We start from the raw sequence: 54685 nt of genomic DNA, 5'->3' as shown, positions 1-54685 counted from the left end.
GCAAGGTCGCGCAGATGCTGGCCAACCCGGGCGTCGCCGCCGAGATCGCGCACGAGGGCAGCGAGATCACGCGCGAGCTGGCGATCGCGCTGACCCTGTCCGACGACCCGGCCACCGCCCTGAAGGGGAAACTCGGCGTGGTCAAGCGCGTGGCCTGGGCCGAGCCGCTGCCGCTGGAGGAGGTCAAGCTGCTCGGCAAGGCGCTCGGTTGCACGGTGAACGACGTGCTGCTGGCCTGCGCCGCCGGGGCGATCCGCGGCTACCTGCGCGACCTCGGCGAGGACGTCGACGGCCTGACGATCCGCGCCACCGTGCCGGTCAACCTGCGCCCGCTCGAGCACGCGAAGAAGCTGGGCAACCATTTCGGCCTGGTCTTCCTCGACCTGCCGATCGGCGAGCCCAATCCGCTGCGCCGGCTCGAACGCGTCGCCGCCTGCATGCGCGAACTGAAGGGGCGGCGCCAGGCGATCGTCGCCTTCGGCCTGCTCGCCGCGCTCGGCATGGGGCCGGCGGTGCTGCAGCAGCCGGCGCTGGAGCTGTTCAGCCGCAAGGCCACCGCGGTCGCCACCAATGTGCCCGGTCCGCAGCAGCCGCTGTACCTGAGCGGGGTGGAGGTGCGCGAACTGATGTTCTGGGTGCCGCAGACCGGCTCGATCGGCCTGGGCCTGTCGATTCTCAGCTACAACGGGCGCGTGCATTTCGGCGTGATCGGCGACAACCGCCGCGTGCGCGACCCCGACGCGATCGTGCAGCGCTTCGGCGCCGAATTCGAGAAGCTGCTGCTGATCCCGCTGATGGAGGACTGGGCCGAGGACATCACCCCCGGCGACGCGGCGGCGACGCTGGCGCGCTACGCCTGACGCGCGGTTCCTTTTTCTCTCCCCCGCGCCTGCCGGCGCGACCTCTCCCGCGAGCGGGAGAGGTGAGGGCGGCGCTGCGGTTCCGAGGACGAGCTTTTCTCCCTCTCCCGCTGGCGGGAGAGGGCTGGGTGAGGGCGGGTTCGAGACGGCGCTTCGGTTTTCCCTCCGCCGCGCCTGCGGCGCGACCTTGCGCGGGAGAGGTGAAGGCGGGGAGGGCAGACCGCATGCGCCGAACCGCGTAAAATGGGCTGTTTCCGGTAGCCCGCCCGCATGAGCAAGCCCGACAAACCCGTCCCCGTGCTCGCCATCGACGGCCCGTCCGGCTCGGGCAAGGGCACGATCAGCCGCGCCGTGGCCGAGGCGCTGGGCTGGCATCTGCTCGATTCCGGGGCGATCTACCGCGCCGTCGGCTACGCCGCGAGCATGGCCGGCATCGACCTGTCCGACGCCCAGGCGGTCACGCGCTGCACCGAAACGACCAGGATCGTCTTCCGCGACCCCAAGGACGGCGGCGAGACGCGCGTCGTCGTGAACGGCCACGACGCCACCGACGAGATCCGCACGGAAACCTGCGGCGCGGCGGCCTCGGCGATCGCCGCGATCCCGGCGGTGCGTGCCGCTCTGCTCGACAAGCAGCGCTCGTTCCGCAGGCCGCCCGGCCTGGTCGCGGACGGCCGCGACATGGGCACCATCGTTTTCGCCGACGCGCCTTACAAGGTGTTCCTGACCGCCAGCGCCGATGAGCGCGCGCGCAGGCGCTATAAGCAGTTGAAGGAAAAGGGGTTGGCTGTTACACTTTCAACCCTTTTGCGCGAAATAGAAGCGCGCGACGAGCGCGACGCGACCCGCAAGGTCGCTCCGCTCCGGCCGGCGACAGGGGCGCTGATCATCGACACGACCGGAATTCCGGTGGACGCGGTGATCGCGCAGGTGCTGGCCGTCGTTCAACCGGCTTGAGCTTTTCGCACCAGAAAGGATTGCCCGCGAGGGCATGCCCGGCGTCGCGCCGGAACGCGTTCGATGCGGGCGTTTCCGCATCCATCGAAGGTGGGTTGGCGATCCCGCGGGACGCCGGCCTGTTCACTCACTGGAAATTCAAATGACTGAAAGTTTTGCTGAACTGTTCGAACAGAGCCAATCGCTGGCCAAGCTGCGCTCCGGCGCCATCGTCACCGGTACCGTGGTCGAGATCCGCAGCGACGTGGTCGTCGTCAACGCCGGCCTGAAGTCCGAAGGCATCATCCCGATCGAGCAGTTCAAGAACGAGCGCGGCGAGCTCGAGATCCACGTCGGCGACGACGTCAAGGTCGCGCTCGACGCGATCGAGAACGGCTTCGGCGAGACCATGCTCTCGCGCGAGAAGGCCAAGCGCTCGCTCGTCTGGGACGAACTGGAAGAAGCGCAGACCGCCAATGCCGCCATCACCGGCCGCATCTCCGGCAAGGTCAAGGGCGGCTTCACCGTCGACATCCGCGACGTCCGCGCGTTCCTGCCCGGCTCGCTGGTCGACGTGCGCCCGGTGCGCGACCCGTCCTACCTCGAGGGCAAGGAACTCGAGTTCAAGATCATCAAGCTCGACCGCAAGCGCAACAACGTGGTCGTCTCGCGTCGTGCGGTCGTCGAGAGCGAGTTCAGCGCCGAGCGCGAACAGCTGCTCGACCGCCTGCAGGAAGGCGCGGTCGTCAAGGGCGTGGTCAAGAACCTCACCGACTACGGCGCGTTCGTCGACCTCGGCGGCATCGACGGCCTGCTGCACATCACCGACATGGCGTGGAAACGCGTGCGTCACCCGAGCGAAGTCGTCAACGTCGGCGACGAGCTGGAAGTTCGCGTGCTGAAGTTCGACCGCGAGCGCAACCGCGTCTCGCTCGGCCTGAAGCAGCTCGGCGAGGATCCGTGGGTGCAGATCGCACGCCGCTACCCGACCGGCACGCGCCTGTTCGGCAAGGTCTCCAACGTCACCGACTACGGCTGCTTCGTCGAGCTGGAGCCGGGCGTCGAGGGCCTGGTGCACGTTTCGGAGATGGACTGGACCAACAAGAACGTCAACCCGGCCAAGGTCGTGCAGGTCGGCGACGAGGTCGAGGTCATGGTGCTCGACGTCGACGAGGAGCGTCGCCGCATCTCGCTCGGCATGAAGCAGACCAGCGCCAATCCGTGGGAAGCGTTCGCCGCGATCCACAAGAAGAACGACAAGGTCTCCGGCACCATCAAGTCGATCACCGACTTCGGCATCTTCGTCGGCCTGGACGGCGGCATCGACGGCCTGGTGCATCTGTCGGACATCTCCTGGCAGACCACCGGCGAAGACCTCGTGCGCAACTTCAAGAAGGGCGACGAGATCGAGGCCGTGGTGCTGGCGGTCGATCCGGAGCGCGAGCGCATCTCGCTGGGCATCAAGCAGCTCGAGCAGGATCCGTTCGGCCAGTTCATGGCGGCGCATCCGCGCGGCAGCATCCTCAACGGCACGGTGCGTGAAGTCGACGCCCGCGGCGCGACGATCGACCTCGGCGACGGCGTGGAGGGCTACCTGCGCGCCAACGACATCGCCAAGGAGCGCATCGACGACGCGACCCAGCACCTCAAGGTCGGCGACTCGGTCGAGGCGAAGTTCATCGGCATGGATCGCAAGGGCCGCAGCCTGCAGCTCTCGATCCGCGCGAAGGACGAGGACGAGCTGCAGAGCACGCTGGAGGAATACCAGAGTGCTTCGGGCGGCACGACCAAGCTCGGCGCGCTGCTGAAGGAACAGCTCAACCGCTGATGCAGTAGCAGTCCCGCGGCGCGCGGATCGTTCCGCGCGCCGCAACGATCGATCGGGTCGGGCGGGCGCGGCAACGCGTCCGCCCGGCGACGGCAAGACCCGACGCGCGCATCTTCGACGGTGCGCGCTTTTTTTGACGAGACACACCACAACCGCGATGACCAAGTCGGAGCTGATCGAGTCCCTGGCCGAACGGCAGAAGCATCTGGCCGCCAACGATGTCGAGCTGGCCGTGAAAAGCGTGCTCGAACAAATGAGCCAGTCCCTGTCGAACGGCGAGCGCATCGAGATCCGCGGCTTCGGCAGCTTCTCGCTGCACTACCGTCCGCCGCGCATGGGCCGCAATCCGAAGACCGGCGACTCGGTCGCGCTGCCCGGCAAGCACGTGCCGCACTTCAAGCCCGGCAAGGAGCTGCGCGAGCGCGTCAACGAGTCGGTGGCGAAGGCGGGCGAATCGGACTGATTCGTCGCGCGGACGGCGCTGTCCGCATCATCGAGCGCCGCCGCGGCATGCTAACGTTGGTGCGCCGCCGCGATTCCGGCGGTGGCTTCGGCCCGAACCCGGCATAGCGGTCCATGCGTCTGATCCTGATTCTGTCGATTCTTCTCGTCGTGGTCGCCGGCGCCTGGTTCGGCGCGCTGAACGCGACCTCCGTCGACCTCGATTTCCACTTCTTCCGCCTGCAGGCGCCGGTCGGCTTCGCCCTGCTGGCGGCCCTGCTCATCGGCTGGTTGCTCGGCGGCCTCGCCGCGGTGGCCGGACCGGTGCCGCGCCTGCGGCGCGAGCTGCGGCGCCTGCGCCAGGAGCTGCGCGAGACGCGCGCGGCGCCGCCGGCCAAGACGGATCAGGCATGAACGAACTGGCGTTGCTGTTCCTGCTGCTGCCGGTGGCCGCACTGTCGGGCTGGATGCTCGGCCGGCGCGGCAGCGAGCGAACTTCCGGCGCGCGCGTGAGCGAGCTGTCGACGAGCTATTTCCGCGGCCTCAACTACCTGCTGAACGAGCAGCAGGACAAGGCGATCGAGGTCTTCCTCAAGCTCGCCGAGATCAACCGCGACACCGTCGAGACGCATCTGGCCCTGGGCAACCTGTTCCGCCGCCGCGGCGAAGTCGATCGCGCGATCCGCGTGCACCAGCACCTGATCGCGCGCCCGAACCTGAGCCAGGAGGAAAAGACCGTCGCCCTGCTCGAGCTCGGCGAGGACTACATGCGCGCCGGGCTGCTCGACCGCGCCGAGACGCTGTTCACCGACCTGGTCGCGATGGACGCGCTGGCGCCGTCCGCGCTCAAGCACCTGATCGCGATCTACCAGCACGAGCGCGACTGGAACAAGGCGATCGAGCACGCGCGCCGCCTGGAGCAGCTCACCGGCGAGTCGCAGGGCGCGACGATCGCGCAGTTCTACTGCGAGCTGGCCGAGCAGGCGCGCGCGCAGGGCGCGAGCGAAGAGGCGCAGGCGCGCGTCGCCGACGCGTTCGCCGCACAGGCCGACTGCGTGCGCGCCAGCATGATCGAGGGACACATCGAGTCCGCCGCCGGGCACCTGGATGCGGCGATCCGCGCGTTCGAGCGCGTCGCCGAGCAGGACGTCGACTACGTGCCGGAGATCCTGTCGCCGCTGCTGGACTGCTACGCGCGCGCGCAGCAGATGCAGCGCGCCGAGCGCTTCCTGCTGGAGATCACCGAGCGCTACCAGGGCGTCTCGCCGGTGCTGGCGCTGGCCAAGCTGTACGCGACCACGCGCGGCGAGGACGCGGCGGTCGAATTCCTCAACCACATCCTGCGCCAGCGTCCTTCGGTGCGCGCCCTGATGGCGCTGATCGACGTGAACCTGCACACCGCCAGCGGCGACGCGCGCGACAATTTCCTGATCCTGCGTGACCTCACGCGCAAGCTGGTCGAAGGCAAGGCGATGTACCGCTGCAACCGCTGCGGCTTCGGCGCCAAGGCGCACCATTGGCAGTGCCCGAGCTGCAAGACCTGGGGCTCGGTGCGGCCGATCCACGGCGTGGTCGGCGAATAACCCAATGGGCTCCGGGTTGCCCGGCACCGGCTTTCCCCTTGCGGTCGTGGCCGTGACGGGCGGTCTGTCCGCCTTCCTCACGGTACTGGCGATCCGCTACGCATTGCGCCGGCAGTTGCTCGACCTGCCCGGGCAGCGCCGCTCTCACGTACGACCGACGCCGCGCGGCGGCGGCATCGCCATCGTCGCCGCAATGCTCGCAGGCGGTATCGCCCTGGCGATCGGGGAGGGCAGGACCCAATACGTGCCCCTGCTGTTGCCGCCGATGCTCGGCGTCGCCTGGGTCGGCTGGCTCGACGATCACGGCGGGCTCTCGGCGCTCAAGCGCCTGGCGATGCACGTGATCGCGGCCGCATGGGTATTCGCCGGGCCTTTGCTGCTGTTGACCGCGTTTCCGGTGGCCGACGCCGCCGGCACGAGCCTATTCGCCGTCGTCGCGGCGTCGGCGGTGACGTTCGCCATCGTCTGGTCCATCAACCTGCACAATTTCATGGACGGCATCGACGGACTGCTGACCCTGCAGGCGATGTTCGTGCTGGTCGCGCTGGCCGTGGTGGCGGCCCTGCGCGGCGTGCAGGGAAGCGCGTTCCTCCTGGTGTGCGCCGCTGCCTGTGCGGGCTTTGTGCCTTTCAACTTTCCGCGCGCGCGCATCTTCATGGGGGACGTCGGCAGCGGGGTGCTCGGCTTCGTCGTCGGAGTGGGCGTGCTCTGGCAGATCGCCGATCCCCGGATTGCCGCGACGAGCGGCCTGATTCTCTGTTCGGCCTTCGTCACCGACGCGACCTGCACCCTGCTTTCGCGCATGCTGCGCGGCCGGCGTTGGTATAGTGCGCACCGCGAACATCTCTACCAATGGCTGGTGCGCAGCGGCTTCTCGCACGCGCAGGTCGTCGCGCTGTACATGACGTGGAACCTCTTGCTCGTGCTGCCTGTCGTCTGTTGGATGAATCGTCCTTCCGCTTCTTCGATCACCCCGGGCGCCGCCGTTGCCGCGGCGGCGGCGGTGTACGCCTTGGCCACGGCGGTATGGTGGTTCGGCAAGCGCTGGTGCCTGGGTGCGGCGCGCACGCGGAGGCGGCATGCTGCTGCGTAAGCTGATCGCCGGCATCCATCCGCGCCTGGCCGTCGTCGTGCACGACATGCTGATGGTCTGGCTGGCCTGGACCGCGGTCAGCATGCTGCGCTGGTCGCTGGCGCCCAATCCCTCGCCGGTCTCGCTGTTCGATACCGAAGTCTGGCTGGTGCTGGCCGCACAGGGGCTGATCTTCTGGTGGACCGGCCTGTATCGCGGCCTCTGGCGCTTCGCCAGCGTGCCGGACATCTGGAACATCTTCCGCGCCTGCGTCCTGGGCGCGTTCGCCGCGGCGATCACGCTGTTCCTGTACAACCGCCTCGTCACGGTGCCGCGCACGGTGCTGGTGATCTATCCGCTGGTGCTCGCCATCCTGCTCGGCGGGCCGCGCCTGCTGTACCGCTACTGGAAGGACAGCCGGCTCGACTTCGTCACGCGCACGCCGAGCCAGCGCGTGCTCGTGCTCGGCGCGGGCAAGGCCGGCGAGGCGCTGGTGCGCGACCTCAAGCGCGAGAACCGCTACGCGCCGGTCGGCTTCCTCGACGACAACCCGCAGCTGCGCGGTGCGCGCCTGCACGGCATTCCGGTGCTCGGCACGCTCGACCAGCTGCCGCAGATCGCGCGCGAGACCGCGGCCGAGATGCTGGTGATCGCGATGCCGGCCGCGAACAAGGTGCAGATGCGCCGTGCGGTGGAGCTGTGCGAGAGCAGCGAACTGCCGTTCCGCACCGTGCCGCGGCTGGAGGACGTCGTCGCCGGGCGCTCGAGCTTCAACGAGCTGAAGAAGGTCGCCATCGAGGATCTGCTCGGCCGCGAGCAGGTGCAGCTCGACTGGACCGCGATCCGCACGCGGCTGGCCGGCAAGCGGGTGCTGGTCAGCGGCGGCGGCGGCTCGATCGGTGCCGAGCTGTGCCGCCAGATCGCGCGCCTGGGCGCCGAATCGCTGACCGTGCTGGAACTGTCGGAATACAACCTCTATTCGATCGAGCAGGAACTGCGCCGCGATTTCCCGGACCTGCTGTTCAACGCCTGGCTCGGCGACTGCGGCGACGCGGCCACCTGCGAGCGCGTGTTCGCCACGGCCAAGCCGCAGATCGTGTTCCACGCCGCCGCCTACAAGCACGTGCCGCTGCTGCAGGGCCAGATCCGCGAGGCGTTCCGCAACAACGTGCTCGGCACCAAGGTCATGGCCGAGGCGGCCGACCGCAGCGGCGTGGAGAGCTTCGTGCTGATCTCCACCGACAAGGCGGTCAATCCGACCAGCGTGATGGGTGCGTGCAAGCGCGTGGCCGAGATCTTCTGCCAGAACTTCGCGCAGCACTCGCAGACGCGCTTCATCACCGTGCGTTTCGGCAACGTGCTCGATTCGGCCGGTTCGGTCGTGCCGCGCTTCCGCGAGCAGATCCAGGCCGGCGGTCCCGTCACGGTGACGCACCCGGAGATCACGCGCTATTTCATGACGATTCCCGAGGCCTGCCAGCTGATCCTGCAGGCGTCGGTGCTCGGCAACGGCGGCGAGATCTTCGCGCTCGACATGGGCGAGCCGATCAAGATCCGCGACCTGGCCGAACAGATGATCCGCTTGGCCGGGCGCCAGGAAGGCCACGAGATCGCGATCGTCTACACCGGCCTGCGTCCGGGCGAAAAATTGTTCGAGGAACTGTTCCACGCGCAGGAGCGCTACAGCGACACCGCGCATGCGAAGATTTTCCTGGCGCAGCCGCGCAGCATGGCCTGGAGCCTGCTGCTGGCGCAGCTGCGCCACGGCGAGCAGGCGATGCGCGATTTCGACGAGGAGGCCCTGCGCCGCGTCGTCGAACAGCTGCTGCCGGAATTCGCCAGCGGAGCCGGCAGTGGCGGCGCGACGGTCGTCGCCTTCGACTCCAAGGCGGTCTGAGCGACGCCCGCGCGGCACCGAATCCGAATTTGCGAACTGTGCATCCGACGAGAAGGATAGGGAATGAGCAAGCGCTTGCGTAAAGTCGTCTTTCCGGTCGCCGGTCTCGGCACGCGCTTCCTGCCGGCGACCAAGGTCGTCGCCAAGGAAATGCTGCCGGTGCTCGATCGGCCGCTGATCCAGTACGCGGTCGACGAGGCGGTCGACGCCGGTGCCGACACGCTGATCTTCGTGACCAACCGCTACAAGCACGCGATCGCGGACTACTTCGACAAGGCCTACGAACTGGAAAGCAAGCTGGCGCAGTCGGGCAAGAACGACCTGCTGGCGATGGTGCAGGGCACCCTGCCGAAGAACGTGCGCTGCGTGTTCGTGACCCAGCCCGAGGCGCTGGGCCTGGGTCACGCGGTGCTCTGCGCCAAGCCGGTCGTCGGCGACGAGCCGTTCGGCGTGATCCTGCCGGACGATCTCATCACCAACGGCGACGGCGCCGGAGCCCTCCGCCAGATGGCCGAGCTGGCGGCGAACGAGGACGCCGGCGTCATCGCGGTCGAGGAAGTGCCGCGCGAGCAGACCAACAAGTACGGCATCGTCGACGCCACGCCCGTCTCCGAGCGCGCGGCGAAGATCAAGCTCGTCGTCGAGAAGCCCAAGCCCGAGGTCGCGCCGTCGAACCTCGCCATCGTCGGCCGCTACGTGCTGCCGGGGCGCATCTTCGAGCACCTGGAAAAGACCACGCCCGGCGCCGGCGGCGAGATCCAGCTGACCGATGCGATCGAGAGCCTGCTCGCCGAGCAGGCGGTGCTGGCCTACCGCTTCGAGGGCACGCGCTTCGACTGCGGCAACAAGCTCGGCCTGGTGCAGGCGACCTTGCACATGGCGCTCGCCGACGCGCAGATCGGTGCGGCGACGCGCGAGCTGCTGCGCAACACGCGCCCGTGAGCCGCTGGCCGCTCCTGCTGCTGGCGGGGCTGTGCGCGCTTCCGCTGCGCGCGGCCGAGAACGTGGCGGAGCGTTTCGAGCGGCTCAAGACGCTGGCGGCCGGCCAGTGGCAGGGCGAAACCGGAAACGGCACGGCCGTGCGCGTCGACTACCGCACGATCTCGCGCGGCACCGTGCTGGTGGAGGTCTGGCAGCCGGCACGCGCGCCGAGACGATGACCGTGTTCCACCGCGACGGCGAGCGCGTCATCGCCACGCACTACTGCGCGCAGGGCAACCAGCCGCGGCTGGCGCTGGGCGGCAATGGCGGCGACGGCTTCGCCTTCGACTACGCGACCGGCCTGAAGGACGGCGCCTCGCATCTGCACCGGCTGGTCCTGGCGCCACTGGCGAACGGCGGCCTGCAGCGCGAGGAAACCTATCGCGCTGCGTCCGGCGACGAATCCGGCCGGCTGAGCCTGCGCCGGCTCGCGGCGGCGCAATGAGCCGATCCATGGACCTGAGCTACATCCTCAATCACCTGGGCGAGGACCGCGAGCGCTATTTCGGCGCGGTGGCACCGCCGATCGTGCAGTCTTCGATTTTCGCGTTCCCGAGCGTGGCGAAGATGCGCGAGGGATTCCGCGACGAACTGGGCCGCCACGTCTACACGCGCGGCAACAATCCGACCGTCGAGATCCTGCGCCGCAAGGTCGCCGCACTCGAGGGCGCGCAGGACTGCCTGATGTTCGGCAGCGGTGCGGCGGCGATGTCGGCCGGCGCGATCGCCTGCGTGTCGGGCGGCGATCACGTCGTCTGCGTCGCGCGTCCGTACAGCTGGACGCGTGCGGTGCTGCGCGACCTGCTCGGGCGCTTCGGCGTGACCACCACCTTCGTCGACGGCACCGATGCGTCGAACTTCGAGTCGGCGCTGACCGACCGCACGCGGCTGATCGTGCTGGAAAGCCCGAACTCGATGACCTTCGAGCAGCAGGACCTCGCCGCGGTCGCCACGCTTGCGCGCGAGCGCGGCATCCGCACGCTGTGCGACAACAGCTACGCGACGCCGCTGAACCAGTCGCCGCTGGCGTTGGGCATCGACCTCGTCGCGCACTCGGCGACGAAGTATCTCAACGGCCACAGCGACGTCGTCGCCGGCGCGCTGTGCGGCAGCGCCGAGCTGATCGGGCAGGTGTTCCGCGGCCCGTACATGACGCTCGGCGCGATCCTCGCGCCGCACGACGCCTGGCTGATGATCCGCGGCCTGCGCACCTTGCCCATCCGCATGCAGCGCATCGCCGCGACCACGGCTGCGGTGCTCGACTACCTGCAGGCGCATCCCCGCGTGCGTCACGTGTACTCGCCGCGCGCCAGCGCCAATCCGCAGCTCGCCCTGACCGAGCGGCAGCTGCACGGCGCCAGCGGCCTGCTGACGATCGAGCTGGACGCGCCCGACGTCGCCGCGATCGAGCGCTTCTGCGACGGCCTGGCGCGATTCCTGATGACGGTGTCGTGGGGCGGCTACGAATCGCTGGCGTTTCCGGTCTGCGCGGTGTATCCGCAGGATGCGCCGCTGCACCCGGCCGGAGCGCTGCCGCTGAGCCTGGTGCGCCTGTCGATCGGCCTGGAGGACGCCGACGTGCTGATCGCCGATCTCGAGCAGGGATTCGCGCGGCTGTAGGCCGCCGCGCGCGCAGCTCAGAAGGTCAGGGCGAGCAGGCGCCAGCTCAGCACACCGACGCCGAGCGCGAGCAGCAGCAGTGCGACGGCGGTCGCGGTGAGCAGGCGGCCGCGGCGCATCGCGGCGTCGCCGCGGCGGACCGGCGTATCGCGCAGCACGCGCGCCTCGGCCAGCGGCCAGCGCCGCTGCTGCGTCACGCGCCTCGCGGTGTACGCGCAGTGCGCGGCGAGCAGCAGCAGGCAGAGTCCGCTCGCCGCCGTGGCGAAGCCGACCCAGTGACGCAGGCGCACGACCAGCTGTTCGACGGACAGTGCCGCCGTCTGCTGCACCATCCATTGATGGAACGCGAACACGCACCACGCGGCGACGGCGACGGCCGCCGCCAGCACGACGGCAGTCAGGCGGCGCAGGCGCAGGTCGGCGCGCTGGATCTCGAGACTCATCGGCGACTCCCCCGGCACGCGGCGACTATAGTCGCCCGCATCGGCGCACGGTGTGCCGTTCGTCGCCGATTCCGCACCACTGTTATCCTTGCGCGATGAAACCAATCCTGTTGTTCGCGCTGCTGTTGCTGGCAGCGTGCCAGTCGCAGCCGCACCGATCCGACGAAGCGGCGACGGCGGCGACGCCCACGACGATCGAGGGGCAGTACGACAACCATGAGCAGGTCTGGGCCGTGCGCGAGGGCGGGGCGAATCCGCCCGCGCACGTCGTCGTCGCGATCGAGCCGACGCGCCGTCCGGACTGGACGATCTGGCACGTGCGCCTGGACGCCGTGCCGCCGCTGTCGGCGGCCTGGGCGATGCAGCGCGTCGACGCGGCGACCTGGCTGCCGCATCGCGCGATGGTCGCCGCGCCGACCGGCGGCGACGCCTTTGACGCGCAGCAATGGACGCCGCTCGACGCCTGCGCGCTGCGCGGCGAGTCGTCGTCGGGCGGAATACGCGCCAGCGCGGACGTGGCCGCGTGCAGCGCGATCGCGCCCGGCATCGGCGCGCAGGCGGCGCTGCTGCCGATCGCACTCGAAGCCGAGGGCGAATGGCTGCGCCTGCGCCTGTACGCCGACCAGGCGCGCGGCGCGCAAGCACGCTCGGAGGCGCGTCGCGTGGCGTATTTCAGCGGCTGGGCCGCGATCAACGGCGGCGGCCCCGGTGCGGCGGCCGACAGCCGCGACTGGCACATGGACCGCAACGTCCGCCTCGGCAGCGAAGGTGGGCGAGCGCCGCTGCTGTGGCGCGACGGCAAGCGTTCCGGCTACTCGCTGGCATTGGAGCGGCTGACCTACCGCGACGGCAACGTGCCGGTGTTGAAGCTGTCGATCCTCGACGACGCCGACGGTCACGCGCTGGCCTACGCGTGGGCGAACCCGCAGGCGACGCGGATCGGCATCAACCTCGGCTGGGTGCAGGTGGGACTGGATCGGGTGACTTCTTCGCCGTGACAGGATCGGCGAAGGCCGGGAGCGGGTGATACGGAGTGTCAAGCTTCGAGGGTTTTTCCTTCGTACGCTTCGCGTTCGCCGTTTCGTCCCGACGGCTTGGCAAGGAGAATCCATGGAGCAGATCACCTGGAGCGACTTCGAGAAGGTGCTGATCGTCGCCGGCACCGTCTTGCGGGTCGAACCGTTCCCGCAGGCGCGCAAGCCGGCCTACAAGTTCTGGGTCGACTTCGGTCCGTACGGCGAGAAGAAGACCAGCGCGCAGGTGACCAACCTGTACGCGCCGGAGCAGCTGGTCGGCCGGCAGATCGTCGGCGTGATCAATTTTCCGCCGAAGCAGATCGGCCCGTTCGTGTCCGAATTCCTGCTGACCGGCTTCCCGACCGACGACGGCGTGGCCGTCACGGCGATCGAGCGGCCGGTGCCGAACGGGACGCGGATGGCGTAGGCACCAAAGAAGCTTTTCTCGCAGGGACGCAGAGAGCGCAGAGAGAGAAGCGTTTTCTGCAAAATGCTTTTCCTCCGCGCCCTCTGCGCCTGTGCGAGATAACGCTCTTCAGACCGCCTCGAAGATGCCGGCGGCGCCCATGCCGGTGCCGATGCACATCGTCACCATGCCGTACTTCTGCTGCCTGCGGCGCAGGCCGTGGATCAGGGTCGCGGCGCGCACCGCGCCGGTGGCGCCGAGCGGATGGCCGAGCGCGATCGCGCCGCCGAGCGGATTGACCTTGGCCGGGTCGAGGCCGACGTCGCGGATCACCGCCAGCGCCTGCGCGGCGAAGGCTTCGTTGAGTTCGATCCAGTCGAGCTGGTCCTTCTTGAGGCCGGCCTGCTCGAGCGCCTTGGGGATCGCCGCGATCGGTCCGATGCCCATGATCTCGGGCTGGACGCCGGCGACGGCGAAGCCGACGAAGCGCGCCAGCGGGGTCAGGCCGTAGGCCTTGATCGCGTGCTCGCTGGCCAGCAGCAGGGCGCCGGCGCCGTCGGACATCTGCGAGGAGTTGCCGGCGGTCACGCTGCCGCCGTTGCGGAACACCGGCCGCAGCTTGGCCAGTCCTTCGAGGCTGGTGTCCTTGCGCGGGCCCTCGTCGGCGGCGATCACGCGTGCGTCGTCGCGGATCGTGCGCGTGGCGAGGTCGGGGTAGTGGTCGGCCAGGGTGAACGGCGCGATTTCCTGCGCGAATTCGCCGGCGGCCTGTGCGGCCAGCGCCTTCTGGTGCGAGGCGAGGGCGAACGCGTCCTGGTCCTCGCGGCTGACCTTCCACTGTTCGGCGACCTTCTCGGCGGTGATGCCCATGCCGTAGGCGATCGCGACGTTGTCGTCGACGAAGGCGGCGGGATTCATCGCGATCTTGTGGCCCATCATCGGCACCATGCTCATCGACTCGGTGCCGCCGGCGAGCATCAGATCGGCTTCGCCGAGGCGGATGCGGTCGGCCGCCATCGCGATCGCCTGCACGCCGGAGGAGCAGAAGCGGTTGATCGTCACGCCGGGCACCGTGTCCGGCAGGCCGGCCAGCAGCACGCCGATGCGCGCGACGTTCATTCCCTGCTCGGCTTCCGGCATCGCGCAGCCGATGATCGCGTCGCCGATGCGCGCCGGGTCGACGCCCGGCGTCTGCGCCATCGCCGCGCGGATCACGTGCGCGAGCAGGTCGTCGGGGCGGGTGTTGCGGAACACGCCGCGCGGCGCCTTGCCGACCGGCGTGCGCACGGCGGAGACGATGTAGGCGTCCTGGATCTGTTTGGTCATGGATTGCTCCGGGAATCGGGAGTGGGGAATCGGGAATCGTCGAAGCGGGTCGATGGGATCGTGGGCGCCTGGCGCTCCTGACGATTCTCCATTCCCGCTTCCCGATTCCCGGCTTTTTTTCAGTTCCGCAACGGCTTGCCGGTCGTCAGCGTGTGCGCGATGCGCTCCTGCGTCTTGGGCATCTGCGCAAGCTCGAAGAAGTGCTTGCGCTCGAGGTCGAGCAGCCACTGTTCATCCACTTGCGCGCCGCGCTCGATCGCGCTGCCGCACAGCACGTCGCCGATGCGCGTGGCGATCACCTCGTCGTGCGCGGAGATGAAACGGCCTTCGAGCATGTTGACCAGGGCCATCCGCAGCGTCGCCAGGCCGACGTCGCCGGCCACGGTCACGCCGTTCGCCGGCAGCGGCGGGCGGTAGCCGGCCTCGGCCATCGCCGCGGCGACCTTCTTCGCGACGTGGAGCAACTCGAAGCCGTTGAACACGACGACGTCGTCCGGGCGCAGCAGGCCGAGCTGCTTGGCTTCCAGCGCGCTGCCGGAAGTCTTCGCCTGCGCGACGGTCTCGAACAGGCGCTTGATCTCGGGGAACGGATCGCCGTCGGCCGCGCGCTGCGAGGCGCGCACGGCGAGCTCCTTCAGGCCGCCGCCGGCCGGCAGCAGGCCGACGCCGGCCTCGACCAGGCCGATGTAGCTTTCCAGCGCGGCGACGGTGCGCGCGCAGTGCATCTGGAATTCACAGCCGCCGCCGAGCGCCAGGCCGCGCACCGCGGCGACGACCGGCACCAGAGAGTACTTGATGCGCTGGCTGGTGCGCTGGAAGTTCGCGATCATCGACTCGAGCTTGTCGATCTGGCCGCTCTGCACGAAGCCGACCATGCCCTTGAGGTCCGCGCCGGCCGAGAACGCCTTGTCGCTGTCCTGCCAGATCACCAGCGCCTGCAGGTTGCGCTCGGCGTAGTCGATCGCCTGCTGGACGCCGTCGAGCACGGCGTCGTTGACCGTGTTCATCTTGGTCTTGAACGAGACGATGCCGACGCCGTCGTCGCCGAGCGACCACAGCCGCACGCCGTCGTTCTCCCACAGCGTGGTGCCGGTGTCGAAGGTCTCGCCGAGCAGGGCGTCGGGGAACAGCTGGCGCGCGTAGACCGGATGCGTCGAGCGCGGCTCGTCCTTGCCGCTGCGCGGCGAGTAGGAGCCGTCGGCGTGGTGCACGCCGTCGACCTTGCCGACCCATTCGGGCAGCGGCGCCGTGCTCATCGCCTTGCCGGCCGCGATGTCCTCGGCGATCCAGCCGGCGATCTCGCGCCAGCCGGCCGACTGCCAGGTCTCGAACGGGCCGAGCTTCCAGCCGTAGCCCCAGCGGATCGCGAAGTCGACGTCGCGGGCGGTCTGCGCGATGTCGGCGAGGTGGTAGGCGCTGTAGTGGAACAGGTCGCGGAACACCGCCCACAGGAACTGCGCCTGCGCATCGCCCGAGGCGCGCAGCTTGGCGAACTTCTCCACCGGATTGCGGATGGCCAGGATCGCCGCGACCTCGTCGCTCGGCTTGGCACCCGAGGGCACGTAGTCCTGCTTGGCGAGATCGAGCACGACGATGTCCTTGCCGCGCTTGGTGTAGATGCCGGCGCCGGTCTTCTGGCCGAGGGCGCCTTTCTCGATGAGTGCGGCCAGCCAGGCCGGCGAGGCGAAGTGCGCGTGCCACGGATCGTCCGGCAGCGTGTCCGCCATTGTCTTGATCACGTGCGCCATCGTGTCCAGGCCGACCACGTCGGCGGTGCGGTAGGTGGCGCTCTTCGGTCGGCCGATCGCAGGTCCGGTCAGCGCGTCGACGAGGTCGAAGCCGAGGCCGGACTGCGCGGTGTGGTGCATGGTGGCGAGGATCGAGAACACGCCGATGCGGTTGCCGATGAAGTTCGGCGTGTCCTTGGCGTAGACCACGCCCTTGCCGAGCGTGGTGGTGAGGAAGGCTTCCAGGCCGGCGAGCACGTCGCGGTCGGTCTCGCGGTCCGGGATCAGCTCGACCAGGTGCATGTAGCGCGGCGGATTGAAGAAGTGGATGCCGCTGAAGCGGGCGCGCAGCTTGACCGGCAGCGCGTCGGCGAGGGAGTTGATCGACAGGCCCGACGTATTGCTCGCGATAATTGCAGAATCAGACACATACGGCGCAATCTTCTTGTACAGGTCGAGCTTCCAGTCGAGCCGTTCGGCGATCGCCTCGATGATCAGGTCGCAGCCGCGCAGGGCCTCCAGGTGCTCGTCGTAGTTCGCCGGGGTGATCCCCGCGACCTTCGATTTCTCCGCCAGCGGCGCCGGCGAGAGCTTGGCGAGGTTGGCGATCGCCTTCACGGCGACGCCGTTCTTGTCGCCTTCCTTGGCGGGAAGGTCGAACAGCAGGGTCTCGACGTCGGCATTCGCCAGGTGCGCGGCGATCTGCGCGCCCATGACACCGGCTCCGAGTACGGCGGCCTTGCGGACGCGAAGGGGCGGATGACTCATGGAAAACTCCGGATTGAAAAAGTGGTTGGGAAGAGTGCGGCCGTCGACGGCAGCGGATGGACGATACGAAGACGCGACTTGCCGGTTTGTCCGATCCCTTGGCGGATCATCGCGATCCCGCAGGGATCGCGAGAGTCAAACCGTGACGATCAAGGCATCGGCGGACCTCACGCACGCAGTCCGGCCGCGGCGAAGCGGATCAGGTGTTCCGCGGTGCGTTCGCGATGGGTGGCCTCGGACGTCTCTCCGCGCCGCTTGATCATGCCGAAATCGGCCATGGCGTAGGTGAGGGCGCCGGCGACGATGTCCAGCCGCCAGTACAGTTCCTCCTTGTCCAGGTGCGGCAGCTGGCGCGCGAACGCGCTGGCGAACTCGCGCAGCACGTGGCCGTAGTTGTCGGACAGGAACTTGCGCAGGCGCTCGTCGTGCTCGGCGTAGGCGCGGGCCAGCACGCGCACGAAGGCGGCGCCGCCGGCGGTGTCCATGGACTGCTCCAGGGCAGGGCGCACGAACGCGTCCAGCACGTCCTCGAGGGTATGCTGCGGATTCTCGGCGACGGCGGCGAGCGCGGCGAGGCGGTGGCGGTTGAGTTCGTCGAGGCGGCGCCGGAACACTTCCTCGATCAGGCTTTCCTTCGAGCCGAAGTGGTAGTTCACCGCGGCGAGGTTGACCTTCGCCGCCGCGGTCACCTGGCGCAGCGAGGCACCGGCGAAACCGTGGCGGGCGAACAGGGTCTCGGCCACGCCGAGAATGCGTTCTTTGGTGGAGAAACTCGGCTGGCTCGGCGGCATGTTCGTTCCGATGCGCGTCAAACGATCGTTTGAATACTAGCCAGCCTGGACGTCCGGGTCAAATTCGTCGCGCGCGCGGTGTAAAACTCCGTGAAAACTAGCTAGAATCTTGCGCGATAATGTGAGCTAAGCCTGCGGATCGCCGCGGATTTGGCGCTATAACGGCATCCGCCGCCTTCCCCCCGATTCAATCCCACGGAGACACCCTGCAATGGCGCTGGAGCGCACGCTTTCCATCATCAAGCCCGACGCGGTCGCGAAGAACGTCATCGGCGAAATCTATTCCCGTTTCGAAAAGGCGGGTCTGAAGGTCGTCGCGGCGAAGATGAAGCATCTTTCGCGGCGCGAGGCCGAAGGGTTCTACGCGGTGCATCGCGAGCGTCCGTTCTTCGCCGCGCTGGTCGATTTCATGATTTCCGGTCCGGTCATGATCCAGGCGCTCGAGGGCGACAACGCCGTGCTCAAGCACCGCGACCTGATGGGCGCCACCGATCCGAAGAAGGCCGCGCCGGGCACGATCCGCGCTGACTTCGCCGACTCGATCGACGCCAACGCCGTCCACGGCTCGGACGCGATCGAGACGGCAAAAGTGGAAATTGCGTACTTCTTCGCAGAAACTGAACTCTGCCCGCGCTGAGCATCCGAACTTTCGTGAGCTGCATTCCGTGACGACGGCCAAGGTCAATCTGCTCGACTACGACCGCAAGGGGTTGCGCGACCTGTTCGCGCAACTCGGCGAGAAGCCGTATCGCGCGGACCAAGTGATGAAGTGGATCTATCACCGCCACGTCACCGATTTTGCGCAGATGACCGACGTCGGCAAGGCGCTGCGCGAAAAGCTCGCCGCCGCCAGCGAGATCGTGCCGCCGAAGACGCTGTTCGAGAAGCAGGCCGCCGACGGCACCTACAAGTGGCTGCTCGGCATGGACGGCTCCAACGCGATCGAGTCGGTATTCATCCCGGAAACCTCGCGCGGCACGCTGTGCGTGTCCTCGCAGGTCGGTTGCGGGCTGAACTGCCAGTTCTGCTCGACCGCCACGCAGGGCTTCAACCGCAACCTGTCCGCCGCCGAGATCATCGGCCAGGTGTGGGTCGCGGCGAAGCACCTGGGCAACGTGCCGCATCACCAGCGCAAGCTCACCAACGTCGTCATGATGGGCATGGGAGAGCCGCTGCTGAACTTCGACAACGTGGTCGCCGCGATGAGCGTGATGCGCGACGACCTCGGCTTCGGTCTGGCGAACAAGCGCGTCACGCTGTCGACCGCCGGCCTGGTGCCGATGATCGACAAGCTGTCCGAGTCCAGCGACGTCTCCCTGGCGGTGTCGCTGCACGCGCCCAACGACGAGCTGCGCACCGAACTGGTGCCGCTCAACAAGAAGTATCCGATCAAGGAACTGCTCGACGCCTGCGGCCGCTACGCGGCGCGCCGGCCGCGCACGACCATCACGTTCGAGTACACCATGCTCAAGGGCGTGAACGACCAGCCCGAGCACGCGCGCCAGCTGGTCAAGCTGATGCGCAAGGTGCCGTCGAAGGTCAACCTGATCCCGTTCAACCCCTTCCACGGCACGCGCTTCGAGCGTTCGGAGGAGAGCGTGATCCGCGCGTTCCAGAAGATCCTGCTCGACGCGAACGTGCTGACGATGGTGCGCCGCACGCGCGGCGACGACATCGACGCGGCCTGTGGCCAGCTCAAGGGGCAGGTCACCGATCGCACACGGCGCCAGGCCGAGTTCCGCCGCAAGCTGGAACAGGGAGTGGCCGATGCGGCTTGAGCGTGCGGCGGCCGCGGCCGCCCTGGCAATTGCGCTGTCGCTGCTCGCCGCCTGCGGCGGCGGTTCGGCCGGCGGCATCAAGAAGCAGGACGGCGCCACGCAGAAGCAGGAAGCGGCACGCACGCGCACCGACCTCGGCCAGAAATACATGCAGCAGGGCAAGCTCGAGATCGCCCTGGAGAACCTCACCAAGGCGCTCGAATACGATCCGAGCTACGTCGACGCGCACACCGTCATCGCCGTGCTGTACGAGACGATCAACGAGCCGGTCAAGGCGGGCGAGCACTACAAGCGCGCCACCGAGCTGAAGGTCAAGGGCGGCGCCGAGGCGAACAACTACGGCTGGTTCCTGTGCCGCGAAGGGCGCTACGACGAATCGCAAACGTACTTCGACCGCGCGCTCGCCGATCCCTTCTACCAGACGCCGGTGGTCGCGCTGACCAATTCCGGTACCTGCCTGCTCAAGGCCGGCAAGCGCGACGAGGCCGAAGCGCGGCTGCGGCTCGCGCTGGAGCGCAATCCGGGCGACGTCGAAACCCTGATCCAGCTCGCTTCGCTGGCGTACGACAAGGGCGAGTATCTGAAGGCGCGCGGATTCATGCAGCGCTTCGAATCGGCCTCGCCGCCGCCGCGTCCGGACGCGCTGATGCTCGGCCGCAACATCGAACTGCGGCTCGGCAACGGCACCGCGGCGAGTGAATACACGCGCCGGCTGCTGCAGGGGTTCCCCGATTCGGAGCAGGCGCGTGCGCTGAATGTGCAGGGGTCTTCGTGATGTCGGTACACAACCGTCAGTCGATGACGGGCGTTCCACCGCCAGGGGGTAGTACGACGGCCGACGAGCGCGCGCACGACGCGCAGGCGGCCGACGCAACGAGCGAGGGGGGCGGCCAGATGACGCTGCCATTGTCCAGAGATATCGACGTCACGAGAGCCGCAGAGGCCTACGAAATGAACGAATTCAATCCTGAGACCGTGCGCGACGAGGGTGCCGTCGCCATGATCGGGGGCGGGGAGGGCGACGCGTCGCTCGGCCAGCGCCTCCGCGCCGGGCGCGAGGCGCACGGCTGGAGCCGCTCCGACGTCGCCGCGCGGCTGAAGCTGCCGCTGAGCCTGGTCGGCAAGCTCGAAAGCGACGACTACGAAGGTCTGACCCAGGGCGTCTTCCTGCGCGGCTATCTCGGCAGCTACGCCAGGCTCGTCGAGGTTCCGATCGAAGAAGCCACCACCGTCGCCGCGGCGCACTCGCAGCCGGCGCCGCTGGTCGCGACCGGCACCATCTCGCGCTCGCGCTATCTTTTCGATCGCTACTCGGTCAGCGCGACCTACCTGATCCTGACCGCGATCATCGTCGTGCCGGCCGTCTGGCTCGCCACGCACGGCGGCCTCGAACAGAATCTCGCGCGCACCACGCCGCTGGATCCGCCGGCGAACGTGAGCGTGCCGCTGCAGTCCGGTTCGCCGGACGCCGCCGCGACGAATCCGGCCGACGCAGCCACGACGGATGGCGCCGTCGCCTCGACTGCGGGCCAGACCACGACCGAGCCGGTGGCGGTTCCGCCGCCGGCGCCGGTCGAGCAGGCACCGGTGATCGCTTCGATGACGCCGTTCACGACGGCGCCGAGCCAGCCGGCGGCCGAACCGCCCAAGCCGGCGGAAGATGCGGCCGGCACCGGTGCGCACACCCTGCAGCTGAAGCTGAGCCAGGCGAGCTGGGTCGAGATCCTCGGTGCGAACGGACAGCGGCTGGAGTACGGCACGCTGACCGCCGGCAGCGAGCGCAGCTACCGCAGCGACGGTCCGCTCTCGGTCCGTCTCGGCAACGTGCAGGGCGCCGAAGTGCGCTCCGACGGCAAGCTCGTCGACCTGGCACCGTTCCAGCGCGGCAACGTCGCCCACGTCAAGCTGTTCGACGGCAACGCCAGCCGCGTCGAGCAGCAGTAGCCGCTGGCTGAACTCTTCCGCACCCGCGGCCGCCTCGGGCGGCCGCGGCGCTGCGGTTTCCTGATACCCTTCGCTGTCCCGTCCGCCGCCCCGGCCGCGAGTCCGGGTGCGCGCGTTTTCGTATTTCCTAGGTGAAAGGCATGGCTTTCGACGTTCTCGACGAACACGAGCAAGGCGAACTGGTCCGCAAATGGCTGCGCGAGAACGCGATCTCGATCGCGGTCGGCGTGCTGCTCGGCATCGTGCTGATTTTCGGCTGGCAGCAGTGGAAGGCGCGCCAGGCGCGGCAGTCGCTGGAGGCCGCCTCGCAGTTCCAGGCGCTCAGCGATGCCGTCGAGGCGAAGCGTGACGACGACGTCGGCAAGATCGCCGACGCCCTGCGCAAGGATTACCCCAGCAGCGCCTATGCGGTGTTCGCGGCGATGCACCAGGCCGACATCGCGACGAAGAAGAACGACCTCGCCGCCGCCGCGACTGCGCTGGAGTGGGCGCGCCAGAACGCCAGCGTGGACAGTCTCAAGGCGCTGGCCGCGGTGCGGCTGGCGCAGGTCAAGCTCGCGCAGGACGACGCCGCCGGCGCGATCACGCTGCTCGACGGCATCACCAAGGGCGAGTACGAGGGGCTCGGCAGCGAGATCCGCGGCGACGCCCTGGTCAAGCTCGGTCGCACCGACGATGCGCGCAACGCCTATCAGAGCGCGCTGACCCATCTCGATCCGCAGGCGCCGAACCGCAACTACGTGCAGATGAAGCTCGACAACCTCGGCGCACCGGCCGCCGGTGCCGCGAGCGCGCCCGCCAAGGAGAAGCTCGGCTCATGAAGCGCTCTGCGTCTTTCATCAAGAACGCTCCCGTCGCCGCATTTGTCGTCGCCGCGCTCGCCACGGCGCTCGGCGGCTGCAACTGGATCAAGGGGCTCGGCAAGAAGGACAACGTCGAGCCGCCGACGCCGCTGACCGAAATCGCGCCGACCGCGCAGGTCGATCGCGTCTGGAGCGAAGGCGTCGGCAAGGGCGCCGGTGAGTCCGGCGCGCGCCTCGTGCCGGCTGCCGCCGACGGCCGGCTCTATGCGGTCAGTGTGGACGGCACGATCGAGGCGCTCGACGCCGCGACCGGCCGCACCGTCTGGCAGCAGCGCCTGGGCAAGCGTTCGGGCAGCAGCTGGCGGTTCTGGAGCCGCGGCGACAATTCCCTGCGCTGGAGCGGTGGTCCCACCGTTGCCGGCGACCTGCTCGTCGTCGGCGGTCTGGACGGCCAGCTCTACGCGCTGTCCTCGCAGGACGGCAGCGAGCGCTGGAACGTGCAGATGACGTCGGAAATCATCGCGCCGCCGGCGATCGACGGCGACGTCGTCGTCGTGCGCACCAACGACGGCCGCCTCAGCGCGGTCAGTGCCGCCGACGGCAGCCCGAAGTGGGTCTACAACCAGCAGGTGCCGGCGCTGAGCCTGCGCGGCGCATCGGCGCCGCTGATCGTCAGCGGCGTGGTCTACGAAGGATTCGACAACGGCAAGGTCGTCGCGGTACGCCTGCAGGACGGCGTGGAACAGTGGACGCAGACCCTGTCCGGCGCCGAGGGCCGCACCGAAGTCGAGCGGATCGCCGACGTCGACGGCAATCTCGTCAGCGACGGCGGCGTGCTGTACGCGGTCGGCTATCGCGGCCAGGTCGCCGCGCTCGCGCTCGACAGCGGCCGTCCGCTGTGGCAGCGCGACCTGTCCAGCTACGCCGGCGTCGCCGTCAGCGGCGCCACCGTGGTCGTGGTCGGAGCCGACGGCAACGTCTGGGCGTTCGATCGCGAGACCGGCGTCAACCTGTGGAAGCAGGACCAGCTGAAATTCCGCTGGCTCAGCGCGCCGGCGATCGAAGGCAAGCACGCCGTGGTCGGCGACCTGGAAGGCTACGTGCACTGGCTGAACCTCGAAGACGGCAAGTTCGCCGCGCGCGAGCGTTTCGGCAAGAAGCCGATCGAGGGTGCGCCGCTGGTCGTCGACGGCACCGTCTACATCGAAGACACGAAGGGACGCATCGGCGCCTATCGCGCGAGATAGCTGTCCGATCGAAGGAATTTTTCTCGCAAAGACGCAGAGAGCGCGGAGAAAAACGAAGGACGTTCTTTCTTCCTCTGCGATCTTTGCGTCTGTGCGAGAGGACCGCTTCCCCATGACCGCCGACACGCTCTGGAGCGTTCGATGCTTCCGGTAGTCGCCCTGGTCGGGCGCCCCAATGTCGGCAAGTCGACGCTGTTCAACGTGCTCACGCGCACGCGCGACGCGCTCGTGCACGACCTGCCCGGCGTCACGCGCGATCGCCACTACGGCGTGTGCCGGCTGGTCGAGGACAGGCACTTCGTGGTCGTCGACACCGGCGGCCTGGTCGATGACGCGGCCGGGCTCGACGCGCAGACCGCGCGCCAGGCCGAACTCGCCGTCGAGGAAGCGGACGTCGTCGTGCTCACGGTCGATGCGCGCGACGGCCTGCTGCCGACCGATCGTTCGATCCTCGACCGCCTGCGCCGCGCCGGCAAGCCGACCCTGCTGGTCGTCAACAAGGTCGACGGGCTCGACGAACAGGTCGCACTGGCCGAATTCGCCGCGCTCGGGCTCGCTTCCGTCTTCGGCGTCTCCGCCGCGCACGGCCGCGGCATGGGACCGTTGCTCGACGCGATCGTCGCGGCGTTGCCGGAGCCGGGCGCCGATCCGCTTGCGGCCGAACCCGACGACGGCATCCGCGTCGCCATCATCGGCCGCCCGAACGCGGGCAAGTCGACCCTGGTCAACCGCCTGCTCGGCGAGGAGCGCGTGATCGCCTCGGACGTGCCGGGCACCACGCGCGACTCGATCCGCATCGCGCTCGAACGCGACGGCAAGCGCTACACCCTCATCGACACCGCCGGCGTGCGCCGCCGTGCGCGCATCGAGGACGCGCTGGAGAAGTTCAGCGTGATCAAGTCGCTGCAGTCGGTCGAGGCAGCGCACGTGACGGTGCTGATGCTCGACGCGCGTGAGGGCGTGTCGGACCAGGACACCTCGCTGCTCGGCCACGTGCTCGAATCCGGCCGTGCACTGGTGGTCGCCGTCAACAAGTGGGACGGCATGGACAAGTACCAGCGCGAGCAGTGCGTCGCCTCGCTCACGCGCAAGCTCGATTTCGCCGCCTGGGCGCGGCAGGTCTTCATCTCGGCCCTGCACGGCAGCGGCATCGCCGAGCTGATGAAGGCGATCAACCGCGCCTACGCCTCGTCCAACCACAAGTTCACCTCGTCGGAGCTGACGCGCGCGGTCGAAGCCGCCTACCAGGCCTACCAGCCGCCGCTGGTGCGCGGCCACACGCCGAAGCTGAAGTTCGCCCATCCGGCCGGCACCAATCCGCCGATGATCGTGATCCACGGCGCGCGCACCAAGCACATCGCCGAAGGCTACCGCCGCTATCTCGAGAACTTCTTCCGCAAGCGCTACCGCCTGGAAGGCACGCCGATCCGCATCGAGTTCCGCGACAGCGACAACCCGTACGCCGGCAAGCGCAACGAACTCACCGAAGGCCAGCAGCGCCGGCGCACGCGCATGATCCGCAACGCCAAACGCGGCAAGCACTGACGCGGGGCGATGACGCGCGCGTCGCTCACGGTCGCGATCCTCGCCGGCGGCGCGGCGACGCGCCTGCAGGGGCGCGACAAGGGGCTCGAACCGCTGCTCGGCCGGCCACTGGTCGAATGGGTGCTCGAGGCGGTCGCGACGGCGCAGGCGGCACGCACGCTGATCGTGGCGAACCGAAATCACCAGGCCTATTCGGCATTCGCGCCGGTCGTCGCCGACGATCTCGCCGGTTTCCGCGGTCCGCTGGCCGGCGTCGCCGCCGCGCTCGCCGCTGCCGCGACGCCGTGGCTGATGACGGTGCCGGTCGACTGCCCGCGGTCGCCGGCCGATCTCGCCGCACGCCTGTATACGGCCGCCCAGGAAAATCCGGCCGATGCCGTCGTCGCGCACGACGGTGCTCGGCGGCAGCCGCTGTTCGCGATCTACCGGCGCGAGCTGACCTCGTCCGCTGCCGCGGCGGCGGCGCAAGGGTGGGGCGTGCAGCATTGGCAGACGACGATCGGCGCGCGCGAGCTTGATTTCGCCGATCGCCGCGCGCAGTTTCGCAACTTGAATACGCCCGAGGAGTTCGCCGCCTATGCCGCCGAGCATGCCCGCTGAGTTCGCGACGCGCCTGTCGGTCGCCGACGCGCGGCTGCGCGTACTCGAGCTGTGCGCTACCCGCAGGCTTCCGGCCGAAGCCGTCGCGCTGGAGTCGGCGCTCGGCCGCGTGCTGGCGGAAGATCTGATCGCGCCCCACGACCAGCCGCCGTTCGCGAACTCGGCGATGGACGGCTTCGCCTTGCGTGGTGAGGAGCTTCCGCGCACCGGCGAACGCGCTTTCCGGCTCGTCGGGCAGGTCCTCGCCGGCGCCGCTTCGGCGCCGGACTGCGGCGAGGGTGAATGCGTGCGCATCACCACCGGCGCGCCGCTGCCGCGCGGTGCGGACACCGTCGTGATCAAGGAAAACGTGCGCGTGGAAGGCGAGGCGGTCTTCGTATCCGCCGGCGAGTCCGCGCATGCCAACGTGCGTCCGGCCGGCGAGGACTACCGCGCCGGCGAGATCGCGCTGCGCGCGGGCGAACGCCTGACGCCGGCTCGGCTCGGCGTGCTCGCCTCGCTGGGGCAGTCGCAGGCGAACGTGGCGCGTCTTCCGCGGGTCGGCCTGTTCGTGACCGGCGACGAACTCGTGCCGCCTTCGCAGGCGCTCGGCTTCGGTCAGATCCACGACAGCAACCGCTACAGCCTCGGTGCGCTGCTGCGCCAGTGCGGCATCGAGCCCGAGCCGGTCGCGCATCTGCGCGACGATCCGGCGGCGCTGCGCGAAGCGCTGCGCGCGGCCGGCGAGCGCTGCGACGTCGTCGTCAGCAGCGGCGGCGTCTCGGCGGGAGAGGCGGATTTCCTGCCGAACCTCGTCGCCGAGCTGGGGAAAGTGCATTTCTGGAAAGTGCGCATGAAGCCCGGCATGCCGATGCTCTGCGGCGAGGTCGGCCGTGCGCTGGTGTTCGCGCTGCCCGGCAATCCGGTGTCGACGATCGCGACGTTCCTGGCCCTTGTGCACCCCGCGCTGACGGCGCTGCAGGGTTCGCCGGGAACCGCGCAGCGGACCTGGCGGGCGCGTCTGGCCGAACCGCTGGCGAAGAAGCACGAGCGCGCCGAATTCCTGCGCGCCTCGCTGCAATCGCGCGACGACGGTGGCCTGTGGGCGAAGCCGTTGCGCAAGCAGGGCTCGGGCATGCTGCGCGGCGTCGCCGAGGCGGACGCGCTGATCTTCGTGCCGGAAGAAGCGCACGAACTGGACGCCGGCGCGGTGGTGGAAGTGCTGCCGTTGCCGGGACTATTCTGAGCCATGAACGCCTTGCCGGATTCCGTTCCTCCGTTCGCCGCCGACTCGCGCGAGATCGATCCCGCGCAGGCGCTGTCGCATCAGCGCGACGGCGCGCTGCTGCTCGACGTGCGCGAGGACGACGAGCGCGCCGCCGGCCTGCCGGCCGGCGCGGTCGGACTCGCGCGCGGCGAGATCCAGGCGCGCATCGCCGCGATCGCGCCGGAGCGCGACCGCGAGATCCTCGCCATCTGCGCCAGCGGGCGGCGCTCGCTGCTCGCGGTCGAGACGCTGCGCGGGCTCGGCTACGCGCGCAGCCTGTCGGTGCGCGGAGGCTTCGCACGCTGGAAGCAGGAAGGCCTGCCGGTCGAGCAGGGTGCGCTCGACGCCGACTCGGCCGAACGCTACGCGCGGCATCTGGTGCTGCCGGAAGTCGGCGTCGCCGGTCAGCAGAGGCTGGCCCAGGCCCGCGTCGCGCTGATCGGCGCGGGCGGCCTCGGTGCGCCGGCGTCGCTGTACCTCGCCGCCGCCGGCGTCGGCCGCCTCACGCTGATCGATGACGACCGGGTCGAGCGTTCGAACCTGCAGCGCCAGGTGGTGCACGCCGACGCGCGCGTGGGCATGCCCAAGACCGAGTCGGCCAAGCTCGCGCTGAACGCGCTCAATCCCGGCGTGCGCATCGAGGCGATCGCCGAGCGCGTGGACGCTTCCAACGTCGAGCGCCTGGTGCGCGGCCACGACGTCGTGATCGACGGCGCCGACAATTTTCCCGTGCGCTACCTGCTCAGCGCGGCGAGCCTGCGGCTGAAGTTTCCGCTGGTCTACGGCGCCGTGCACCGCTTCAGCGGCCAGGTCAGCGTGTTCGATCCGCGGCGCGCGGATTCGCCGTGCTACCGCTGCCTGTTTCCGCAGCCGCCGTCGGCGGAAGATGCGCCCAACTGCAGCGAAGCCGGCGTGCTCGGCGTGCTGCCGGGCATCGTCGGCCTGCTGCAGGCCAGCGAGGCGCTCAAGCTGCTGCTCGGCATCGGCCAGCCGCTGGTCGGGCGGCTACTCTGCCACGACGCGCTGGCCGGCTCGTTCCGCGAACTGCGCCTGCCGCGCGACCCGGACTGCCCAGGCTGCGGCGCAAACGCGGTATTCGCCGGCTACGAGGACATCGCGCGGATCTGCGCTTCGAGCTGAGCCGCCGGTTCAACCCGGATCGTCCGGAATCAGCGAGTACGTTGCCGCGTCGTGCGTCGTTTCGCCGACACACAGCCGCCGGCGCTGGATGCCCTCGAAATGCGCGCCGATGTGTTCGGCCGTGCGCCGGCTGGCGAGATTGCCGGTCGCGGCGAGGATTTCCAGGCGACCCAGGCCCAGGCGGTCGAAGCCGAATGCGGCGACGCGACGGGCGACGCGCGCGGCGATCGCGTGGCCGCGCGCCGACCGCCTGACCCAGTAGCCGATGCCGGCGTAGTTGTAGCGGCGGCTGCGCTGGCTGATGCCGACCGCCCCCAGAAAGCGATCCGTGTCGGCGTCGAACACGGCGAAGGCGTACTGATCGCCGCTGCGCCAGCCCGATTCGCAGATCGCGATCCACTGCTCGGCGTCCGCCAGGCCGTATTCGGGATGGCACCAGTCCAGCCACGGCGACAGGCTCGCCAGCGATTCGCGCACGGCATCCGCCAGCGCCGGCGCATCGCCCGGCCGGTAGGGGCGCGCGACCAGTTCGTCGATGACGAACTCGATCCTCCCGATCGCTTCCGTCTCAGCCATGCCGTTCCTGCGCCTTCGCGAACGCGGCCAGCTGTTCCGGCGTCGCCTCGGGCTGGTGCTTGGCCTTCCATTGAGCGAACGGCTCGCCGTAGATGCGCTCGCGCGCGGCGTCCTTGTCGAAATCGATGCCGCGCTCGGCGGCCGCTTCGCGGTACCAGTCGGCCAGGCAGTTGCGGCAGAAGCCGCCGACGATCATCAGATCGATGTTCTGCACGTCGGTGCGCTCGCGCAGATGGGCGAGCAGACGCCGGAACGCGGCGGCTTCCAGTTCGGTGGCGGAGTCGGTCATTGCGGCATTCCTCGATGCGGGAACTGCGAGCCCGGTTTGAGCGCGTCCCGGTGGGCGTGGGATAATGCGCGTTTTACACCGGATCCCCAATGGCCGCGCGACTGCTGGATGGACGCCGCATCGCCGACGACGTGCTCGACACCGTGGCCGCACGCGTCGCGGCGCGGCGCGCAGCCGGCCTGCGCGTGCCGGGGCTGGCGGTGGTGCTGGTCGGCGCCGATCCGGCCTCGATGGTCTACGTGCGCAACAAGCGCCGCGCCTGCGCCCAGGTCGGATTCCGCTCGTTCGACTTCGACCTGCCCGCGGCGACGCCGGAAGCCGACCTGATCGCCCTGATCGACCGTCTCAACGCCGATCCGGACGTGCACGGCATCCTGCTGCAGCTGCCGCTGCCGCCGGGCGTCAACGCGACCGCCCTGATCGACCGCATCGACGCGCGCAAGGACGTGGACGGCTTCCAGGCCGAGAACGTCGGCCGCCTCGCCCTGCGCCAGCGCGGCCTGCGCCCGTGCACGCCGAAGGGCGTGATGACCCTGCTGGGGCACACCGATCGCCCCGTGCGCGGGTGCAAGGCGGTTGTCATCGGCGTGTCCAATCATGTCGGGCGGCCGCTGATCCTCGAATTGCTGCTGGCCGGATGCACGACGACCGGCTGCCATCGTTTCACCACCAGCCTGGAAGCCGAGGTGCGGCAGGCCGACATCGTGGTGGTCGCGGCCGGCCGTCCCGGGCTGGTCAAGGGCGAGTGGATCAAGCCCGGCGCGGTCGTCATCGACGTCGGCATCAACCGGCTCGACGACGGGCGCCTGGTCGGCGATGTCGAGTTCGCGCCGGCCGCCGAGCGCGCCTCGTGGATCACGCCGGTGCCGGGAGGGGTCGGACCGATGACGGTGGCGACCCTGATGGAGAATACGCTGGAAGCCGCCGAAACCTTCTTCGACCGCACCTGACCTCAACCTCCGTTCACCTGCGCCGTGCAAACCTGCGCGCCGGCCGCGCTGCGCAGGCCACGTCGACGAGAATCCCCAACGCCATGCCATCCATCTCCGTTCCACGCCTCGGTCTCGCGCTCGCGCTGCTCGCGCTCGGCGGGTGCGCGACGATCGTCAACAACGCCACGCAGAAGTTCGCCGACAACCTCACCGCCGGCATGCTCGACCAGGAAGACGTGACGACCGCGCGCGACGGCATTCCGGCCTGGCTGCTGCTGGTCGACGGCCTGATCCAGGGCGATCCGCAGAACGCCGGCATGCTGCTCGCCGGCGCGCGCCTGTACGGCGCCTATGCCGGCGGCTTCGTCGACGATCCGGAGCGCGCGACGCGGCTGTCCGCGCACAGTTTCGACTACGCTCGGCGCGCGACCTGCATCCGGCTGCCGGGGCTGTGCGCGCAGATCGACCAGCCGTTCGAGGGCTTCCAGGCCGAGGTCGCCAAGGCCGGCCGGAACGACGTCGGCGTGCTCTACGGCCTGGCTTCCGCCTGGGCCGGCCGGATCCAGAACAACAGCTCGGACTGGAAGTCGATCGCCGACATCCCGAAGGTGCAGGTGCTGTTCGAGCGCGTGGTCGCGCTGGCTCCGGACCACCAGCAGGGCGAGCCCTACATGTACCTGGGCGTGCTCGACACCCTGCGGCCGGCCTCGCTCGGCGGCAAGCCGGAGGAGGGCAAGGCGTTCTTCGAGAAGGCTCTTGCAATGTCCGGCGGCAAGAACCAGATGGTCCGGGTCCTGTACGCCGAGCGCTACGCGCGCCTGGTGTTCGACCAGGAGCTGCACGACAGGCTGCTCAACGAGGCGATCGCGGCCGATCCGCGCGCACCGGGCCTGACCCTGATCAACAGTCTGGCGCAGCAGCGCGCGAAGAAGCTGCTCGCCTCGGGCAAGGATTTCTTCTAGCGCCCGGCGCAAGGCGCCGCGGCTTCGCCGCAACGACGACGGCCTTTCATTCCAGGAGGATGACGATGAACCCCCTCAGCAGAATTTCCCTCGCGCTTGCGCTCGCCCTGGCCGGTGCCGGCGCCCAGGCCGCGACGATCAAGATCGCCACGCTGGCGCCCGACGGCACCAGCTGGATGAAGGAGATGCGCACCAGCGCCGAAGCGATCAAGACCAAGACCGAAGGTCGCGTCGAGCTCAAGTTCTATCCCGGCGGCGTGATGGGCGACGACGCCACGGTGCTGCGCAAGATCAAGATCGGCCAGCTGCAGGGCGGTGCCTTCACCGGCGGCGAGGCCAGCGCGATCACCAAGGACGCCGAGGTCTACACGGTGCCGTTCATGTTCCGCAACCAGGAGGAAGTGGACAAGGTGCGCGCCAAGGTCGATCCGCTGATCAAGGAGCAGTTCCGCAAGAACGGCTTCGAGCTGCTGGGCATCAGCGGCGGCGGCTTCGCCTACCTCATGAGCACGCGCGAGCTGAAGACGCGCGACGACCTCAAGAGCGCCAAGGTGTGGGTGCCGCAGGGCGACGAGATCGCCGCGGCGACCTTCAAGGCAGCCGGCGTCGCGCCGATCCCGCTGCCGCTGTCGGATGTCTACACCAGCCTGCAGACCGGTCTGATCGACACCGCCGCCAACACCACGGCCGGCGCCATCGCGTTCCAGTGGCACACCAAGATCAAGCACGTGGCCGACCTGCCGGTGATCTACGTCATCGGCGAACTCGCGGTGGACAAGAAGGCGTTCGACGCCCTCACCGCCGCGGACCAGAAGGTGCTCGGCGACGAGATCGGTGGCGCGTTCGAACGCATCGACAAGCTGGCGCGCAGCGACAACGCCTCCGCGCGCACCGCGCTCGAACAGCAGGGCATCAAGTTCACCGCGCCGAGCGAGGCCGAACGCAAGAGCTGGGAGGCGATCGGCGCGGACGCGAACAAGCAGCTCTCGGCCGGTGGCGCGTTCTCGCCGGAAGTGCAGAAGACGCTCGACGCCACGCTGGCCGAAGCGCGCGGCGGATCGGCCAAATGAGCCGGCCGGCCGGGCGCGCCCTGGTCTGGCTCGACCGCGTCGAGACCGGGCTGATCGCCTTGCTCGTGCTGGCGATGGTCGTGCTCGCCGGTGCGCAGATCGTACTGCGCAATTTCTTCGAGACCGGCCTGGAATGGGCCGATCCGCTGCTGCGCGCGATGGTGCTGTGGGCGGCCATGCTCGGCGCGCTCGCCGCGGCGCGCGACGACAAGCACATCGGACTCGACGTGCTCGCGCACTTCGTGCACGGCAAGACGCGCCGGGCGATACGCATCGTCACCCTGCTGTTCGCCGCCGGCATCTCGGCGACGATGGCCTGGTACGGCTACGGCCTGGTGCAGCTCGATTTCGGCGGCGGCAACACCGTCGCCGGCATTCCCACCTGGCTGGTCGAGGCGATCATCCCGCTCGGCTTCGGCCTGCTCGCGCTGCGCTTCGCCCTGCGCGCGTTCCTGCCACCGCGCAACGAAGACATGCCGGTGCTGGCGCCGGAGCTGCCGTGATCGCGCTCGCCGTCGTCGCGCTGCTGATTCTCGCCGCGCTCGGTGCGCCGCTGTTCGCGCTGATCGCGGCTGTGGCGCTGCTCGGCTTCCATGCCGCCGGGCAGGAGGGCATCGCGGTCGCGGTGGAGTTCTACCGCCTGGCCGACATGCCGGCGCTGATCGCCATTCCGCTGTTCACGCTGGCCGGTTACCTGATGGCCGAGAGCCAGGCGCCGCAGCGACTGGTGCGCGTGACCAACGCGCTGCTCGGCTGGCTGCCGGGTGGCCTGGCCATCGTCGCGGTGCTGGCCTGCGCGATGTTCACCGCGTTCACCGGCGCCACCGGCGTGACCATCGTCGCGCTCGGCGCGGTGCTGTATCCGGCCCTGCTGCAGCAGAAGTACGGCGAGCGTTTCTCGCTGGGCCTGCTGACCGCGTCGGGCAGCCTCGGCCTGATCCTGGTGCCGTCGATGCCGCTGATCCTGTACGGCGTCGTCGCGCAACAGTTCCACACCACGCCGCCGGTCACCATCGACGCGCTGTTCAGGGCCGGCGTGCTGCCGTGCGCGCTGATGGTCGTGCTGCTGTCGATCTACAGCATCTGGCACGCGCGCCGCGTCGGCGTCACGCGCGAGAAGGTCAGCGGGCGCGAGCTGGTCGACGCGCTCAAGGGCGCCGCCTGGGAGCTGCCGCTGCCGTTCGTGATCCTCGCCGGCATCTATTCCGGCAAGCTCGCCGCCTCGGAAGCGGCCGCCGCGACTGCCTTGTACGTCGCCGTAGTGACGGTGCTGATCCGCCGCGAGATCCCGCTGTCCAAGCTGCCGAAGGTCGCGCGCGAGGCGATGCTGCTGGTCGGCGCGCTGCTGGTCATCCTCGGCTTCTCGCTGGCGCTGACCAACTGGCTGATCGACGCCGAGGTGCCGGAGAAGCTGTTCGGCGTGATCCAGGACAGCATCACCAGCAAAGGCATGTTCCTGCTCGTGCTGAACGCGTTCCTGCTGGTGTTCGGCATGCTGCTGGAAGGCTTCCCGGCGATCATCATCCTGGTGCCGCTGGTGCTGCCGGTCGCGCTGAAGTACGGCGTCGACCCGATCCACCTCGGCATCCTGTTCCTGGCCAACCTGCAGCTGGGCATCTTCCTGCCGCCGGTCGGCATGAACCTGTTCATCGCCAGCATGCGCTTCAACAAGCCGGTGCTGACCCTGGTGCGTGCCAGCGCGCCGTTCTTCCTGATCCTGCTCGCCGCGGTGCTGGTGATCACCTACTGGCCGGAGCTGTCGCTGGCGCTGGCGCGCTGAGTGCGCGTCAGGAGTTCCGTTGGCGCCAGCGCGCGAGCGCAGCGTCGACGGCCTCGCGCTGGCTCGGCGCCAGCGCCGGGAGCTCGGGTGCGGACAGCGCGTCGATCAGCGGCCGCGCGCGCGAGCGCTGGCCGATCTGGATCCAGCAGGCCGCCAGGGTGGCCTGCGCGTGCAGGCGATCGGCCGGTTTGGACGTGGTTCCGCGCAGCTCGACGGCCTGGGCGGCGTCAGCGCAGCTCTCTCCGGCGCTGCCTCGGTCGAGCGCCAGCCAGCTGCGCTCGATCAATCCTGCAGCCTGAGCCTCCTGGCCGTCGACCTGCGCGAAATAGGTGGCGAGCGACGCCTCCGCGTCGGCGTGGCGGCCGGCGTGCCGTTGCGCACGCGCCAGCAGCAGCCAGGCTTCCGCCTTTTCCGCCGCCGAAACGCCGTCGATCTGCTCGCGCTCCCGTTGCATGCGCTGCAGCACCTCGATCGCTTTTTCGCTCTGGCCGGAGGCGTCCAGCGCAAGGGCGTGGGCGCGCAACTGCTTGTCCGGCCGCAGCAGCTGCTTGCGCTTGGGGTTCGCGGTGCGCCACTCGATGACGCGGCCGAGGACCTGCGCCGCTTCCTCCATCTCGCCGTTCTGGTACAGCGACAAACCGAGGTTGGACAGGATGCTGTAGTAGTCCGGGTGATCGTTGCCGTAGATGCGCTCGCTGGCCGCCAGCGCTTCGCGATGCAGGGCGACCGCGTCGGCGTAGCGGCCGCTGCGATTGAGCGCATAGGCGCGGGCGTCGAGCAGGTAGCCGCGCTGCCAGTCGCCCGGCTCGGTGCGCGCGACGATCGCGTTCCAGGCCGGGTCGAGCAGGGCCAGCGCCTCGTCCGCCCGCTGCTGCGCGGAGAGGTTGAAGCTCAGCGGGATCAGCACCTGCCAGTACGGCTCGCTGTCCTCGCCGAACAGCAGCGCGCGCGTCTTCGCGCTGCGGCGCAGCCGCGGCTCGGCTTCGGCCCAGCGGTCGAGGTTCGCCAGCTCGATGCCGGCGTGCAGGTCCGCGGTGGCGCGCAGCTCGGCCGCTTGGCGCGAGTCGTCGTCGCTGAGCGCGTAGGCGCGCTCGGCTTCGGCCAGGCTGTCGTCGCTGCGGTTCAGGCGGCTGCGCGTCGCGCTCAGCGCCAGGCGCACGCTGGCTTCGGCCAGGCGATCGTCGCCGGCGGTGCGCAGCGCCAGCGCCTCCTCGAGCAGCGGCTGCGCCTGGGTGGGCGTGCCCAGGCCGTTGCGGGCGCGGCCCAGCGCTTCGAGCAGGGCCGCGCGCTGCACCGGCTGCGCGCCGAGCTTGCGCCGGACCTCGCGCTCGCCCTCAGCGAGCAGGTCGGCCGGCGTGACGGTTTCGCCCGGATGCGAACCCGGATTGGCTGCCTTGAACACGCCGACCAGCACGTCGACGGTGCGGTGCGCGGTCTCCGCTTCGCGCAAGGCGATGTCGCGCTGCGCGGCGGCCTCGCGTCCCTGCCACAAGGCGACAGCGAGTCCGGCGGCGAGCGCGAGCACGCCGGCGGCCGATGCCGCCAGCGCCCAGCGATGCCGCCTCACGAAGCGCCCGGTGCGATAGCTCCAGCCATCGCGGCGCGCACGCACCGGGCGGTCGCGCAGGTGGCGTTCCACGTCGGCGGCGAATTCGCCGACGCTGGCGTAGCGCTGCTCCGGCTCGCCGCGCAGCGCCTTCATCACGATCGCGTCGAGGTCGCCCTGCAGGCGCCGCCGCAGCGTGCCGGGCGCCAGTCCGCGTCGCGCCGCCAGCTGTCCGGCGTCTGATTCCTTTCCGTCGCGCAGCGTGGTGGCGCTCGGGCGAGGCGGTTCCGCTTCGCCGTTCGCGCGGGCCTCGCGCGGCCGCCGTCCGGTCAGCAGCTCGTACAGCAGCAGGCCGAGCGCGTAGACGTCGACCGCGGTCGTGATCGGCTCGCCGCGGATCTGTTCCGGCGCGGCGTAGTCGGGCGTGAACATGCGCGTCGCGGTTTCCTCGCCGGCGCGATCGAGCAGCTTGGCGATGCCGAAGTCGAGCAGCTTCACCACGCCGTCGCGGCCGACCAGGATGTTCGACGGCTTCAGGTCGCGGTGCACGACCAGGCGCTGGTGCGCGTGCGCGACGGCGTCGCAGACGACCCGGAACAGGCGCAGGCGTTCGGCGATGCCGAGGCGGTGCCCGTCGCACCAGTCGAGCAGGCTTTCGCCGTCGACGTATTCCAGCGCCAGCCACGGCTTGCCGTCGGCGGTGACGCCGCCGTCGATCAGATGCGCGATGTTGGGGTGCTGCAGGCCGGCCAGGATCTGCCGCTCGGCGAGGAAGCGCCGCTGCGTGTCGGCGGCGTCCCAGCCGCTGCGGATCAGCTTGATCGCGACCGTCTGCGAGAAACCGCCCTCGACGCGCTCGCACAGCCAGACCGCACCCATGCCGCCGCTGCCGATCTGGCGCACCAGGCGGAACGGGCCGAGCCGCAATCCGGCGTGCGCGGTCGCGGCGGCGGCTTCCTCCGAGCCGATCTGCTCGGCCAGTCCGGCGATGATCTGTGGTGCCGCCTGGGCCAGTGCGCCTCCGGAGGTCGCGGTGCGGTCGGCGCGCAGCAGCGCGAGCGCTTCGTCGCGCACCTCCGCGTCGTCGGGGCAGGCCTCGGCCAGCCGCGCGTCCCAGTCCGACGCCGACGCGTCGGCCAGCTGGTCGAACAGTGCGCGCGCGCGGCGCCAGCGTTCGGCATCCATCATCGGCTCCGGGATTCCCCTGCTTTGAGGCATTCTATACATTGCACGGCGGCGCTTTCGTTCCTCGCGAACGGAGCCGCGCCTCGCCGCAGCGGGTGCACAGAGGACATTGCCATGGTCGACACTCCAGCGGACCTGACCCGGGCGATCGCGGCCGGCGCGGACGATCCGGCCGCGCGCGAGCGCGCGCTAGCGCTGGTCTACGAGGACCTCCTGCGCATCGCGCGGTCCGAGCTCGCCCGCCACCGCCGCGGCGATACGCTGAACACGCGAGCCCTGGTCAACGAGGCGTACCTGAAGCTCTTCCACGGCAGCGGCGGCGTGTTCGAAAGCCGCGTGCATTTTTTCGCCACCGCCGCGCGCGCAATGCGCCAGGTGGTCATCGACTACGCCCGCGCGCATCTGGCCGGGCGGCGCGGCGGCGGCGCCGAGCACGTTCCGCTCGAAGCCCTCGAAGGGATGCCGCTGCCGGTCGACGCGCAGGCCGAGCAACTGGTCGGCATGGATCGCGCACTGCAGAAGCTGGCCGGCCTCGACGAGCGGCTGGTGCAGGTCGTCGAGCTGCGCTTCTTCGCCGGCCTGGAGGTCAAGGACATCGCCGAGCTGCTCGGCGTGTCCGAACCGACGGTCAAGCGCGACACGCGCGCGGCGAAAGCCTTCCTGCAGAAGGAACTCGACGCCGCCTGAGCTTCCCCGCCGCGGCGGAACGCCGGCGGCGGCGCGGGAAAGACGGGCGGTGGGAGGGATGGCGGCGGGCGGCACGAAGAAGCCTCGTCGGAGACGGATCGTTTCCACCTACGCGAAAGCGCAGGCGCAGGGATCATCCCTGCAAGCGCGGTTGGCATTGCCGCTAGACTTCCGCGATGAGCGTTCCCGCCCCGCTGCAGCTCCTGCATCTCGACGAGCACCTCGTCGCCGTGAACAAGCCGCACTCGCTGGCGGTGCACCGCAGCCGCCTGGTCGGCGAGGACGAGGATTACCTGATCGACCGCCTGCGTCTGCAGGTCGACGGCCGCCTGCACGCCGTGCACCGGCTGGATCGCGCGACCAGCGGCGTGCTGCTGGTCGCGCGGTCGCAGGAAATCGCCGCAGAACTCGGCCGCCAGCTGATGGCGCGCACGGTGGGCAAGTCCTATCTCGCGGTGGTGCGCGGCTGGCCGGCGGAGCAGGGCGAGATCGACTACCCGCTGTCCGGTTCCAGCCTGCGCGGCGAGGCGAAACCGGCGCTGACGCGCTGGCGTCGGCTGGCGACGGTCGAGGTGCCGATCGCCTCCGGGCGCTACGCGCAGCAGCGCTACGCCTTGCTTGAGGTGCAGCCGCAGACCGGCCGCTATCGGCAGATCCGCCGCCATTTCCATCACGTCTCGCACCATCTGCTCGGTGACACCAGCCACGGCCGCGGCGATCACAACCGCCTGATCCGCCAGCACTACGGCGTGCACCGGCTGCTGCTGCACGCCTGGCGGCTGGAAGTCGTGCATCCGGCGACACAGGCGCCGCTGCGGTTCGAGGCTCCGCTGGACGACAGCTGGCAGCGCCTGCTGGGCACTTTCGGGTGGAGCGGGGCGCTGCCGGCCGACGACGTCGCGTTGCGGCATCCGGCCGCAGCCGCCGCCCACGAGTAGCGAGGCGGCCGCGCAGTCTGTAAAATACGGCATGCGCATACTCTCCGAAGCTCTCACCTTCGACGACGTCTCCCTGGTCCCCGCGTTCTCCGCCGTGCTGCCGCGCGACGTGGACCTAGGCGCCCGTCTCACCCGCAACATCCGCCTCAACCTGCCGATCGTGTCCGCCGCGATGGACACGGTGACCGAAGCGCGCCTGGCCATCACGATGGCGCAGTGCGGCGGCATCGGCATCATCCACAAGAACATGTCGATCGAACGCCAGGCCGCCGAAGTGCGGCTGGTGAAGAAGTTCGAGGCCGGCGTGATCCGCGATCCGGTCACCGTCGGGCCGCAGACCTCGATCCGCGAGGTCATGCAGATCACGCGCGCGAACAACATCTCCGGCGTGCCCGTCGTCGACGGCGAGCAGCTGGTCGGCATCGTCACCAACCGCGACCTGCGCTTCGAGAAGAAGCCGGAGGATCCGGTCAAGAACATCATGACGCGCAAGGAGCGCCTGGTGACGGTGAAGGAGGGCGCCGAGGACGACGAGGTGCTCGCCCTGCTGCACCGGCACCGCATCGAGAAGGTGCTGGTGGTCGACGACGCGTTCCGCCTGCGCGGTCTGATCACCGTCAAGGACATCCAGAAGGCGCGCGACAATCCCAATGCCTGCAAGGACGACCGCGAGCGCCTGCGCGTCGGCGCGGCCGTCGGCGTCGCCGGTGACACCGAGCAGCGCGTCGCGGCGCTGGTCGAGGCCGGCGTCGACGCGCTGATCGTCGACACCGCGCACGGCCATTCCTCCGGCGTGATCGAGCGCGTGCGCTGGGTGCGCACGAACTTCCCGAAGATCGACCTGATCGCCGGCAACATCGTCACCGGCGACGCGGCGAAGGCGCTGGCCGACGCCGGCGCGGACGCGGTCAAGGTCGGCATCGGCCCCGGCTCGATCTGCACCACGCGCGTGATCGCCGGCGTCGGCGTGCCGCAGGTGTCGGCGGTGGACATGGTCGCGACCGCGCTGCAGGGCAGCGGCATCGCGCTGATCGCCGACGGCGGCATCCGCTACTCCGGCGACATCGCCAAGGCGCTGGCCGCCGGCGCGGACTGCGTGATGATCGGCGGCCTGTTCGCCGGCACCGAGGAGGCACCCGGCGAGGTGGAGCTGTATCAGGGCCGCAGCTACAAGAGCTACCGCGGCATGGGCTCCCTCGGCGCGATGCAGAAAGGCTCGAAGGACCGTTATTTCCAGGACGACGAAGGCGACGCCGACAAGCTCGTGCCGGAAGGCATCGAGGGGCGCGTGCCGTACCGCGGCCCGCTGCGCAACATCGTCCATCAGCTCAGCGGCGGCCTGCGCGCGGCGATGGGCTACGTCGGCTGCGCGACGGTCGAGGACATGCGCACCAAGCCGCAGTTCGTGCGCATCACCTCGGCCGGCATGCGCGAGTCGCACGTGCACGACGTCGCGATCACCAAGGAACCGCCGAACTACCGTCCGGACTAGCCGCCTGAAACCGACCTCTCCGCTTCGCCAGTACCTGAGCGCTGCCTTCCGCTGGCGCGCGGGCAGGCAGCGGTCGGGGTACGACAAGATGCTGCTGTTGCAGTCGATGTGGCCGTTGCCGTTCGACGTCTACGTGCTGCGGTTCCGGACGGGCAGCGAGATCGCACCGCATACCGACCCGGTCTCGATCGGACGCCACTTCCGTTGCAACGTCGTGATATGGCGCGCGCAGGAGGGCGGCGAATTCGTCTGCGCAGCCCCGATCTTCGCCAGCCGGCGCATCAAGCTGTTCCGCCCGGACGCCTGCGAACACAGCGTCACCCGCGTCGTCCGCGGCACGCGCTACGTGCTCAGCATCGGCTGGGTGCGCCGTTCCGATTCCCTTTCCGCTCGCCGACCGCGCTCCTCCTGACCATGTCCATGCCGAACATCCACACCGACAAGATCCTCATCCTCGACTTCGGCGCGCAGTACACGCAGCTGATCGCACGACGCATCCGCGAGATCGGCGTGTACTGCGAAATCTGGGCCTGGGATCACGACCCGGCCGAGATCGCCCGCTTCGGCGCGAAGGGCATCATCCTGTCCGGCGGTCCGGAATCGACCACGCTGGAAGGTGCACCCGTGGCGCCGCAGGCGGTGTTCGACAGCGGTCTGCCGATCCTGGGCATCTGCTACGGCATGCAGACCCTAGCCGCGCAGCTCGGGGGCGCGACCGAGGCGGCCGACGCGCGCGAGTTCGGCCACGCGCGCGTCGAGATCGTCGCGCAGGACCGGCTGCTGCACGGCCTGACCGACCATGCGCCGGCGCAGGCGCTCGACGTCTGGATGAGCCACGGCGACCACGTCGCCGCCGCGCCGCCGGGCTTCGTCGTGACGGCGAAGACCGAGCGCATCCCGGTCGCGGCGATGGCGAACGAGGACAGGCGCTGGTACGGCGTGCAGTTCCATCCGGAGGTCACGCACACCAGGCAGGGCACGGCGCTGCTGCAGCGCTTCGTCACCGAGATCTGCGGCTGCGCGACGCTGTGGACCGCGGCGCATATCATCGAGGACCAGATCGCGCGCGTGCGCGAGCAGGTCGGCGAGGACCGCGTGCTGCTGGCGCTGTCCGGCGGCGTCGATTCCTCGGTGGTCGCCGCGCTGCTGCATCGCGCGATCGGCGACCGCCTGACCTGCGTCTTCGTCGATACGGGCCTGCTGCGCTGGCAGGAAGGCGACCAGGTCATGGACATGTTCGCCGAGCACATGGGCGTGAACGTGATCCGCGTGAACGCTGCCGACCGCTACTACGCCGCGCTCGCCGGCGTCACCGATCCCGAAGCCAAGCGCAAGATCATCGGCCGCCTGTTCGTCGAGGTGTTCGACGAGGAAGCGCACAAGCTCGAAGGCGTGAAGTGGCTGGCGCAGGGCACAATCTACCCCGACGTGATCGAGTCCGCCGGCAGCAAGACCGGCAAGGCGCACGTGATCAAGTCGCATCACAACGTCGGCGGCCTGCCGGAGCAGATGAAGCTCAAGCTGGTCGAGCCGCTGCGCGAGCTGTTCAAGGACGAGGTGCGCCGCATCGGCGTCGAACTCGGCCTGCCGCGCAGCATGGTCTATCGCCATCCGTTCCCCGGCCCGGGCCTGGGCGTGCGCATCCTCGGCGAAGTCCGCCGCGAGTACGCGCAGATCCTCGCCCGCGCCGACGCGATCTTCATCGAGGAGCTGCGCAAGGCCGATCTCTACGACCGCACCAGCCAGGCCTTCGCCGTGTTCCTGCCGGTGAAGTCGGTCGGCGTGGTCGGCGACGCGCGCGCCTACGAGTGGGTGGTCGCGCTGCGCGCGGTGGAGACGATCGACTTCATGACCGCCCACTGGGCGCATCTGCCCTACGATTTTCTCGGCACCGTTTCCAGCCGGATCATCAACGAGATACCGAACATTTCTCGCGTGGTTTACGACATCAGCGGCAAGCCGCCGGCGACGATCGAGTGGGAGTGAAATCCGGTCGACGAGGCAATTGCTCCGGAAGAACTAGGCGTCTTGCATCGCCCGGTTGACGAACAGCGTGTCGGTGAATTGCTCGAAAGCCACGATCTGGCCGTCCTGCAACTTCCAGACGTGGGCCACACGAGCCTGCATTGCCTTGCCCGTGGCGCGGAAGGTGCCGTGGTAGGTTCCCACCCCGACGATCTGGTCGCCTCCGTCGATGAGGCTTTGCAGTTCAAAGCGATAGCCAATCCAGTCCCTGCCCAGAACGGCAAAGACGTTGTCGGCCACGGCTTGCGATCCTACCCATGTGCCTGCGCAGGGAAAGCCGGCCATCTCGGTCCAGCGCACCTGTGGCGACACGCAGGCCATCATCTTCTCGATGTCCCCCTGCGCCGACGCCGCGTAGTGGGCGCGAACGATGTCGATGTTGGTCGTCATCGCCTCAACCCCACTTCATCTCGCCCTTGGCGACCTTGGCCCCGATCTGCAGTGCCACGCCCATGCCCGCGTTCGGATAGCGCTTGGTCATGGCGGCGATCAGCGCGGCGCTGTCAGCGGCCTTGGCAAGCTCTTCCTCGAACGCCGCGAGATAGTCGCGGGTGTAGCGAACCGCCGTTGCGTCGGTCGCGGCGCTGGGCACCAAATGGCCGGGGACTACCACGGCAGGCTTGCGCGCAGCGATGGCGTCGAGCGTCTTGATCCATGCTGCACGTGCTGGCGCACCCTGCATGTCGGCCGTCCAGACGTGAACGCCGGAGAACAGCAGCACACCGCCGAAAACGGCATTGAGCGAGGGCGCCCAGATGTAGCGCCGGTTCTCCAGACCTTCGGCATCGACGATCTCAAGGGTCTGCCCTTCCAGGGTGAGGGCCCTGCCGTCGAAGGCTTCGGGCATCACGACGTCTGCCAGGACTTGTGGGCCGTTTTCCTTGAGCTGCGGACCCCAGGTCGCCAGCTTCTTCTCCACATTGGCCTTGATGGCCGCGATCGTGGCCGATGCGGCGATCACCTTGGCTTCGGGAAATGCGGCCTTGATGGGCGCAAGGCTGAAGTAGTAATCGGGATCGCTCTGGCTGATGTAGATGGCGGTGAGCTTCTTGCCGGTGGCCTTGATGGCTTCGGCGAGTGCCTTGCCATCGGGCAGCGTGAAGCCGCCATCGAGCAGGACGGCTTCGCGCGCGCCGGAAATCAGCACCGGGGCACGGAAGAAGCCGTTCTCGCCGGCGGGGAAGTGTTTCCAGGTCAGCTGGGTCGTCGCAGCCATGGCGGTTTTCACTCCTGGGAAGGCCGTCGCGACAGCCGCGGCGGCTACAGTTTTGATTGCGTCTCTTCGCGTCGTTGACATGGGGTCCGCTTTCTTCAAGGTTGAATGGACAGGGCTTGTCGGAACAAGACCGGCGGTGGGTTTGGGTTGCTCAGGCCGCTTCCAACTGACTGATCAGCGCCCGCGGGTTGGAATAGGCGGCAGCGTGATCGAGCAGCTGGCGCTTGGCGCCGGATCCGACGATCAGGGTAGGCACTCCACGGGCACCGAATTCCCGCATCAGCGCCTGGGCGCGGCTCATCCGCGCCTGGTTGGCTCCGAGCAGCTCCGCATCGGGGTGTGAAAGCTTCGCGGCCGCGTCGTCAAGGCCAAGCGCCCTGAGCAGATCGGCCAAGGTCGCCAGCGAGATGACGTCGTTGCCGTCCACATAGCGTGCATGCTGGATCGCCTCGAGCGCTTCGAGTTCTCGCGCGGGCTCGGTCAGCGACACGGCGGTCAATGCCACCGTGGCCGGACCGCTGTCGAACAGTTGCCGGCGGTCGCCAAGAATCCGGTCGCGATACTTCTCGGAAAAGCGTTGCCCGGTCAGACGTTCGATGCGCTGGTCGTTGGACCACGCGTAAGCCGCGAAGGCATCGTCCAGTGGCCTCGCGCCTTCGCCGGAGAACAGGCCTGTCGGCAGCAGCTCAAGACTGACGCCGCCAGATTCCAGCAGCCCGGAAACGGCGGGCGCCGCGCCATAGCACCAGCCACACAGCGGGTCGAACAGATAGTGCAGGGTCTTGTCCATGGGCGTCCTTATTCGTGATGGACTCATGGTAGGCATCATCGATTGACTGTTAAATACACACGTGATAAACGAAACGTATGTTAAAAACATACAATCTCGCCGAGAACAGCTTGGGAGGGCTTGGCAACCTGAGGCGACTGACCTATTTCGCGGCCGTCGTGGAGACCGGCTCTTTCACAGCGGCAGCACAGCGCCTGGGCATCACCAAGGCGGTGGTCAGCCAGCAGGTCGCCCGGCTGGAGAGCGAGTTCCGGACTTCGCTGCTGGTTCGCACCACGCGCAAGGTACAGCCTACCGAAACCGGGCAGGCCTTCTACCTGCGCTGCGCCATGATCCTGCGCGAAGCCGAGGATGCCTTCGACGAATTGGCCGAGGGATCGGCAGAGCCGTCCGGCACCTTGCGGCTGACAGCCCCGTTCGACTATGGGGTCGGCGTCGTCGTGCCGGTCATCGCCGCCTTCATGCAGCGCTATCGTGCATGCAAAGTCGACGCGATCCTGAGCGACCAGACGCTCGACATCATGTCCGGCAACATCGAACTGGCGATTCGGGTCGGCTGGCTGGCAGAGACCGGGTTGCAGGCGCGCAGGATCGGCACCTTCCGGCAATTGCTCGTGGCGTCACCCGCCATGGCGCCGCAACTCGCGCAACTCGCCAAACCGGAAGACATCGCCAAGCTTCCGTTTGTCGCCAACACTGCATTGCGTGATCACCTGCACTGGGACTTCTCGCTCAACGAGATCGAACGCCAAGACGTGACCGTGCAAGCATCCGTCTTTCTCGACGCGACGCTTGCCGTGCGCGGAGCCGTATGTCACGGCATGGGACTGTCTGTCCTCCCGGACTTCGCGGTTGAAGAGGATCTGACCGCGGGGCGCCTCATCCATGTGCTGCCGCAGTGGCGTTTGCCTTCCGGCGGCATCCATGCGGTGTTTCCGGCGGCGCGCTTTCGCCCGGTGAAGGTTCGGGCTTTCGTTGATTTGTTGGCGGACAGGGAGCAGCAACGGCAGGCCCTCAATGGGCCCACTGTGTAGACACCGGCAACCCCGGCAGGCGCCGTTGCGAACGGAACGCTTCCGGGATCAACGGCTGCAAGCCTGACCAATCAGTGTGGATAGCTGGATTTCCGATATTTGACGAATATCTTTTATTCGGGTAATTTTCTTTTACTCGAATTCCAGGTAAGCGCCATGTCGCCACGCCCCCAGATCCTGCTCACGGCCGCACAGCTCGGCTCGACCCTGCAGGCCGCCCGCAAGGCGCAGGGTTGGACCCAGGCGGAGCTGGCCGGCCGCATCGGGCTCAGCCAGTCGCGGGTTTCCCATCTGGAGCTGCACGCCGGGGAACTGAGCGTGGAGCAGCTGCTGGCCTGGTGCGCGGCGCTCGGCCTGGAACTGGCCGTCGGAACGCGCGGCGCATCGGCATCTTCTTCCGGCGGCCCGGCGGACTGGTGACGTGGGCCGCCGGTCGCACAGCCGCAGCCTGTCCGTGTGGACCAACGGCGTCCGCGTCGGGCGCTGGACGATTCCGGCGCGTGGCGAGACGGAGCTGCACTACGACGCGGAGTGGGTCGCCTCCGACGCCGGCCGGCCGCTGTCGCTGTCGCTGCCGTTCAACCTGCAGAACCTGCCGCTGAAGGGCGAGAGGGTCGCCAACTACTTCGACAACCTGCTGCCCGACAGCGACGCGATCCGCCGCCGCGTGGCCGAGCGCTTCCGCACCGGCTCAACTGATTCCTTCGCTCTGCTGCAGGCCGTCGGCCGCGAGTGCATCGGAGCGGTGCAACTGCTGGCGGAGGACGAAAGCCCGGAGGGTTTCGATCGCATCGAAGGCATCGCGCTGTCGGAGGAGGACGTCGAGCGGCATCTGATCGAGACGGTTTCGCCGCGCGCATTCGGCGCCGCCGGCGATCCGGATGCGGATTTCCGCATTTCGCTGGCCGGCGCGCAGGAGAAGACCGCGTTCCTGTGGTGGAACGGACGGTGGCACGCGCCGCGCGGCGCCACGCCGACCAGCCACATCTTCAAGCTTCCGCTCGGCCTGATGGGCGGGCGGCAGGCTGATTTCACGACCTCGGTCGACAACGAATGGCTGTGCCTGCGGCTGCTGAAGGCCTACGGGCTCGACGTCGCCGACGCCCGCATCGCGCGCTTCGGCCGGCAGCGCGTGCTGGTGGTCGAGCGCTTCGACCGGCGCGTCGCGCCCGACGGACGCTGGCTCATGCGGCTGCCGCAGGAGGACTTCTGCCAGGTCGAGGGGTGTTCGCCGCTGCGCAAGTACGAGAACGAGGGTGGGCCGGGCCTGCGCGCCCTGTTCACCACGCTGCGCCAGTCGGTGGACGCGGCGGCCGACATGAAGACGCTGATGGCCGCGCAGGTCCTGTTCTGGCTGCTGCGCGCGCCGGACGGACACGCCAAGAACTTCAGCCTGCGCCTCCTGCCGCGCGGCCGTTTCCGCCTGACGCGCCTGTACGACGTGATGTCGGCCTATCCGGTGCTGGGCGAGGGGCCGAACCAGTGGTCGCCGTACGACGTCAAGCTGGCGATGGCCCTGCTCGGCAAGAACCGGCACTACGCCATGCACGGCATCCGGCGCCGGCATTTCAACGACACTGCGCGCAAGGTCGGCTACGCGCCGACGGCCGAGCCGGTCATCGAGGAAATCCTGGCGCGCACGCCGGCGGCGATTGCCCAAGTGCGGGCGGAGCTGCCGGACGATTTTTCCCCGCGCGTCGCCGAGACGGTCCTGCGCGGCCTGGAGCAGGCGGCGGCCGCGCTCGAGGGAATGGCGGCCTAGCCGGTGCGAGTGCGGCAACGCATCGGCCTCGTCCTCGCCGCCTTCCACGTAGACTACCGCCGCGCGGCGCGACCGCGCGCTCCAGGAGAATGCCGATGACCGCGCAGCGCCCGCCACTGCCTCCCTTCACGCTCGAGACGGCGACGCAGAAGGTGCGCCTCGCCGAGGACGGCTGGAACGGCCGCGATCCCGAAAAGGTCGCGCTGGCCTACACCGTCGACAGCTATTGGCGCAATCGTGCCGAGTTCCTGCAGGGGCGCGAGGCGATCGTCGCGTTCCTCACGCGCAAGTGGCAGCGCGAGCTCGACTACCGCCTCATCAAGGAACTGTGGAGCTTCCGCGAGAATCGCATCGCGGTGCGCTTCGCCTACGAATGGCACGACGACAGCGGCAACTGGTTCCGTTCCTACGGCAACGAGAACTGGGAGTTCGACGAGAACGGACTGATGCGCCGCCGCCTGGCGAGCATCAACGACGCGCCGATCCGCGAGTCCGAGCGGCGCTACCACTGGCCGCTGGGCCGCCGCCCGGACGACCATCCCGGCCTCGGCGAGCTGGGTTTCTGAGTTGCACGCAGCCGTTCCGTTATCCTTGCGCATGGACGTTTCCGCCGAACTGCCGCCGCCCGATGCGGACGAGCGCGACCGCTACTGGATGGCCCGCGCGCTGGAGTGCGCGCGCCGCGCCGAAGCCGAGGGCGAAGTGCCGGTCGGCGCGGTGGTGGTGCTCGGCGGCGAAATCGTCGGCTCCGGCTGGAACCGCAACATCGGCGCGCACGATCCGAGCGCGCACGCGGAAATCGTCGCGCTGCGCGAGGCCGGGCGGCGGCTGGGCAACCATCGCCTGCTCGGCGCCGAGCTGTACGCCACGCTGGAACCGTGCGCGATGTGCGCCGGCGCGATCATCCACGCGCGCATCGCGCGGGTGATCTACGGCGCGGCCGATCCGAAGACCGGCGCGGCCGGCAGCGTCTTCGACATCCTGCTCGACGAACGGCACAATCACCGCGTCGCGCTGACGCCGGGCGTGCTGCGTGAGGAAGCCGCCGAGCTGCTGACCGGCTTCTTCCGCACGCGACGTTCCGCCGAGCGCTGTTCACAGGGGCCTGCATGAAGCTTGCGTCGTCGCGCATACCCGCGCGCCTGAACGTTGTCCTCGGCAGCGTGCTGCTCGGCCTGCACCTGCTGGTGCTGCTCGCGTTGCCGCTGCTGCCGCTGCCGACGGCGTGGGCCGCGGCGGCGCTGGCCGCTGTGGCGCTGCTGAGCCCGACCCTGTGGGCGCTGGTGCACGAGGCGATCCACGGCCTGCTGCTGCCGCAGCGGCGCTGGAACCAGCTCGGCGGCCGCGTGCTGGCGATCGCGTTCGGTGCGCCGCTGCGCGCGCTGCGCTTCGCGCATCTGCGCCATCATCGCTACAACCGCACGCCGTGGGGCCGCGACGAGGTCTACGATCCGGCCGAGCAGCCGCGCTGGTTCGCCTACGTGGCGCACTACGTGCGCATCACGTTCGGCCTGTACGCCGCCGAGCTCGCCGTGCTGCTGGCCTGCTGGCTGCCGCGCTCGCTGCTGCTGCCGCCGCTGCGCCGGGCCTGCCCGGACCTGCCCGACGGCAGCGCCGGCATGGCGACGATGCTCGAGCGCGACCTGCTCGCCGCGCAGGGCGTGCGCGAGATGCGCATCGACTCGCTCTGCGTGCTGGCGCTGTACGGCTCGGCGATCGCCTTGTACGGCAGCCGCGCCTGGCTGGTCGTCGGCTTCCTCGCGATCCGCGCATTCCTGGCCTCCCAGTTCGATCACGCGCCGCACCACGCCACGCCGCTGGAGCAGCGCGACCACGCGCTCAACCTGACCGCGCCGCGCTGGCTGCATCGCGTGCTGCTGAACTTCCCGCTGCACCGCACGCACCACCAGAACCCGAACCTGCCGTGGGTGGCGCTGCCCGAAGCGAGCACGTTCCAGCCCGGCGACGTGTCGTTCGTGCGCGGCGTGCTGCGCCAGTGGCGCGGCCCGGTCGCGGTCGGCGACGCGCCGCCGATGGACGTTCCTTCGCCGTTGCGCTGAGCAACGGTTCCGTCGCGGCGCGGAGCGCGCGCGCCACGCGGAAACGCAGAAGTCCGCCGGATCGTCGCGCCACGTGCCATTGCAGAGCGTGACGCGAGCGCCGAATCCGCGATCGATCGTCGCGCCCCGCGCATCATGTGGCCCCACAGGTGCGGACACTGGACCAAGCCCATCCTGGGGCATGCGAAGTGTCATGCCATGGCGGAAGAGAACTCGACCGTGAGGCCGTCGCCCTGTCCGACGGCCCGGGCGAACGTATCCCGAGCGGACGGCATGGAGTCGGAAGACGACGCGCCGTCGCTCGCGACCGGGAGCGGCGGACGCCGGGGATGGAGTGGCGCGGCGGAAGGAGCGGGATTCTTCCGCGGGAACGGCGCGGGACTCCTTGCGGGATTGTCCGCCATCCTGCCTATGACATGGGAAGGGGAGCATTCGCTGAGAAGGACTCATCCGTTACATGCGGCATTCCGGCAGCGCGGGACCGCATCTCATCCCATTCGAGGAAACCAACGCATGTCCAGCCGTCTTCTCGGCGCGATCCTTCTTGTCGCGGGCATCGCCGGCGCCGGCACCGCGTCATCCCATCCACTCTCGCCCGGACTCACCGCAGACGGTCGCACGGTCCCCATCCTCGCCGGCAGGGAGGACCCGGCGTGCGAGGAGGACTTCGACGACGTGCCCGAGCTGCTCGCCGTGGACGGCTGGCACGTGCAGGTCAACAGCAGCGGCGACCCGCCGTTTGGCGGTGTTCTGGCGCTCAACTGGAACTACGGCATCGACACCTACGGCTTCGGATCGCAGTCGGGCCGGCCGGGGTCGTACGTCGCCGCCAACCATCTCAGTGCAGGCGGCGCAGCGCCCGACGGCGGCGGCAACACGGCGAGCACCTGGCTGCTGACGCCGCGCATCGATTTCCAGCCGGGGGCGTCGCTGAGCTTCTACACGCGCTCCATCTGGTCCACGAGCGGATGGCCGGACCGGCTGTACGTGCGCCTGTGCAGCGGAGATCCGTGCACCGACGTCGGCAGCGGTCCGGACGACACCGGCGATTTCGGCAGTCCGCTGCTCGCGATCAATCCGAACCTGGTGCAGGCGATCGACCCGACCGGCGAGAACGGCTATCCGATCGACTGGACGCGCTTCGACATCGAGGACCTGCCGGAGTCGGGCAGTGGGCGCATCGCGTTCCAGTACCACGTCACCGACGTGGAGGACTATTTCGCGGGCGTCGGACACAACGGGACCGTCGCGGCGATCGACAGCGTCGCGCTGCACGGCGTGGACCGGTGCCCGCTTCGTCACGACAAGCTGTTCGCGAACGCGTTCGAAGGCGCGATCGACCCGCTCGCGATCACGCAGAACGCCGACACCACCCAGATCGTCAACGACATCACGCCATCCTGCTATCAGGGACCGACTTCGTGGCTGCGTCGGTTCGACCTGGCAGGCCAGCACGGATTGTCGGGCGCGGTTCACGTCGCCGCGGTCGACTTCGGCATCGATGTCACGCGCAGCAACCAGAACGTCGGCGTGAGGCTGCACTCGATCCCACGCGGGGCCGAGCTCAGGTGGGAGAACATGACCCTCGTCGGCTCGTCGGTCGTCGCCGTCGGCGTCGATGAGGACGGCACCGTCAAGCGGGCCGAGGTCACCGGCGCCATTCCGGATGCGGGTACGGCGGATCTCGTCGTCGAGGTGTCCGCAGGGCCGTACGGCGGGGACTTTTTCATGGGCTCCAACACGGCGCCGCAGACCGGACCGAGCTACATCGCCTTTCCGGTGTCGCAGACGTGCTCGATAGACGTGACCGATCCCGTTCTCGATCCGACTCAGCCGACCGACATGTCCCCGTACGTGCCCGACACGCATCTGCTCATGGTGGTCCACCTCGCGGATACGGCCAACGGCGCACCCGGAGTCGTGCAGTGACGCGACATCGATGAACGTCGTCACCTCGACGACACCCCGCGGTCGACACGGCGGCGGGGTATCGGATGCCCGGCGCACTCCATCGTTGCGATCCGCCGCGCCGCCGGGCGGCGAGCCGTCTGGACAGCGGTCGCGTGCGCCAACACTATGGTCGGGGTCGATGGTCGCAGCGAACCCGCCCGTGCAAGAGGAGATCACCGCGCTGCTGGCGCGCGCGCGCGCCGGCGAGCGCGACGCGTGGGAGCGCCTTCTGCGGCGGCACTATGCCGACATCAAGCGACTGGCGCGGCGCCAGCTGGCGCAGGGGGCGACGATGCCCACGCTCAATACGACCGGACTGGTCAACGAGTGGTACGTGCGCGTCGCCGAGGCGGGCGAAGGAATCCCGGAAGAACGTCGCCATTTCTTCGCGCTGACCGCGCGCATCATGCGCCAGGTGATCTGCGCGTACGCGCGCGAGCGTGCCGCCGAGAAGCGGGGCGGCAACCAGCAACGGGTCGACATGGGCCTGGTCGACGAGGAGATCGGAGAGGAAGCCAACCGGTTCGTCGCGCTCGACCAGGCGCTTGACCGACTGGCGGCCGAACACGCGGACATGGTCCGCGTCATCGAATGCCGGTTCTTCGCCGGCATGACGGAACCCGAAACCTCGGACACGGTTGGAATCCCGTTGCGGACCGTCCAATGGTTGTGGTCGCAGGCGCGCGAGCGCCTCGCGCACATCCTGGAATCGCCGTGAACACGCTGACCTTCGAGCCCGGCGGCGCGCTTCGAAGCCGCCTCGTCGCCTCCATGCTCGCCGATGATCCGGCTCTGCTTCAGCCCGGCAGCCGGGTCGGCCCGTTTCGTGTCCTTCGTCGACTCGGCCACGGCGGACTCGGTGTCGTCTATCTGGCCGAGCGAGCCGACGGGGCGTTCGAGCAGGAAGTCGCGCTGAAGGTGATCGCACCCCAGGCGGAGCCGGCCACCGCCGAAGCACTGCTGGTGCGCGAACGAAAGCTCCTGGCGCGCCTGATCCACCCCAACATCGCGCGCCTGCTCGACGGCGGGAGCAGCGAAAGCGGGTTGCTCTGGTTCGCCATGGAACGGGTCGAGGGCGAGCGCATCGACCACTATTGCCGGCGCGCGGAGCTCGACGCACGCCAGCGCGTCGCCCTCTTCGAGGTCGTGTGCAGCGCCGTCGTGCATGCGCATGCGCGACTCGTCGTTCACCGTGACATCAAGCCGTCGAACATTCTGGTCGACGTCACGGGTGCGCCGAAGCTTCTCGATTTCGGCATCGCGGCCGCGCTCGACGAGGCGATCGACACGCCCGCCCGGACGGCCGCCACGCCGGCGTATGCCAGCCCGGAGCAGGTCCGCGGCGAGCCGGCGGGCGTCTTGCAGGACGTCTACCAGCTGGGACGATTGCTCGAAACCGTGCTCGGCACGACCCGGCCGGATGCGGATCTCGCGGCCATTTGCCGGCGCGCGGTGGCCGATCAGCCCGAGGCGCGCTACCCGACCGTCGAGAGTCTGCGAGCCGACGTGCGCGCCTATCTGGCCCGGCGTCCGGTCTCGGCTCGTGCCGGCGGCGTGGCGTACCGGGTCGGCCGGTTGATTCGGCGGCGGCGGGCCGCCGTCGTCGGGATCACGGCCGCTGCTGCGCTCGTGTGTGCAATGGTGGTCGCCTTTCTCTGGCGGCTCGAGCACGCGCGCGTACGCGCCGAACGCGAGGCCACGACGGCCCGTCACGTCAGCGGATTTCTGGCGAGCCTGTTCGAGCAGGCCGATCCCGCCGCCAATCACGGCCGAAAGCCTGATGCAGATGAGCTGCTGTCGATGGGAGCGGAGCGGATCGGCATCGAGTTGCAGTCCGAACCGGAGGTCATGGGCGAATTGCTGACGACGCTGGGCGTCGTCTATCTGAAGCTGGACGACAATCATCATGCGGCGCCGCTGCTGGAGCGGGCCGTTGCCGTCGCCGAGGAAACCGGCGCACCGGCCTTGCAGTTTGCTCGCCGCTGCTGGCTCCTGGCGATGGCGATCGGGCAGACCGAGGGGCAGCGAGCGGACGTGCTGCTCGCCCGTGCGAGTGCGCTGGTGGAAAAGGACGCGGCACGCGCCGGGTCGGAGTCCGCCGGGCTCTACAACCGCATCCTGCACGCACAGGCCACGCGCGACGGCGCGCGCGGCGATACGGACGGCAAGCTGCGCCGTTTGCGCAAAGCCGTGGATCACGCGCGCAGCGCCTTGCCCGTCGGCGATCCGGCGACCACCGTCGACATCCTGACCCTGGGCCAGGAGCTGCTGGATACCTCCCACCATCAAGACGCGATGCCGCTCCTCTCCGAAGCGCTGGCGCTGGCGAAGGAGCATCAAGGCATCCGTCATCCCTACACGCTCAAGGCGCAGGCGATCATGGCATCGGCGCTCGACCACGACGGGCAGCATGCCGCTGCCATCGAACTCATGGACGAGGCGCTGACCGCGACGGGTGACCTGTACGGGGAGCAGTCTTCGCCCTATGCCGTCCTGCTGATCCAGAAGGGATCGATCGCGATCCATCGGGAGGCCTACGATGCGGCGGTTCCGGCCTTGCTGCGGGCACTGGAAATCAACGAAGCGCTGCCTCCGGAGAACGACGTCAGCAGCGTCGACGCATTGGAGATGCTGGGCGATGTCGCGATGACGCGAGGCGACCTGACGTCCGCCGAGACGTGGTACCGCCGGATGCTCGCCCGCAACGACGGCGGGCGACACGCGCAGGTCGCGGACACGGGCCAGCGGACACTCAAGCTCGCCATGACGCTGGCGAAGTCGGGACGGTGCGAGGAAGCCGCGACGGTCTTGCAATCGCGCCGCTCGCACACGGCGCTGCCTTCATGCGACGAGCTCTCCCGGAAATGATCCGATGCGCACGATTGCCGGCGAAGGATTCACCGGATTGGACGTTGCGGACATCGGCCGGTGGCGTGCCGACGGTTCCGCGCCGGCGGCGCCCCGGAAGTCGCACGCGGCATGGAGCTGACCTGCGTCGGTTTTTTGTAGCCAATCAGGATGTGAGTCCGAGGGTCATGTTGGCCGTTTCGCGCCACGCTCGGCGCACCGTCGCCGGCGGCTGATAGCGATGGGCGCTGTGGGGTCGTCGCTCGTTGTAGAACCGCCGCCATCGTTCGATCAGCACACGCGCCTCGGCGCGGCTGCGGAACCACTCACGGTTGAGCAGTTCGTCGCGCAGCTTGCTGTTGAAGCTCTCGCCGATGCCGTTCTGCCAAGGACTTCCCGGCGCGATGAAGGCCGGCCCGATGGCCTGATCGCGCAACCAGCGCATGACCTTGGCGGCAGTGAACTCGCCAGATACTCGCGCGTGTATTCGTCGGCAACGCACAGGAGCTTGAGCACGCGGCCGTCGACGAGCTGATCGTGCACGAAGTCGATGCCGCCATGCGCCGGTAGCCGAAGCGCGGCACCTCCTGCGCGGCACCGATCAACCGATCGCCGAGCACGCGATCCTTGTCCGGTTGCCGCAGGACGTAGCCGGCGACCCGACGGCTCAGGCCCAGATAGCGACAGGCCCTGCGTTGCGATACGCCCCGGCGAGTCAGGTGCGCGAGCGCCTGCCGTCGTCCCGACGGGGCCGTCATTTTTTTGGCTGAATTCCTTCAGCCCATCAATCACCAGCATCTGTTCGGCCACCAGTCGCTTGAGCTTGGCGTTCTCCGCTTCGAGGTCCTTCAGGCGACGTGCGTCCGGCACATCCATCCCGCCGTACTTGTTGCGCCAGCGGTAGAGCGTCTGTTCGATGATGTTGTGCTGGCGGCAGACCTCGCGGATCGAGGTCTCGCCGCGTTCCGCTTCGCGCAAGATGCGGATGATCTGTTCTTCGCTGTGCCGCTTTTTCATCGAGTTCTCCTTGCCGTAGGGTAAGAGAACTCACATACCGATTGGCTACACGAAACGTCTCAGGTCACGGCTTCGAACATCTGGAGTACTGGGAGCGAGAGCACGAAGCGCTACGTATTCTCATGGAGAAGGAACGGGCGGCAACGCTCGGGCGCTCAGACCAATAGCGACGTACCAACCTCAGCGCGAATCTCTTCGGCATCCACGCTATCAGGAACGCTTGGCCGGATGCATGAGCGCGCGGTACTTGGAGCCCTCCTTGCAACGACCGGGGCGCGAGGGCTGCGATGGGCGTACGATGTGGCGCCTGCGCCGCCTCGTCGAGACTCCCATGCACGCGACTGGAAGCGTTCACCGCTCGTTTCCGAAGCGGCCATTGGTGGCGGCGCTCGCCACCATGTTCACCACCGCTCCGCTTGCACATGACGCGCATGCGCACGCACCGGCTGCGGCCCGCATCGGCTCGACCCTCTCGGTCACCACGTGCAGCGAAAGCGCATTGCGCGACGCCGTCGAGGGCGCTTCCAAT

At 69.0% G+C, this 54685-nt stretch carries 54 protein-coding genes and 2 pseudogenes (1 of these 56 cut by a window edge); 44 read left to right on the top strand and 12 right to left on the bottom strand.

Going from position 1 to position 54685, the window contains the following annotated elements; all coding sequences use genetic code 11:
* From ACFO6Q_RS19975 to ACFO6Q_RS19920, 12 genes are all read left to right on the top strand, one after another.
* Positions 1-860 carry the 3' portion of a WS/DGAT/MGAT family O-acyltransferase gene (locus ACFO6Q_RS19975; protein WP_380022983.1) on the top strand. 619 nt of this gene lie to the left of the window's left edge, so only the last 860 of its 1479 coding nucleotides appear in the window; its start codon lies beyond the left edge, outside the window; it ends in the stop codon at positions 858-860.
* A gap of 270 nt (positions 861-1130) precedes the next feature.
* A complete protein-coding gene (gene cmk, locus ACFO6Q_RS19970) occupies positions 1131-1817 on the top strand; it encodes a (d)CMP kinase (RefSeq protein ID WP_380022981.1) in 687 nt (228 codons plus the stop codon).
* Between the two features lie 142 nt (positions 1818-1959).
* Positions 1960-3624 carry a 30S ribosomal protein S1 gene (gene rpsA, locus ACFO6Q_RS19965; protein WP_380022979.1) on the top strand — a complete coding sequence of 555 codons (1665 nt, stop codon included), beginning with the start codon at positions 1960-1962 and terminating at the stop codon, positions 3622-3624.
* A 157-nt stretch (positions 3625-3781) separates the two neighbouring features.
* A complete protein-coding gene (locus ACFO6Q_RS19960; RefSeq protein ID WP_380022977.1) occupies positions 3782-4087 on the top strand; it encodes an integration host factor subunit beta in 306 nt (101 codons plus the stop codon).
* Between the two features lie 113 nt (positions 4088-4200).
* Positions 4201-4479 (top strand): lipopolysaccharide assembly protein LapA domain-containing protein, encoded by a 279-nt coding sequence (locus tag ACFO6Q_RS19955; RefSeq protein ID WP_380022975.1) that lies wholly within the window; start codon positions 4201-4203, stop codon positions 4477-4479.
* Positions 4476-5648: a lipopolysaccharide assembly protein LapB gene (gene lapB, locus ACFO6Q_RS19950; protein ID WP_380022973.1), complete on the top strand. Its 1173-nt coding sequence runs from the start codon at positions 4476-4478 to the stop codon at positions 5646-5648. The genes ACFO6Q_RS19955 and lapB overlap by 4 nt, the downstream gene beginning before the upstream one ends.
* Before the next feature lie 4 nt (positions 5649-5652).
* A complete protein-coding gene (locus tag ACFO6Q_RS19945; protein ID WP_380022972.1) occupies positions 5653-6741 on the top strand; it encodes an MraY family glycosyltransferase in 1089 nt (362 codons plus the stop codon).
* Complete coding sequence (locus tag ACFO6Q_RS19940; RefSeq protein ID WP_380022970.1) at positions 6728-8617, top strand: polysaccharide biosynthesis protein; 1890 nt, start codon at positions 6728-6730, stop codon at positions 8615-8617. Before ACFO6Q_RS19945 ends, ACFO6Q_RS19940 begins: the two co-directional genes overlap by 14 nt.
* A gap of 63 nt (positions 8618-8680) precedes the next feature.
* The gene (gene galU / locus ACFO6Q_RS19935; protein WP_380022969.1) at positions 8681-9559 is read left to right on the top strand and encodes a UTP--glucose-1-phosphate uridylyltransferase GalU; all 879 of its coding nucleotides are present in this window, start codon (positions 8681-8683) and stop codon (positions 9557-9559) included.
* Entirely contained in the window at positions 9556-9777 is a 222-nt protein-coding gene (locus ACFO6Q_RS19930; protein ID WP_380022968.1) for a hypothetical protein, read from the top strand. The genes galU and ACFO6Q_RS19930 overlap by 4 nt, the downstream gene beginning before the upstream one ends.
* Entirely contained in the window at positions 9774-10043 is a 270-nt protein-coding gene (locus ACFO6Q_RS19925) for a hypothetical protein (RefSeq protein ID WP_380022967.1), read from the top strand. Before ACFO6Q_RS19930 ends, ACFO6Q_RS19925 begins: the two co-directional genes overlap by 4 nt.
* Positions 10040-11218, top strand: a complete 1179-nt coding sequence (locus ACFO6Q_RS19920; RefSeq protein ID WP_380022965.1) for a trans-sulfuration enzyme family protein — start codon at positions 10040-10042, stop codon at positions 11216-11218. The genes ACFO6Q_RS19925 and ACFO6Q_RS19920 overlap by 4 nt, the downstream gene beginning before the upstream one ends.
* Positions 11219-11235: 17 nt before the next feature.
* Here the strand turns inward: ACFO6Q_RS19920 and ACFO6Q_RS19915 are convergent, their stop codons facing one another.
* On the bottom strand, positions 11236-11661 hold the full coding sequence (locus tag ACFO6Q_RS19915) for a hypothetical protein (RefSeq protein WP_380022964.1): 426 nt from the start codon (positions 11659-11661) through the stop codon (positions 11236-11238).
* 95 nt (positions 11662-11756) lie between these two features.
* Between ACFO6Q_RS19915 and ACFO6Q_RS19910 the strand changes: the two genes are divergently transcribed.
* Both ACFO6Q_RS19910 and ACFO6Q_RS19905 read left to right on the top strand, forming a co-directional pair.
* On the top strand, positions 11757-12659 hold the full coding sequence (locus ACFO6Q_RS19910) for a hypothetical protein (protein WP_380022962.1): 903 nt from the start codon (positions 11757-11759) through the stop codon (positions 12657-12659).
* A 112-nt stretch (positions 12660-12771) separates the two neighbouring features.
* Positions 12772-13104: a tRNA-binding protein gene (locus ACFO6Q_RS19905; protein WP_380022961.1), complete on the top strand. Its 333-nt coding sequence runs from the start codon at positions 12772-12774 to the stop codon at positions 13102-13104.
* A gap of 108 nt (positions 13105-13212) precedes the next feature.
* On the opposite strand, the gene ACFO6Q_RS19900 is transcribed toward ACFO6Q_RS19905, so the two are convergent.
* From ACFO6Q_RS19900 to ACFO6Q_RS19890, 3 genes are all read right to left on the bottom strand, one after another.
* On the bottom strand, positions 13213-14409 hold the full coding sequence (locus ACFO6Q_RS19900; RefSeq protein ID WP_380022960.1) for an acetyl-CoA C-acyltransferase: 1197 nt from the start codon (positions 14407-14409) through the stop codon (positions 13213-13215).
* Positions 14410-14528: 119 nt separating this feature from the next.
* A complete protein-coding gene (locus ACFO6Q_RS19895; RefSeq protein ID WP_380022959.1) occupies positions 14529-16904 on the bottom strand; it encodes a 3-hydroxyacyl-CoA dehydrogenase/enoyl-CoA hydratase family protein in 2376 nt (791 codons plus the stop codon).
* Positions 16905-17071: 167 nt separating this feature from the next.
* Complete coding sequence (locus ACFO6Q_RS19890; RefSeq protein WP_380022958.1) at positions 17072-17695, bottom strand: TetR/AcrR family transcriptional regulator; 624 nt, start codon at positions 17693-17695, stop codon at positions 17072-17074.
* Positions 17696-17906: 211 nt separating this feature from the next.
* Between ACFO6Q_RS19890 and ndk the strand changes: the two genes are divergently transcribed.
* The 10 genes from ndk to moeB all read left to right on the top strand — a co-directional run bounded on the left by ndk (position 17907) and on the right by moeB (position 27998).
* On the top strand, positions 17907-18332 hold the full coding sequence (gene ndk, locus ACFO6Q_RS19885) for a nucleoside-diphosphate kinase (protein WP_380022957.1): 426 nt from the start codon (positions 17907-17909) through the stop codon (positions 18330-18332).
* A 19-nt stretch (positions 18333-18351) separates the two neighbouring features.
* Positions 18352-19473, top strand: a complete 1122-nt coding sequence (rlmN, locus tag ACFO6Q_RS19880; RefSeq protein WP_465251713.1) for a dual-specificity RNA methyltransferase RlmN — start codon at positions 18352-18354, stop codon at positions 19471-19473.
* Positions 19463-20248 (top strand): type IV pilus biogenesis/stability protein PilW, encoded by a 786-nt coding sequence (pilW, locus tag ACFO6Q_RS19875; RefSeq protein WP_380022954.1) that lies wholly within the window; start codon positions 19463-19465, stop codon positions 20246-20248. The genes rlmN and pilW overlap by 11 nt, the downstream gene beginning before the upstream one ends.
* A gap of 176 nt (positions 20249-20424) precedes the next feature.
* The gene (locus ACFO6Q_RS19870) at positions 20425-21417 is read left to right on the top strand and encodes a helix-turn-helix domain-containing protein (RefSeq protein ID WP_380022953.1); all 993 of its coding nucleotides are present in this window, start codon (positions 20425-20427) and stop codon (positions 21415-21417) included.
* A 140-nt stretch (positions 21418-21557) separates the two neighbouring features.
* Positions 21558-22238 (top strand): YfgM family protein, encoded by a 681-nt coding sequence (locus ACFO6Q_RS19865; protein ID WP_380022952.1) that lies wholly within the window; start codon positions 21558-21560, stop codon positions 22236-22238.
* Positions 22235-23467: an outer membrane protein assembly factor BamB gene (bamB, locus tag ACFO6Q_RS19860; RefSeq protein ID WP_380022950.1), complete on the top strand. Its 1233-nt coding sequence runs from the start codon at positions 22235-22237 to the stop codon at positions 23465-23467. Before ACFO6Q_RS19865 ends, bamB begins: the two co-directional genes overlap by 4 nt.
* A 141-nt stretch (positions 23468-23608) precedes the next feature.
* Positions 23609-25012 carry a ribosome biogenesis GTPase Der gene (gene der / locus ACFO6Q_RS19855; protein ID WP_380022949.1) on the top strand — a complete coding sequence of 468 codons (1404 nt, stop codon included), beginning with the start codon at positions 23609-23611 and terminating at the stop codon, positions 25010-25012.
* Positions 25013-25021: 9 nt separating this feature from the next.
* Entirely contained in the window at positions 25022-25612 is a 591-nt protein-coding gene (gene mobA / locus ACFO6Q_RS19850; RefSeq protein ID WP_380022948.1) for a molybdenum cofactor guanylyltransferase MobA, read from the top strand.
* Positions 25602-26837, top strand: coding sequence for a molybdopterin molybdotransferase MoeA (locus ACFO6Q_RS19845; RefSeq protein WP_380022946.1), 1236 nt, complete (start codon positions 25602-25604; stop codon positions 26835-26837). Before mobA ends, ACFO6Q_RS19845 begins: the two co-directional genes overlap by 11 nt.
* A 3-nt stretch (positions 26838-26840) precedes the next feature.
* Positions 26841-27998 carry a molybdopterin-synthase adenylyltransferase MoeB gene (gene moeB, locus ACFO6Q_RS19840; RefSeq protein WP_380022944.1) on the top strand — a complete coding sequence of 386 codons (1158 nt, stop codon included), beginning with the start codon at positions 26841-26843 and terminating at the stop codon, positions 27996-27998.
* 9 nt (positions 27999-28007) lie between these two features.
* Here the strand turns inward: moeB and ACFO6Q_RS19835 are convergent, their stop codons facing one another.
* Positions 28008-28574: a GNAT family N-acetyltransferase gene (locus tag ACFO6Q_RS19835; RefSeq protein ID WP_380022942.1), complete on the bottom strand. Its 567-nt coding sequence runs from the start codon at positions 28572-28574 to the stop codon at positions 28008-28010.
* The gene (locus ACFO6Q_RS19830) at positions 28567-28863 is read right to left on the bottom strand and encodes a DUF1244 domain-containing protein (RefSeq protein ID WP_380022941.1); all 297 of its coding nucleotides are present in this window, start codon (positions 28861-28863) and stop codon (positions 28567-28569) included. The genes ACFO6Q_RS19835 and ACFO6Q_RS19830 overlap by 8 nt, the downstream gene beginning before the upstream one ends.
* Positions 28864-28952: 89 nt before the next feature.
* Between ACFO6Q_RS19830 and folD the strand changes: the two genes are divergently transcribed.
* The 5 genes from folD to ACFO6Q_RS19805 all read left to right on the top strand — a co-directional run bounded on the left by folD (position 28953) and on the right by ACFO6Q_RS19805 (position 33607).
* Complete coding sequence (gene folD, locus ACFO6Q_RS19825) at positions 28953-29813, top strand: bifunctional methylenetetrahydrofolate dehydrogenase/methenyltetrahydrofolate cyclohydrolase FolD (RefSeq protein ID WP_380022940.1); 861 nt, start codon at positions 28953-28955, stop codon at positions 29811-29813.
* An 83-nt stretch (positions 29814-29896) separates the two neighbouring features.
* Entirely contained in the window at positions 29897-30757 is an 861-nt protein-coding gene (locus ACFO6Q_RS19820) for a TRAP transporter TatT component family protein (RefSeq protein WP_380022939.1), read from the top strand.
* 65 nt (positions 30758-30822) lie between these two features.
* Positions 30823-31827 carry a TRAP transporter substrate-binding protein gene (locus ACFO6Q_RS19815; protein ID WP_380022937.1) on the top strand — a complete coding sequence of 335 codons (1005 nt, stop codon included), beginning with the start codon at positions 30823-30825 and terminating at the stop codon, positions 31825-31827.
* Positions 31824-32330, top strand: a complete 507-nt coding sequence (locus ACFO6Q_RS19810) for a TRAP transporter small permease (protein WP_380022935.1) — start codon at positions 31824-31826, stop codon at positions 32328-32330. Before ACFO6Q_RS19815 ends, ACFO6Q_RS19810 begins: the two co-directional genes overlap by 4 nt.
* Complete coding sequence (locus tag ACFO6Q_RS19805; RefSeq protein ID WP_380022933.1) at positions 32327-33607, top strand: TRAP transporter large permease; 1281 nt, start codon at positions 32327-32329, stop codon at positions 33605-33607. The genes ACFO6Q_RS19810 and ACFO6Q_RS19805 overlap by 4 nt, the downstream gene beginning before the upstream one ends.
* A 7-nt stretch (positions 33608-33614) precedes the next feature.
* Here ACFO6Q_RS19805 and ACFO6Q_RS19800 read toward each other — a convergent pair whose 3' ends face one another.
* Positions 33615-36338 carry a protein kinase domain-containing protein gene (locus ACFO6Q_RS19800; protein ID WP_380022932.1) on the bottom strand — a complete coding sequence of 908 codons (2724 nt, stop codon included), beginning with the start codon at positions 36336-36338 and terminating at the stop codon, positions 33615-33617.
* A 114-nt stretch (positions 36339-36452) separates the two neighbouring features.
* Here ACFO6Q_RS19800 and ACFO6Q_RS19795 point away from each other — a divergent pair, with 114 nt between their 5' ends.
* The 5 genes from ACFO6Q_RS19795 to guaA all read left to right on the top strand — a co-directional run bounded on the left by ACFO6Q_RS19795 (position 36453) and on the right by guaA (position 41441).
* Positions 36453-37025 carry an ECF-type sigma factor gene (locus tag ACFO6Q_RS19795; RefSeq protein WP_380022931.1) on the top strand — a complete coding sequence of 191 codons (573 nt, stop codon included), beginning with the start codon at positions 36453-36455 and terminating at the stop codon, positions 37023-37025.
* Between the two features lie 176 nt (positions 37026-37201).
* Positions 37202-37963: a pseudouridine synthase gene (locus tag ACFO6Q_RS19790; RefSeq protein ID WP_380022929.1), complete on the top strand. Its 762-nt coding sequence runs from the start codon at positions 37202-37204 to the stop codon at positions 37961-37963.
* 31 nt (positions 37964-37994) lie between these two features.
* Positions 37995-39455: an IMP dehydrogenase gene (guaB, locus tag ACFO6Q_RS19785; protein ID WP_380022928.1), complete on the top strand. Its 1461-nt coding sequence runs from the start codon at positions 37995-37997 to the stop codon at positions 39453-39455.
* Positions 39456-39543: 88 nt separating this feature from the next.
* Positions 39544-39867 carry a 2OG-Fe(II) oxygenase gene (locus ACFO6Q_RS19780; RefSeq protein WP_380022927.1) on the top strand — a complete coding sequence of 108 codons (324 nt, stop codon included), beginning with the start codon at positions 39544-39546 and terminating at the stop codon, positions 39865-39867.
* 8 nt (positions 39868-39875) lie between these two features.
* Positions 39876-41441, top strand: coding sequence for a glutamine-hydrolyzing GMP synthase (gene guaA, locus ACFO6Q_RS19775; protein WP_380022926.1), 1566 nt, complete (start codon positions 39876-39878; stop codon positions 41439-41441).
* 33 nt (positions 41442-41474) lie between these two features.
* Here the strand turns inward: guaA and ACFO6Q_RS19770 are convergent, their stop codons facing one another.
* From ACFO6Q_RS19770 to ACFO6Q_RS19760, 3 genes are all read right to left on the bottom strand, one after another.
* On the bottom strand, positions 41475-41870 hold the full coding sequence (locus ACFO6Q_RS19770) for a nuclear transport factor 2 family protein (protein ID WP_380022925.1): 396 nt from the start codon (positions 41868-41870) through the stop codon (positions 41475-41477).
* 4 nt (positions 41871-41874) lie between these two features.
* Positions 41875-42696, bottom strand: coding sequence for an MBL fold metallo-hydrolase (locus ACFO6Q_RS19765; protein ID WP_380022923.1), 822 nt, complete (start codon positions 42694-42696; stop codon positions 41875-41877).
* A 151-nt stretch (positions 42697-42847) separates the two neighbouring features.
* A complete protein-coding gene (locus ACFO6Q_RS19760; RefSeq protein ID WP_380022921.1) occupies positions 42848-43486 on the bottom strand; it encodes a DsbA family protein in 639 nt (212 codons plus the stop codon).
* Positions 43487-43563: 77 nt separating this feature from the next.
* Between ACFO6Q_RS19760 and ACFO6Q_RS19755 the strand changes: the two genes are divergently transcribed.
* The 9 genes from ACFO6Q_RS19755 (at position 43564) to ACFO6Q_RS19715 (ending at position 53160) form a co-directional block, all read left to right on the top strand.
* Entirely contained in the window at positions 43564-44520 is a 957-nt protein-coding gene (locus ACFO6Q_RS19755) for a LysR family transcriptional regulator (protein ID WP_380022920.1), read from the top strand.
* Between the two features lie 156 nt (positions 44521-44676).
* Positions 44677-44940, top strand: coding sequence for a helix-turn-helix domain-containing protein (locus ACFO6Q_RS19750; RefSeq protein ID WP_380022919.1), 264 nt, complete (start codon positions 44677-44679; stop codon positions 44938-44940).
* A gap of 1 nt (position 44941) precedes the next feature.
* Positions 44942-46282 (top strand): type II toxin-antitoxin system HipA family toxin, encoded by a 1341-nt coding sequence (locus tag ACFO6Q_RS19745; RefSeq protein WP_380022918.1) that lies wholly within the window; start codon positions 44942-44944, stop codon positions 46280-46282.
* An 89-nt stretch (positions 46283-46371) separates the two neighbouring features.
* Entirely contained in the window at positions 46372-46848 is a 477-nt protein-coding gene (locus ACFO6Q_RS19740; protein WP_380022916.1) for a nuclear transport factor 2 family protein, read from the top strand.
* Between the two features lie 31 nt (positions 46849-46879).
* A complete protein-coding gene (gene tadA, locus ACFO6Q_RS19735) occupies positions 46880-47395 on the top strand; it encodes a tRNA adenosine(34) deaminase TadA (protein WP_380022914.1) in 516 nt (171 codons plus the stop codon).
* Positions 47392-48342: a fatty acid desaturase family protein gene (locus tag ACFO6Q_RS19730; RefSeq protein WP_380022912.1), complete on the top strand. Its 951-nt coding sequence runs from the start codon at positions 47392-47394 to the stop codon at positions 48340-48342. Before tadA ends, ACFO6Q_RS19730 begins: the two co-directional genes overlap by 4 nt.
* Before the next feature lie 273 nt (positions 48343-48615).
* Positions 48616-50271 (top strand): choice-of-anchor J domain-containing protein, encoded by a 1656-nt coding sequence (locus ACFO6Q_RS19725; protein WP_380022911.1) that lies wholly within the window; start codon positions 48616-48618, stop codon positions 50269-50271.
* Between the two features lie 181 nt (positions 50272-50452).
* Positions 50453-51010 carry an ECF-type sigma factor gene (locus tag ACFO6Q_RS19720; RefSeq protein WP_380022910.1) on the top strand — a complete coding sequence of 186 codons (558 nt, stop codon included), beginning with the start codon at positions 50453-50455 and terminating at the stop codon, positions 51008-51010.
* Complete coding sequence (locus ACFO6Q_RS19715) at positions 51007-53160, top strand: protein kinase domain-containing protein (protein ID WP_380022909.1); 2154 nt, start codon at positions 51007-51009, stop codon at positions 53158-53160. The genes ACFO6Q_RS19720 and ACFO6Q_RS19715 overlap by 4 nt, the downstream gene beginning before the upstream one ends.
* A 145-nt stretch (positions 53161-53305) precedes the next feature.
* Here ACFO6Q_RS19715 and ACFO6Q_RS20095 read toward each other — a convergent pair.
* Both ACFO6Q_RS20095 and ACFO6Q_RS20090 read right to left on the bottom strand, forming a co-directional pair.
* Positions 53306-53605, bottom strand: a pseudogene (locus tag ACFO6Q_RS20095) (integrase core domain-containing protein); the annotation flags it as partial.
* A gap of 398 nt (positions 53606-54003) precedes the next feature.
* Positions 54004-54156: pseudogene (locus ACFO6Q_RS20090) on the bottom strand (transposase); the annotation flags it as partial.
* A 331-nt stretch (positions 54157-54487) separates the two neighbouring features.
* On the opposite strand from ACFO6Q_RS20090, the gene ACFO6Q_RS19705 reads away from it, so the two are divergent.
* Positions 54488-54685 (top strand): hypothetical protein (locus ACFO6Q_RS19705; protein ID WP_380022907.1); only part of this gene is annotated, 198 nt, incomplete at its 3' end.

The organism is Dokdonella ginsengisoli (genome assembly GCF_042652785.1).
GTDB lineage: Bacteria > Pseudomonadota > Gammaproteobacteria > Xanthomonadales > Rhodanobacteraceae > Dokdonella_A > Dokdonella_A ginsengisoli.
Note: the sequence above shows the minus strand (reverse complement) of the source record. Positions and strands in the feature narration are given on the sequence as shown.

What these genes read in the sequence shown, in the direction of transcription:
- cmk (WP_380022981.1), top strand. Translation starts at nt 1,131, where the DNA reads ATGAGCAAGCCCGACAAACCCGTCCCCGTGCTCGCCATCGACGGCCCG.
- rpsA (WP_380022979.1), top strand. Translation starts at nt 1,960, where the DNA reads ATGACTGAAAGTTTTGCTGAACTGTTCGAACAGAGCCAATCGCTGGCC.
- ACFO6Q_RS19960 (WP_380022977.1), top strand. Translation starts at nt 3,782, where the DNA reads ATGACCAAGTCGGAGCTGATCGAGTCCCTGGCCGAACGGCAGAAGCAT.
- ACFO6Q_RS19955 (WP_380022975.1), top strand. Translation starts at nt 4,201, where the DNA reads ATGCGTCTGATCCTGATTCTGTCGATTCTTCTCGTCGTGGTCGCCGGC.
- lapB (WP_380022973.1), top strand. Translation starts at nt 4,476, where the DNA reads ATGAACGAACTGGCGTTGCTGTTCCTGCTGCTGCCGGTGGCCGCACTG.
- ACFO6Q_RS19945 (WP_380022972.1), top strand. Translation starts at nt 5,653, where the DNA reads ATGGGCTCCGGGTTGCCCGGCACCGGCTTTCCCCTTGCGGTCGTGGCC.
- ACFO6Q_RS19940 (WP_380022970.1), top strand. Translation starts at nt 6,728, where the DNA reads ATGCTGCTGCGTAAGCTGATCGCCGGCATCCATCCGCGCCTGGCCGTC.
- galU (WP_380022969.1), top strand. Translation starts at nt 8,681, where the DNA reads ATGAGCAAGCGCTTGCGTAAAGTCGTCTTTCCGGTCGCCGGTCTCGGC.
- ACFO6Q_RS19925 (WP_380022967.1), top strand. Translation starts at nt 9,774, where the DNA reads ATGACCGTGTTCCACCGCGACGGCGAGCGCGTCATCGCCACGCACTAC.
- ACFO6Q_RS19920 (WP_380022965.1), top strand. Translation starts at nt 10,040, where the DNA reads ATGAGCCGATCCATGGACCTGAGCTACATCCTCAATCACCTGGGCGAG.
- ACFO6Q_RS19915 (WP_380022964.1), bottom strand. Translation starts at nt 11,661, where the DNA reads ATGAGTCTCGAGATCCAGCGCGCCGACCTGCGCCTGCGCCGCCTGACT.
- ACFO6Q_RS19910 (WP_380022962.1), top strand. Translation starts at nt 11,757, where the DNA reads ATGAAACCAATCCTGTTGTTCGCGCTGCTGTTGCTGGCAGCGTGCCAG.
- ACFO6Q_RS19905 (WP_380022961.1), top strand. Translation starts at nt 12,772, where the DNA reads ATGGAGCAGATCACCTGGAGCGACTTCGAGAAGGTGCTGATCGTCGCC.
- ACFO6Q_RS19900 (WP_380022960.1), bottom strand. Translation starts at nt 14,409, where the DNA reads ATGACCAAACAGATCCAGGACGCCTACATCGTCTCCGCCGTGCGCACG.
- ACFO6Q_RS19895 (WP_380022959.1), bottom strand. Translation starts at nt 16,904, where the DNA reads ATGAGTCATCCGCCCCTTCGCGTCCGCAAGGCCGCCGTACTCGGAGCC.
- ACFO6Q_RS19890 (WP_380022958.1), bottom strand. Translation starts at nt 17,695, where the DNA reads ATGCCGCCGAGCCAGCCGAGTTTCTCCACCAAAGAACGCATTCTCGGC.
- ndk (WP_380022957.1), top strand. Translation starts at nt 17,907, where the DNA reads ATGGCGCTGGAGCGCACGCTTTCCATCATCAAGCCCGACGCGGTCGCG.
- pilW (WP_380022954.1), top strand. Translation starts at nt 19,463, where the DNA reads ATGCGGCTTGAGCGTGCGGCGGCCGCGGCCGCCCTGGCAATTGCGCTG.
- ACFO6Q_RS19870 (WP_380022953.1), top strand. Translation starts at nt 20,425, where the DNA reads ATGAACGAATTCAATCCTGAGACCGTGCGCGACGAGGGTGCCGTCGCC.
- ACFO6Q_RS19865 (WP_380022952.1), top strand. Translation starts at nt 21,558, where the DNA reads ATGGCTTTCGACGTTCTCGACGAACACGAGCAAGGCGAACTGGTCCGC.
- bamB (WP_380022950.1), top strand. Translation starts at nt 22,235, where the DNA reads ATGAAGCGCTCTGCGTCTTTCATCAAGAACGCTCCCGTCGCCGCATTT.
- der (WP_380022949.1), top strand. Translation starts at nt 23,609, where the DNA reads ATGCTTCCGGTAGTCGCCCTGGTCGGGCGCCCCAATGTCGGCAAGTCG.
- mobA (WP_380022948.1), top strand. Translation starts at nt 25,022, where the DNA reads ATGACGCGCGCGTCGCTCACGGTCGCGATCCTCGCCGGCGGCGCGGCG.
- ACFO6Q_RS19845 (WP_380022946.1), top strand. Translation starts at nt 25,602, where the DNA reads ATGCCCGCTGAGTTCGCGACGCGCCTGTCGGTCGCCGACGCGCGGCTG.
- moeB (WP_380022944.1), top strand. Translation starts at nt 26,841, where the DNA reads ATGAACGCCTTGCCGGATTCCGTTCCTCCGTTCGCCGCCGACTCGCGC.
- ACFO6Q_RS19835 (WP_380022942.1), bottom strand. Translation starts at nt 28,574, where the DNA reads ATGGCTGAGACGGAAGCGATCGGGAGGATCGAGTTCGTCATCGACGAA.
- ACFO6Q_RS19830 (WP_380022941.1), bottom strand. Translation starts at nt 28,863, where the DNA reads ATGACCGACTCCGCCACCGAACTGGAAGCCGCCGCGTTCCGGCGTCTG.
- folD (WP_380022940.1), top strand. Translation starts at nt 28,953, where the DNA reads ATGGCCGCGCGACTGCTGGATGGACGCCGCATCGCCGACGACGTGCTC.
- ACFO6Q_RS19820 (WP_380022939.1), top strand. Translation starts at nt 29,897, where the DNA reads ATGCCATCCATCTCCGTTCCACGCCTCGGTCTCGCGCTCGCGCTGCTC.
- ACFO6Q_RS19815 (WP_380022937.1), top strand. Translation starts at nt 30,823, where the DNA reads ATGAACCCCCTCAGCAGAATTTCCCTCGCGCTTGCGCTCGCCCTGGCC.
- ACFO6Q_RS19810 (WP_380022935.1), top strand. Translation starts at nt 31,824, where the DNA reads ATGAGCCGGCCGGCCGGGCGCGCCCTGGTCTGGCTCGACCGCGTCGAG.
- ACFO6Q_RS19800 (WP_380022932.1), bottom strand. Translation starts at nt 36,338, where the DNA reads ATGGATGCCGAACGCTGGCGCCGCGCGCGCGCACTGTTCGACCAGCTG.
- ACFO6Q_RS19795 (WP_380022931.1), top strand. Translation starts at nt 36,453, where the DNA reads ATGGTCGACACTCCAGCGGACCTGACCCGGGCGATCGCGGCCGGCGCG.
- ACFO6Q_RS19790 (WP_380022929.1), top strand. Translation starts at nt 37,202, where the DNA reads ATGAGCGTTCCCGCCCCGCTGCAGCTCCTGCATCTCGACGAGCACCTC.
- guaB (WP_380022928.1), top strand. Translation starts at nt 37,995, where the DNA reads ATGCGCATACTCTCCGAAGCTCTCACCTTCGACGACGTCTCCCTGGTC.
- ACFO6Q_RS19780 (WP_380022927.1), top strand. Translation starts at nt 39,544, where the DNA reads ATGCTGCTGTTGCAGTCGATGTGGCCGTTGCCGTTCGACGTCTACGTG.
- guaA (WP_380022926.1), top strand. Translation starts at nt 39,876, where the DNA reads ATGCCGAACATCCACACCGACAAGATCCTCATCCTCGACTTCGGCGCG.
- ACFO6Q_RS19770 (WP_380022925.1), bottom strand. Translation starts at nt 41,870, where the DNA reads ATGACGACCAACATCGACATCGTTCGCGCCCACTACGCGGCGTCGGCG.
- ACFO6Q_RS19765 (WP_380022923.1), bottom strand. Translation starts at nt 42,696, where the DNA reads ATGGCTGCGACGACCCAGCTGACCTGGAAACACTTCCCCGCCGGCGAG.
- ACFO6Q_RS19760 (WP_380022921.1), bottom strand. Translation starts at nt 43,486, where the DNA reads ATGGACAAGACCCTGCACTATCTGTTCGACCCGCTGTGTGGCTGGTGC.
- ACFO6Q_RS19755 (WP_380022920.1), top strand. Translation starts at nt 43,564, where the DNA reads ATGTTAAAAACATACAATCTCGCCGAGAACAGCTTGGGAGGGCTTGGC.
- ACFO6Q_RS19750 (WP_380022919.1), top strand. Translation starts at nt 44,677, where the DNA reads ATGTCGCCACGCCCCCAGATCCTGCTCACGGCCGCACAGCTCGGCTCG.
- ACFO6Q_RS19740 (WP_380022916.1), top strand. Translation starts at nt 46,372, where the DNA reads ATGCCGATGACCGCGCAGCGCCCGCCACTGCCTCCCTTCACGCTCGAG.
- tadA (WP_380022914.1), top strand. Translation starts at nt 46,880, where the DNA reads ATGGACGTTTCCGCCGAACTGCCGCCGCCCGATGCGGACGAGCGCGAC.
- ACFO6Q_RS19730 (WP_380022912.1), top strand. Translation starts at nt 47,392, where the DNA reads ATGAAGCTTGCGTCGTCGCGCATACCCGCGCGCCTGAACGTTGTCCTC.
- ACFO6Q_RS19725 (WP_380022911.1), top strand. Translation starts at nt 48,616, where the DNA reads ATGGAGTCGGAAGACGACGCGCCGTCGCTCGCGACCGGGAGCGGCGGA.